The 57,671-nt window shown below is 61.6% G+C and carries 49 protein-coding genes and 2 riboswitches (2 of these 51 only partly in view); of the genes, 22 read left to right on the top strand and 27 right to left on the bottom strand.

Annotated elements, in window-relative coordinates:
* The 5 genes from IE079_RS03155 to IE079_RS03135 form a co-directional block, all read right to left on the bottom strand.
* A protein-coding gene (locus IE079_RS03155; RefSeq protein WP_227712276.1) for a TRAP transporter permease crosses the window boundary here: on the bottom strand, positions 1–1,654 show its 5' portion. 509 nt of this gene lie to the left of the window's left edge; the window shows 1,654 of its 2,163 coding nt (coding positions 1–1,654); it begins with the start codon at positions 1,652–1,654; its stop codon lies off the left edge, out of view.
* A 47-nt stretch (positions 1,655–1,701) separates the two neighbouring features.
* Positions 1,702–2,709: a TAXI family TRAP transporter solute-binding subunit gene (locus IE079_RS03150; RefSeq protein WP_189572625.1), complete on the bottom strand. Its 1,008-nt coding sequence runs from the start codon at positions 2,707–2,709 to the stop codon at positions 1,702–1,704.
* Positions 2,710–2,888: 179 nt separating this feature from the next.
* On the bottom strand, positions 2,889–3,389 hold the full coding sequence (locus tag IE079_RS03145) for a PRC-barrel domain-containing protein (protein WP_189572622.1): 501 nt from the start codon (positions 3,387–3,389) through the stop codon (positions 2,889–2,891).
* 217 nt (positions 3,390–3,606) lie between these two features.
* The gene (locus IE079_RS03140) at positions 3,607–4,749 is read right to left on the bottom strand and encodes a hypothetical protein (protein WP_227712275.1); all 1,143 of its coding nucleotides are present in this window, start codon (positions 4,747–4,749) and stop codon (positions 3,607–3,609) included.
* A gap of 169 nt (positions 4,750–4,918) precedes the next feature.
* Complete coding sequence (locus IE079_RS03135; RefSeq protein ID WP_189572619.1) at positions 4,919–5,497, bottom strand: phosphoribosyltransferase; 579 nt, start codon at positions 5,495–5,497, stop codon at positions 4,919–4,921.
* An 86-nt stretch (positions 5,498–5,583) separates the two neighbouring features.
* Between IE079_RS03135 and IE079_RS03130 the strand changes: the two genes are divergently transcribed.
* The 3 genes from IE079_RS03130 (at position 5,584) to IE079_RS03120 (ending at position 8,470) form a co-directional block, all read left to right on the top strand.
* Positions 5,584–6,198, top strand: coding sequence for a phosphoribosyltransferase (locus tag IE079_RS03130; protein ID WP_227712274.1), 615 nt, complete (start codon positions 5,584–5,586; stop codon positions 6,196–6,198).
* A gap of 299 nt (positions 6,199–6,497) precedes the next feature.
* Positions 6,498–8,198: an acetolactate synthase 2 catalytic subunit gene (gene ilvG, locus IE079_RS03125; RefSeq protein WP_189572616.1), complete on the top strand. Its 1,701-nt coding sequence runs from the start codon at positions 6,498–6,500 to the stop codon at positions 8,196–8,198.
* Complete coding sequence (locus IE079_RS03120) at positions 8,195–8,470, top strand: ACT domain-containing protein (RefSeq protein WP_189572613.1); 276 nt, start codon at positions 8,195–8,197, stop codon at positions 8,468–8,470. The genes ilvG and IE079_RS03120 overlap by 4 nt, the downstream gene beginning before the upstream one ends.
* Before the next feature lie 84 nt (positions 8,471–8,554).
* Here the strand turns inward: IE079_RS03120 and IE079_RS03115 are convergent, their stop codons facing one another.
* Both IE079_RS03115 and IE079_RS03110 read right to left on the bottom strand, forming a co-directional pair.
* Entirely contained in the window at positions 8,555–9,154 is a 600-nt protein-coding gene (locus tag IE079_RS03115) for a hypothetical protein (RefSeq protein WP_227712273.1), read from the bottom strand.
* A gap of 171 nt (positions 9,155–9,325) precedes the next feature.
* The gene (locus IE079_RS03110; protein WP_189572611.1) at positions 9,326–11,278 is read right to left on the bottom strand and encodes a winged helix-turn-helix domain-containing protein; all 1,953 of its coding nucleotides are present in this window, start codon (positions 11,276–11,278) and stop codon (positions 9,326–9,328) included.
* 184 nt (positions 11,279–11,462) lie between these two features.
* Here IE079_RS03110 and IE079_RS03105 point away from each other — a divergent pair, with 184 nt between their 5' ends.
* Together IE079_RS03105 and IE079_RS03100 are read left to right on the top strand one after the other, a co-directional pair.
* On the top strand, positions 11,463–12,068 hold the full coding sequence (locus IE079_RS03105; protein ID WP_189572609.1) for a DUF1326 domain-containing protein: 606 nt from the start codon (positions 11,463–11,465) through the stop codon (positions 12,066–12,068).
* Positions 12,069–12,081: 13 nt separating this feature from the next.
* Positions 12,082–12,828: a DUF2182 domain-containing protein gene (locus IE079_RS03100; RefSeq protein ID WP_189572608.1), complete on the top strand. Its 747-nt coding sequence runs from the start codon at positions 12,082–12,084 to the stop codon at positions 12,826–12,828.
* A 15-nt stretch (positions 12,829–12,843) separates the two neighbouring features.
* Here IE079_RS03100 and IE079_RS03095 read toward each other — a convergent pair whose 3' ends face one another.
* Together IE079_RS03095 and IE079_RS03090 are read right to left on the bottom strand one after the other, a co-directional pair.
* Positions 12,844–13,656 carry a thioesterase family protein gene (locus IE079_RS03095; RefSeq protein WP_189572606.1) on the bottom strand — a complete coding sequence of 271 codons (813 nt, stop codon included), beginning with the start codon at positions 13,654–13,656 and terminating at the stop codon, positions 12,844–12,846.
* A gap of 64 nt (positions 13,657–13,720) precedes the next feature.
* Positions 13,721–14,524, bottom strand: a complete 804-nt coding sequence (locus tag IE079_RS03090; RefSeq protein ID WP_189572604.1) for an enoyl-CoA hydratase-related protein — start codon at positions 14,522–14,524, stop codon at positions 13,721–13,723.
* A 393-nt stretch (positions 14,525–14,917) separates the two neighbouring features.
* Here IE079_RS03090 and IE079_RS03085 point away from each other — a divergent pair, with 393 nt between their 5' ends.
* Entirely contained in the window at positions 14,918–15,637 is a 720-nt protein-coding gene (locus tag IE079_RS03085) for an SGNH/GDSL hydrolase family protein (RefSeq protein WP_189572602.1), read from the top strand.
* Positions 15,638–15,656: 19 nt separating this feature from the next.
* Entirely contained in the window at positions 15,657–16,148 is a 492-nt protein-coding gene (locus tag IE079_RS03080) for a gamma-glutamylcyclotransferase family protein (RefSeq protein ID WP_189572599.1), read from the top strand.
* A 25-nt stretch (positions 16,149–16,173) separates the two neighbouring features.
* Here the strand turns inward: IE079_RS03080 and IE079_RS03075 are convergent, their stop codons facing one another.
* Positions 16,174–16,887 (bottom strand): extensin-like domain-containing protein, encoded by a 714-nt coding sequence (locus IE079_RS03075; RefSeq protein ID WP_227712272.1) that lies wholly within the window; start codon positions 16,885–16,887, stop codon positions 16,174–16,176.
* A 269-nt stretch (positions 16,888–17,156) separates the two neighbouring features.
* Positions 17,157–18,026, bottom strand: a complete 870-nt coding sequence (gene yghU, locus IE079_RS03070; RefSeq protein WP_189572593.1) for a glutathione-dependent disulfide-bond oxidoreductase — start codon at positions 18,024–18,026, stop codon at positions 17,157–17,159.
* Between the two features lie 294 nt (positions 18,027–18,320).
* Between yghU and IE079_RS03065 the strand changes: the two genes are divergently transcribed.
* Positions 18,321–19,595: an MFS transporter gene (locus tag IE079_RS03065; RefSeq protein ID WP_189572590.1), complete on the top strand. Its 1,275-nt coding sequence runs from the start codon at positions 18,321–18,323 to the stop codon at positions 19,593–19,595.
* A 55-nt stretch (positions 19,596–19,650) separates the two neighbouring features.
* Here IE079_RS03065 and IE079_RS03060 read toward each other — a convergent pair whose 3' ends face one another.
* A complete protein-coding gene (locus IE079_RS03060; RefSeq protein WP_189572588.1) occupies positions 19,651–19,884 on the bottom strand; it encodes a hypothetical protein in 234 nt (77 codons plus the stop codon).
* Between the two features lie 209 nt (positions 19,885–20,093).
* Between IE079_RS03060 and IE079_RS03055 the strand changes: the two genes are divergently transcribed.
* From IE079_RS03055 to IE079_RS03045, 3 genes are all read left to right on the top strand, one after another.
* Positions 20,094–20,690, top strand: a complete 597-nt coding sequence (locus IE079_RS03055) for a Crp/Fnr family transcriptional regulator (RefSeq protein WP_189572585.1) — start codon at positions 20,094–20,096, stop codon at positions 20,688–20,690.
* 107 nt (positions 20,691–20,797) lie between these two features.
* Positions 20,798–20,992 carry a YgaP family membrane protein gene (locus tag IE079_RS03050; RefSeq protein ID WP_189572582.1) on the top strand — a complete coding sequence of 65 codons (195 nt, stop codon included), beginning with the start codon at positions 20,798–20,800 and terminating at the stop codon, positions 20,990–20,992.
* Between the two features lie 142 nt (positions 20,993–21,134).
* Complete coding sequence (locus IE079_RS03045) at positions 21,135–21,869, top strand: DUF3047 domain-containing protein (protein ID WP_189572579.1); 735 nt, start codon at positions 21,135–21,137, stop codon at positions 21,867–21,869.
* Here the strand turns inward: IE079_RS03045 and nhaB are convergent.
* Complete coding sequence (gene nhaB / locus IE079_RS03040; protein WP_189572575.1) at positions 21,853–23,358, bottom strand: sodium/proton antiporter NhaB; 1,506 nt, start codon at positions 23,356–23,358, stop codon at positions 21,853–21,855. The two genes, IE079_RS03045 and nhaB, sit on opposite strands and share 17 nt — an antisense overlap.
* A 312-nt stretch (positions 23,359–23,670) precedes the next feature.
* Positions 23,671–23,778: riboswitch (guanidine-I (ykkC/yxkD leader) on the top strand.
* A gap of 56 nt (positions 23,779–23,834) precedes the next feature.
* Here nhaB and IE079_RS03035 point away from each other — a divergent pair.
* From IE079_RS03035 to atzF, 7 genes are read left to right on the top strand one after another with little or no spacing between them, the layout of a single operon-like run.
* The gene (locus tag IE079_RS03035) at positions 23,835–24,560 is read left to right on the top strand and encodes an urea amidolyase associated protein UAAP1 (RefSeq protein ID WP_189572571.1); all 726 of its coding nucleotides are present in this window, start codon (positions 23,835–23,837) and stop codon (positions 24,558–24,560) included.
* 13 nt (positions 24,561–24,573) lie between these two features.
* Positions 24,574–25,212, top strand: a complete 639-nt coding sequence (locus IE079_RS03030; protein WP_189572568.1) for an urea amidolyase associated protein UAAP2 — start codon at positions 24,574–24,576, stop codon at positions 25,210–25,212.
* Positions 25,203–28,829 carry an urea carboxylase gene (gene uca / locus IE079_RS03025; RefSeq protein WP_189572565.1) on the top strand — a complete coding sequence of 1,209 codons (3,627 nt, stop codon included), beginning with the start codon at positions 25,203–25,205 and terminating at the stop codon, positions 28,827–28,829. Before IE079_RS03030 ends, uca begins: the two co-directional genes overlap by 10 nt.
* A gap of 45 nt (positions 28,830–28,874) precedes the next feature.
* The gene (locus IE079_RS03020; RefSeq protein ID WP_189572562.1) at positions 28,875–29,954 is read left to right on the top strand and encodes a putative urea ABC transporter substrate-binding protein; all 1,080 of its coding nucleotides are present in this window, start codon (positions 28,875–28,877) and stop codon (positions 29,952–29,954) included.
* 39 nt (positions 29,955–29,993) lie between these two features.
* Positions 29,994–30,809, top strand: coding sequence for an ABC transporter permease (locus IE079_RS03015; protein ID WP_189572558.1), 816 nt, complete (start codon positions 29,994–29,996; stop codon positions 30,807–30,809).
* The gene (locus tag IE079_RS03010) at positions 30,809–31,594 is read left to right on the top strand and encodes an ABC transporter ATP-binding protein (protein ID WP_189572555.1); all 786 of its coding nucleotides are present in this window, start codon (positions 30,809–30,811) and stop codon (positions 31,592–31,594) included. The genes IE079_RS03015 and IE079_RS03010 overlap by 1 nt, the downstream gene beginning before the upstream one ends.
* A 7-nt stretch (positions 31,595–31,601) precedes the next feature.
* Entirely contained in the window at positions 31,602–33,395 is a 1,794-nt protein-coding gene (atzF, locus tag IE079_RS03005; RefSeq protein ID WP_227712271.1) for an allophanate hydrolase, read from the top strand.
* Here the strand turns inward: atzF and IE079_RS03000 are convergent, their stop codons facing one another.
* On the bottom strand, positions 33,396–33,827 hold the full coding sequence (locus IE079_RS03000) for a YqaA family protein (RefSeq protein ID WP_189572550.1): 432 nt from the start codon (positions 33,825–33,827) through the stop codon (positions 33,396–33,398).
* Between the two features lie 134 nt (positions 33,828–33,961).
* Positions 33,962–37,591, bottom strand: coding sequence for a bifunctional proline dehydrogenase/L-glutamate gamma-semialdehyde dehydrogenase PutA (gene putA / locus IE079_RS02995; protein WP_189572547.1), 3,630 nt, complete (start codon positions 37,589–37,591; stop codon positions 33,962–33,964).
* Positions 37,592–37,888: 297 nt separating this feature from the next.
* Between putA and IE079_RS02990 the strand changes: the two genes are divergently transcribed.
* Entirely contained in the window at positions 37,889–38,341 is a 453-nt protein-coding gene (locus IE079_RS02990; protein ID WP_189572544.1) for an Lrp/AsnC ligand binding domain-containing protein, read from the top strand.
* 122 nt (positions 38,342–38,463) lie between these two features.
* Here the strand turns inward: IE079_RS02990 and IE079_RS02985 are convergent, their stop codons facing one another.
* The 3 genes from IE079_RS02985 to IE079_RS02975 all read right to left on the bottom strand — a co-directional run bounded on the left by IE079_RS02985 (position 38,464) and on the right by IE079_RS02975 (position 39,785).
* Entirely contained in the window at positions 38,464–38,727 is a 264-nt protein-coding gene (locus IE079_RS02985) for a TFIIB-type zinc ribbon-containing protein (protein WP_189572541.1), read from the bottom strand.
* A gap of 179 nt (positions 38,728–38,906) precedes the next feature.
* Positions 38,907–39,329 carry an MAPEG family protein gene (locus IE079_RS02980; RefSeq protein WP_189572538.1) on the bottom strand — a complete coding sequence of 141 codons (423 nt, stop codon included), beginning with the start codon at positions 39,327–39,329 and terminating at the stop codon, positions 38,907–38,909.
* Positions 39,330–39,407: 78 nt separating this feature from the next.
* Entirely contained in the window at positions 39,408–39,785 is a 378-nt protein-coding gene (locus tag IE079_RS02975) for a nuclear transport factor 2 family protein (RefSeq protein ID WP_189572535.1), read from the bottom strand.
* A gap of 299 nt (positions 39,786–40,084) precedes the next feature.
* Between IE079_RS02975 and IE079_RS02970 the strand changes: the two genes are divergently transcribed.
* Entirely contained in the window at positions 40,085–40,738 is a 654-nt protein-coding gene (locus IE079_RS02970; RefSeq protein WP_189572978.1) for an ABC transporter ATP-binding protein, read from the top strand.
* Entirely contained in the window at positions 40,728–43,286 is a 2,559-nt protein-coding gene (locus tag IE079_RS02965; RefSeq protein WP_189572532.1) for an ABC transporter permease, read from the top strand. The genes IE079_RS02970 and IE079_RS02965 overlap by 11 nt, the downstream gene beginning before the upstream one ends.
* Before the next feature lie 73 nt (positions 43,287–43,359).
* On the opposite strand, the gene IE079_RS02960 is transcribed toward IE079_RS02965, so the two are convergent.
* The 4 genes from IE079_RS02960 to IE079_RS02945 all read right to left on the bottom strand — a co-directional run bounded on the left by IE079_RS02960 (position 43,360) and on the right by IE079_RS02945 (position 49,713).
* Entirely contained in the window at positions 43,360–44,133 is a 774-nt protein-coding gene (locus tag IE079_RS02960) for a CLCA_X family protein (RefSeq protein ID WP_189572529.1), read from the bottom strand.
* Positions 44,134–44,241: 108 nt separating this feature from the next.
* Positions 44,242–45,387 carry a ribonucleotide-diphosphate reductase subunit beta gene (locus tag IE079_RS02955; RefSeq protein WP_265013623.1) on the bottom strand — a complete coding sequence of 382 codons (1,146 nt, stop codon included), beginning with the start codon at positions 45,385–45,387 and terminating at the stop codon, positions 44,242–44,244.
* A 117-nt stretch (positions 45,388–45,504) separates the two neighbouring features.
* Positions 45,505–48,258 (bottom strand): ribonucleoside-diphosphate reductase subunit alpha, encoded by a 2,754-nt coding sequence (locus IE079_RS02950; protein WP_189572522.1) that lies wholly within the window; start codon positions 48,256–48,258, stop codon positions 45,505–45,507.
* Positions 48,259–48,555: 297 nt separating this feature from the next.
* Positions 48,556–48,772: riboswitch (cobalamin riboswitch) on the bottom strand.
* A 50-nt stretch (positions 48,773–48,822) separates the two neighbouring features.
* Entirely contained in the window at positions 48,823–49,713 is an 891-nt protein-coding gene (locus IE079_RS02945) for a LysR family transcriptional regulator (protein ID WP_189572519.1), read from the bottom strand.
* A gap of 107 nt (positions 49,714–49,820) precedes the next feature.
* Here IE079_RS02945 and metE point away from each other — a divergent pair, with 107 nt between their 5' ends.
* Positions 49,821–52,100 carry a 5-methyltetrahydropteroyltriglutamate--homocysteine S-methyltransferase gene (gene metE, locus IE079_RS02940; RefSeq protein WP_189572517.1) on the top strand — a complete coding sequence of 760 codons (2,280 nt, stop codon included), beginning with the start codon at positions 49,821–49,823 and terminating at the stop codon, positions 52,098–52,100.
* A gap of 41 nt (positions 52,101–52,141) precedes the next feature.
* On the opposite strand, the gene IE079_RS02935 is transcribed toward metE, so the two are convergent.
* The 5 genes in view from IE079_RS02935 to IE079_RS02915 are tightly spaced (at most 15 nt apart) and all read right to left on the bottom strand, a layout consistent with a single transcriptional unit that may run on beyond the window.
* Entirely contained in the window at positions 52,142–53,494 is a 1,353-nt protein-coding gene (locus tag IE079_RS02935) for an NADH-quinone oxidoreductase subunit N (protein WP_189572514.1), read from the bottom strand.
* Positions 53,494–54,963, bottom strand: coding sequence for a complex I subunit 4 family protein (locus IE079_RS02930; protein WP_189572511.1), 1,470 nt, complete (start codon positions 54,961–54,963; stop codon positions 53,494–53,496). Before IE079_RS02930 ends, IE079_RS02935 begins: the two co-directional genes overlap by 1 nt.
* Before the next feature lie 15 nt (positions 54,964–54,978).
* Positions 54,979–56,877 (bottom strand): NADH-quinone oxidoreductase subunit 5 family protein, encoded by a 1,899-nt coding sequence (locus IE079_RS02925; protein ID WP_189572508.1) that lies wholly within the window; start codon positions 56,875–56,877, stop codon positions 54,979–54,981.
* Positions 56,874–57,185, bottom strand: coding sequence for an NADH-quinone oxidoreductase subunit NuoK (gene nuoK, locus IE079_RS02920; RefSeq protein WP_189572505.1), 312 nt, complete (start codon positions 57,183–57,185; stop codon positions 56,874–56,876). Before nuoK ends, IE079_RS02925 begins: the two co-directional genes overlap by 4 nt.
* Positions 57,182–57,671, bottom strand: partial view of an NADH-quinone oxidoreductase subunit J family protein gene (locus IE079_RS02915; protein WP_189572501.1) — the 3' portion only. 47 nt of this gene lie beyond the right edge of the window; the window shows 490 of its 537 coding nt (coding positions 48–537); the start codon falls outside the window, past its right edge — the gene reads right to left on this strand; it ends in the stop codon at positions 57,182–57,184. The genes nuoK and IE079_RS02915 overlap by 4 nt, the downstream gene beginning before the upstream one ends.

Raw genomic sequence — 57,671 nt, 5'->3', positions numbered from 1 at the left:
GCACCTCCGCCAGCATGGCAACGGCCTGCGCCCTTTCCATGGGCGCGCTGAGCAGTTCCGCCGCCTCGGGGGAGGCCAGCATGAACACCGCCCGGGCCTGCTCCGGCAGGTTGCCGCTGGCCATCAGGTCAATCAGCTGGCTCTGGGCAATCAACTGGTAGATGGCCGGGGCCGACAGGGTCGCCAGCACGATATACGCCGCCGTCACCGGCAGCCCCATGCCCAGGATCAGCGAGGCCAGCGCCACCAGCACGATGGTTATCAGCAGACTGCCACCGGCCCATTCGGTGATCATCAGCGAGAAAGTGTTACCGATACCGGTGGTGGAAATCACCATCACGATCAGCCCCACCGTGATCAGCAGGATCGCCGTGGTCATGATGTTGCGGGTACCCTGGGCCAGGGCCTCGAGGATATCGGTGAGGGTCATCGGCTTGCGGGCAATCCAGGACGCCACCACCACGGAGACAATCGCAATACCCGCCGCATAGGTGGGCGTGAAGCCGTAAATCAGTGACGCCACCAGCACCACCAGGGGCAGCAGGTAATGCCAGCCACCCTTGAGCACCTGGCCAAACGTCTCTGCGTCCTCGTCCTCCAACTTCACCGCATGACTGCGCTTGGCCTCGATGCGAACGAACATGGCCACGGACAGGAAGTACAGCAACGCCGGCAGCGCCGCGACGCCGATGATGGTGAGGTAGGACACCTGGGTGTAGGAGGCCATGATAAACGCCCCGGCCCCCATCACCGGCGGCATCAGCTGGCCACCGGTGGACGCGGCAGCCTCGACACCCGCGGCAAAACGGGCCGGAAACCCGGCCTTGCGCATCAGCGGGATGGTAATGACGCCGGTGGACACGGTATTGGCAACGCTGGAGCCGGATACTGAGCCCATCAGCCCGGAGGAGAACACCGCCACGAACCCGGGCCCGCCGATGAAACGACCGGCGGCACAACGAGCCAGATCGATGATGAAATCCCCCGCCCCCGACTTAACCAGGAAGGCGCCGAACAGGATGAACATGAATACGTAGGTCCAGGAAATGCGGGCAATGGAACCCAGCATGCCCTGCCCCCCGATAAAGGATCGGAAGAGCACCGTCTCCCAGGTCAGTCCCGGAAAGTTGAACATCCCCTCGACATATTGTCCCCACCAGGCCACATAGGTGAGCGCGACAATGCACAGGCAGGGAATGAACCAGCCGGTGGTGCGGCGGGCGAACTCCAGTACCAGAACCACGGCGGTGACCGACACCACCCAGTCCGCGGTGGAGAAGGTGACGCCCCGATCATAGAGCGCATCCTCGAACCCCATGAGGTATAGCGCGCATCCCAAAGCAGCCAGCCCCAGCACCAGGTCCAGCCAGAACACCGCTCTTTGCACCCCGGGCCGCTCGCTGCGGATCAGGGGCATGGCCAGGGCACAGAGCAGGCCGAACAGGCCAAAGTGCAGAGCCGAGGTCCATAGCGTTGACAGGGTCGAGAAGGTGTTGAACCAGAGGTGGACCAGGGCAATGCCAATCGCCAGCACGAAGATCACCCGGCCAATGACCGGGTGATCCAGGCGCTCGGCTGCCTCCCTGGGGCTTTCCTCGCGGATCTTGTCCAGCCGGGCCTCCGACCCGGCGTTATCACTGCGCGGTTCCGTCACTTACGGCTTCCTTTCATGCCGGCAGGTTTGCTGTCACATTCACCGATTTACTGAGCTTTCAGGCGATCCGGTATGTCGATGCCCTGCTCCTCATAAAAACGCTGGGCGCCCGGGTGCAGGGGCATGGGCAGACCCACGATGGCCTTTTCCAGGGCCATGGCTTTGGTCGCCGCGTGGATATTGTTCAGGAACGGCAGGTTCTCGTAGATAGTCTTTGTAATCTGATAGACATCTTCCTCGGAGACGTCTTCCCGCACCGCCAGAATGTTCGGCTGGGCGATAGTGTTGATTACTTCGTCCTGGTTCGGGTAGGTGTCGGCAGGGATCTCGTAAGCGGACCACAGGTCGAAGTTACTGTTCACTTCGGCCAGCTGTTCCTCAGTGAAATTGAGGGTGACAATCTCGTCGCCCATATTGGCGTAGGCCCGGGTAACCGCTGACGCCGGCACGCCGGCGGGAATGTTCATGCCGTTGATGGTCCCATTCTGCAAGGCCTCAGCACTGGGACCATAGCCCATGTAGGCCATGTCCAACTTATCCAGGTTGATGCCGACATTACCGAGGATGAACCGGCCCGAGCCCTCGGTGCCGGAATTACGGGCGCCAATGGAGAAGCTCTCCCCGTAGAGGTTTTCCATATCGGAAATGGTGCCGGAATCGGCCATCTCACTGCGGATCACGAAGTGCTCCACGTTCTGCCACAGCATGGAGACTGACCGCATGTTCTTGTAGGCCTTGGGCACCGGGCCGCTGCCATCCCACGCCCAGGCGCCATAGAGCCCCTGGAGGATGCCGAACTGGGCCTGGTCCTCGTCCATCAGCTTGAGGTTCTCGCCGGACCCGGCGGAGCTGATGGCGGACAGGGAGATGTTTTCGGTTGGTTCCAGTTTGACCTTGATCAGCGTGGAGATGGCCACGCCCACCGGGTAATAGGTACCACCAGTGGTGGCGGTGCCCATGATGTACTGGCCTTCGGCCTGTGCAGAGAGCGAAATGCCAAGAGATGAGGAAACAAGCAGGCTGGTGGCGAACTTCAGGAGAGAGCGCTTTCGCATGGGAACATCCTTATTGCTGGTCTGAGCGATTTTACGGGTGTTGTTATCCAGATAAATCTAGACCAGACAGGTTCGGACTTCCATTTCGGGATCTTAGACTTTAGGCGGGTATCAATGAATTATTTAATAAGGAAAGAGAAGAAAGAGGCTGAAAGCGCCCCGAGGGGCGCTTCGGCAGATCAGTTGGTGATGTTGTACCAGGCTGAAGACGTAGCCTGCTTGGTGTTTTCCCAGGCGCTCTCACTGACTTCCTTGGTATTCTCCCAGGCCTGGGCCAGGGCTTCACTGGTCTCGTTCCACCAGCTTTCGTCGTATTCCGGTAGCTCTTTGATCTCTTCCTGGGTTGCTTCCAGGTGGACTTCGTACTCCCGGTCATCGAAATCGTCGTCATCGTTCTCCCGGAGTACCCTAAAAGTGCCTCGCTCCGCGACGATTTCAGTACCACCCAGGCCCAGCACCTCACCGGTCTCGATCACCAGTGAGTGTACCGACATACCGTCATCCATGAGGATGTCCTCTACCTCACCGATTTCCTCACCGGTGCTGTCGTGGACATCCGAATCCAGCAGATCGTCTGCCGAATAAAGACCCTGTGTAGCAGCGTGAGCCGACATGGCGAATGCCATGGAACCGGTCACCAGGGAAATACCCATTGCTCGAACCAAACGTGTGCGCATCATAGTGAACTCCTGCATTTCTGAATTCCTTTCGAGTGCCCCGTCGCCTGTGGCACCGGGACGCTTGTCCGTGATGTGACAGCGATCACGTTATTAATAAAACTAACAGGGCTCAGGCAGGTCACCAAGTGACGGTATGGCAATGGGCAGGCGGGAAAATTGTCGGGGCGACAGCCCCGGGCGCGGGGCATAGCTTCGTACCAAAGAAGATCTTCGCCCGTCAGGCTCGCAATCTGAGACGACCACCTTGTCGTCGCGCGCGCCCGCCGAGCCAAAGCAGCACCGGCACCAGGGCACGCAACAGGGCTGCCAGCGGGATCAGCAGCCAGCGGGCGAGCACCAGCAACGGTAGCAGGATCAACGTCCAGCCTGCCCATTGCATGAGCCAGCCCGGCACCCCCACCAGATCAGCCATTTCCGCCAGTACATCACTGATCACCGCCGGGTGACGAACCACCAGATAACCGACCCCGATGACCGCCGGCCATCTCGCGTAACGGGCACTGCGGAGCACCAGGCGGCCGGCACCGGTGACACGAGCCGCCAGGGCCGCGGATCGGGTCGATATACCCGCCCCCCGGGTAGTCGTCGCCACCGCTCGCCCCGCCCGCAGCACTTTCACCGCACTGGCAAACACCAGCACATCCACCGAGGCCCAGCCGATATCCGACAGGCGGATTTCCTCACCCGTGCGCTGCCGGGTTTCCAGGCGCCGGATACCACTGGTGAAAAAGTCGGTCACCCCCTCCGTGATGCGTTCGGTCTGGATCCAGTGCACGGTACCATCCTCGCCCACCTCGAACTGGCCCAGAAAGCCATGCCCCTCGGTGTCAATGAAGTTCACGGCGTACCAGCCCCGCTGTTCGGGGGTAAGCGGGCCGGAGTCGACGCCGGCCTCGTCCGAGGCGGTGGACTGGCTGGCTTCATCGTCGCTGTCACCCTGTAAACCCTGCATATAGTCCCGCACCTGGTCATAGTGACGGGCCAGAGTATTCATGGACTCGATGGTGCCCACCGGATTCTGCAGGAAGTAGTCGATCGCCGGCAGCACCGACTCGCCGTAACGACGCAGAATATCCTGAAACTCCGGCTCCGGAGCAAAGAGGGGAAACACACGGGCAGCCATGTCCGGATACCGGAGTACTGCTGCCCGGGCCTTGAGAGATACCAGCGGATCCTCCGACAGGTCCAGCAGCGCCGCCTGGAGTTCCAGGTTCAGCTCCCCGACATCCTCCACGTCCGGGAATGCTTCTTCTGCCTGTACGCGAATCAGCCGGTGCTCCAGGGGTTGCGGGTCATGGATGCCGGCCGTGATCGCCGCCAGCAACATGGCCAGTACGAGCAGGATGGCTGCGGTTTTCAACAGGGAACCTCGCTCATAAAGTCAGAGTGGAGAACAGTGTTCTTCAGCTTATAGCACTCGCCCGCGGTTCTCCTACGGATACTGCCCGAAAACCGTCAGGCGTCACCCGGGGTGCGTCAGTCATGTGGAAGCCGTTCACGCAGTCCACACGGGAATGGTCCGTGTCATTTCAGGACTTCGTGGCATCCGGCAAATGGGGCGCCAGGATCTCGTAGAGCGCCGGGCGGTTGTCGCGGATTTCCTCCGGAGTCAGCCCTTCCATGGAATGGGGGTACTTCAGCCAGGCGTCGGTTTCATGAAGGTAGAAATCCGGTGCCCAGCCCACTTCGTTGCGGCCCGGCTTGTAGTAGGGCACCGCCACGCGGATGTCGTGGGGGGTGTTGAGCCGGGCACGCTGTTTCAGCTCGTCGATGATGGCCTGCACCGAACGTCCGGTGTCGAACACATCATCCACAATCAGCAACGCGTCTTCCCGGGTCACGTGCTTGACCAGGTAATTGAGCCCGTGAACGCGAACCTCCTTGCTCTGCCGGTCAATACCCTCGTAGGAAGAGGTGCGGATGGCAATGTGGTCCGTGTGCAGGCCGTGGTAATCCAGGAATTCCTGCACGGCGATGCCAACGGGGGCGCCGCCGCGCCAAACGGCGATCATGAAGGTAGGCCGGAACCCGGAATTCATGATGCGGACACCCAACTCGAAGGCATCTTCCAGCAGGCCCTGGGCAGTGAGGTATTGTTTCGCGGCCATGACTCTCTTACTGTTTGTGGATTGGTACCATATTCCCACCATCGCCGGCCAGCTTCAAACCGCAGGCGCCGAATGACAGGCAGACCATGATGACGACCACCTCCGTCCCCACCGACAACCGTCGCCAGCGCCGCTTTCTGGAGGAAGAATCCCTGATCGAAGACGCCTTCCGCCTTGGCGTGCAGGTCTACGAGAGCGGTTTCCGGCCCAACTTCATTGTCGGGCTCTGGCGGGGCGGCAGCACCATTGGCATCTACGTGCAGGAATGCCTGCAGACCCTGGGGGTGGCCACCGACCACATCGCCCTGCGGACCTCCTACCGGGGTATGCAGGCCTATGACGAGATGGTCGCCTCGCCGGAACGGAATATCCGGGTTCATGGCACCCACTACCTGCTGGATAACCTCAACCATGATGACCGGCTACTGATAGTGGACGATGTCTTCAGCACCGGCTATAGCGTTGCGGCGGTTCTTGACCGGCTCAACCGCCAGCTCAAACGCAACATGCCCGCGGATACCCGCATCGCCACGCTCTATCAGCGCCCCGACGCCGGCAAGACCGGTGTATCGCCGGACTACTGCCTGCACCAGACCGGTGAGTGGCTGGTGTTTCCCTATGAGATCAATGGTCTGACGCGGGCGGAGATCGACGAGCACAAACCCTATCTGGGTCCGCTTCTCGATCAGGTAAAGTCGTAGTGCGAGAAAGCCCCAGGAATGCCTGCAATCGCAAAGCCGGAAAGAAAAGGTTGCGCCACTGTCGCTACTCAGGTTAGATTTTAGCCATATCGTCAATTCAGTCAGCGAATGTATACGCAATGAACCTGAACGCCGTTGTTGTCATCGTAAAGCTGGTCCTGGTGGTCGTGGTGCCGCCCGGGGGCTTTTGCGTGGACAGACGGTTGACTGACTGACAGACCGAAAGACACCAGAAGCCCCCGGCACCGAAAGGTCCCGGGGGCTTTTTTTTGCAGCCAGAAAAACGAAAGGGAAATATCATGAACGGCGCACAGCACATACTGGAGGCGTTTCGCCGCCATCATATCGACACCGTATTCGGCTACCCCGGCGGCTGTATCATGCCGCTGTACGATGCCCTGGTAGATGATGTGGGCGTGGAGCATGTGCTGTGCCGCCACGAGCAGGCCTGCGCCCTGGCCGCCGATGGCTACGCCCGGGCCAGTGGCAAGGTGGGCGTATGCATCGCCACCTCCGGCCCCGGCGCCACCAACCTGATCACCGGCGTGGCCAACGCCCACCGGGACTCCGTCCCCATGCTGGTCATCACCGGACAGGTACCCTCCGCCCTGATCGGCACCGACGCCTTCCAGGAAACCGACGTGCTGGGCATGACCCTGGGCATCGTCAAGCACAGCTACCTGGTGGAGGACGCCGCCGACCTGCCCGGCATCATGGAGGAGGCTTTCCGGCTGGCCGCCAGCGGTCGTCCCGGGCCGGTATGGATCGATATTCCCAAGGATATCCAGCTCGCCGAGATTGATACCCGGGGCATTTCGGGCCCGTCAGCCGAGCCGGAAGCCCCGGTGGATATCAGCGAAGCCCTGGCCATGCTGCGAAGCGCCCGTCAGCCTCTGCTCTACAGCGGGGGTGGCGTCTCCCTCGCTAATGCCGAGGAGGCCTTCCGGGCCTTTGCGGAAAGTTCCGGCCTGCCCGCCGTCGCCACCCTCAAGGGGCTGGGCAACACCGGGCCCAGCCATCCCGGCGACCTGGGCATGCTGGGGATGCACGGCTCCCGCGCCGCCAATCGGGCGGTGGAGGAATGCGACCTGTTGCTGGTGATCGGCGCCCGCCTGGACGACCGTGCCACCGGCAGGCTGGACGGTTTTGCCCCCAATGCCCGGATGATCCATATCGACGCCGATGCCGCCGAACTCAACAAGCTGCGCCAGGCGGATATTGCCCTGCGCGGGGAGCTGAACAGCACTCTTGCGGCGTTTACCCAGGCCATGGAGGCGCAGCCGCTGGACATCGAACAATGGCAGCACCAGTGCCGCACCTGGCACACCACCGGCGGCTTCCACGCGGCGGACAACGAAGATCCCTACGCCCCCATCATCGGCCCAGCCTTTATCAGCCAGCTTTCGCGAATCACCCCGGACGACACGGTCATCGCCTGCGATGTAGGCCAGCACCAGATGTGGGTGGCCCAGCACTACCGCTTCGCCAGCCCCCGCCATCACCTGACCAGTGGCGGCCTGGGCACCATGGGCTTCGGCCTGCCGGCGGCCATCGGCGCACAGTTCGCCGACCGCAGCAGCACAGTTATCAACGTGACCGGGGATGGCTCCTTTATGATGAACGCCCAGGAACTGGCCACCATCCGCCGCTACAACCTGCCAGTGAAGCTGATCATTCTCGACAACCAGTGCCTGGGCATGGTCCGCCAGCAACAGGAGCTGTTCTACAGCAACCGGGAAAGCCAGATCGACCTGGACGACAACCCGGACTTCCTCACCATGGCCAAGGCGTTCGGCATCCACGCCCTGCACATCAACCGCAACGACCAGATCCGCCGGGGCATTGAAACCCTGCTCGCCTACCAGGGCCCGATGCTGCTGCACGTGGCCATCGCCCGTGAGGAAAACGTCTGGCCCATCGTAAAGCCCGGCGCCAGCAACACCGACATCATCGACGAATCACAGCGCAAACGAACCGCAAACAAGGAGCACATGGCATGAACGCCAACACCCAGGACACACCCAGCTACCAGATATACTGCCGCATGACCCATGAGGCTGCCGCCCTGGAACGTCTGTGCCAGGTGGTACGCATTCGCGGCTTCCGGATTGCGAAAATGACCATGGAAAGCAGCGGCGAAGCGCTGAATATCGCCCTGACCCTGGAGGGCTCACGGCCTATCGGGATGTTGCAGAGTCAGCTGGAGAAATTGCAGACGGTTGTTGCGGTGGTGCTGGACAATGAACTGGCTGAAAAGAGGGATATCGCGTGATGCGGCCTTATTGGTCGATCAGAACGGGATAGCCGAAAATGCGGGACCACCTCCCACTGTGGTCCCGCGCCCCGAAGACCGGGTTTATTTGCTGCTGACCTTACGCTGCTTCGGCCGCTCCGCCACCGGCCACATGATGTGGGCGTAGGGGGAGTCCGGCCACATGACGTAGGGGCCCTCCGTATCCGGCGTTGTCGGCAGATTCTCTAGCAACGCCGCATCCGGAACGATCACCATGACGTGTGGACCTTCCACCACCCAGTGGTTGTCGGCGGTGGGTGTCCGCGCCGCCGGGTCGGTGTTGCTTGCGCCACCGTCCGGCGAGTCACCGGCAAGCATGTAGGAGGTGCCCACTGCGGTTGTCGGTGGCTCTTCCTCGCCGTTCATCATGGCCTGCATCCATTTCATGAACTGTTCATCATTGCACATGGGGCCGGCAAATCCCGGAGGGCCTGGCAGGCAGGTATATTCACCCTCCCCTTCCCGTATGACGTTGCCCTCCAGGTCGATCACGGTAGCCGTCTCGGCCACCTGGGGCGGGGCCGCGCTCAGTGCTTCACGAATCATTGCCTGATCCGCCATGGCATGGAACGACAGTCCCAGCCCGCAAACCAGGGCGACCATCCCGCCGACCAGGTTGCGGCCGTGTACCGGGTTCCTGAATGTATTCGACATGAGTTTCATGACGACTCTCCTTTTCCAGCTTTTCCACGGGGTAGCCCTCGATTGGCATACCCTTCCGCCGGTTCATCCCCGGCTCAGGTTCTGTTTTAACCGGGTGGCAGCTGACAGGAGTGATGATTCGATGAAAACATCGTGAGGATTGCAGGCAGGGCAGATAGCTCTCTGACGGAACTAGGATTTCAACCGGTACCCGACCCCGGTCACCGTCTCGATACGGCGGGCCTGGGGTCCCAGCTTGCGACGGAGGGTACGAACCACGGCATCGACCACGTTGCTGCCGCCTTCGTAGGTGGTGCCCCACACGTCCCGCAGCAGGTCGCTGCGGGAGACCGCCTTGCCCTGGCGCAATTCAAGGTGATGCATGACACCGAACTCCAGTGGCGTCAGCGCCACGCGGCCCTCGTCCAGGACCAACTCCCGGGCTTCGGTGTCCAGCAACTGACGTGGGCGCTCAACGCCCAGTTCGGCGGCGGCAAGATCCGCCAGCCACCCATCCACCGACGATGGCCCGAAATCCAGAACAGCGCTGTGGTACACCAGGCCATCCATGGTCGCCTGGTGATCCTCCAGTACCTCGAATCCCAATCGCAGGGCGACCGACTGATAGGCGGGCAGGTCCCGGACCGTCAGGTAGACACGGCGAAGCCGGGGGCGCAGCTCCATATAGGTTCGCTTGAGATCGATCCACGCCGCCGCCTGCGGTGCACTGGGTAACTCGCCCTCCTCCCGGCTCAGCCAGCGCCGGCAAAACAGGGCAATCTCCCCCCGGGGCATGGGCCGGTGCCTGAGGTGCTCGAACCATTGTTCGGTGATCGGGTCTTCCAACAGCCAGGCCGGTTCGACCTGATCCGAACGCAGCTTGCAACAGAATCCGGCAACCTCACCGTGCTGATCCCGAACCACTGAAAAACACTGCGGCAGGCGCTGAAGCCAACGCTTTATGGCGCCAGCGGTGGTGTCGCCCTCATGGGCGCGGGTAATGTCCATGAGTGCCGAATGATCCTCCGGCCTGGCCAGCTCCACGGTGTACTCTGCGGTATCAGAGGGAAAGAATGCCTCCCGCACGACCGGGTTTTCGATCAGATACAGCATGTCCGCCGTGTAGCGCCAAAGGTCGGTGCTGCCGGCGGTCTCGGCTTCGGAGGTCAGCTGCCGCCAGGCGGTGCGCCGGTATTCCAGATGCCGGCTGGGATCGCTGGCATGGAGTGAACGCGCGATGGGATCGCGTACGGCATCGTGGACGATCAAACCGTCCTCGGCCACATCCACAAACGGCAGCGAACGAAGGCGTTGATAGGCGTCCTGAGGTGCCAGATCCGGAAACAGCACTCGTAACAGGGAGACGGTGGCCCTGCGGGTCAGGGCAACGCCTTCCAGAACCCGACGGGTCACCGGGTCACCGACATCGGCCAGGAAGGTCCGGGTCAGTTCGTCCAGCACATGGAGCAGGGAACTGTCCCGCAACAGGGGCCCCTCGGGCTGCTCCCGAACCGCCTCGGCCGCCAGCCTCAGTGCCAGTGGATGGCCATGGGTCAGGCGCGCGATACGTTGCGCCACTTCCGGTTCACTGCCAAGGCGGACCAGCAGCTCCGCGGCCTCGTCAGTGCTGAGGGGCGACATGGGCACCGACAGCAGCAGACTTCCCCAGCCGGGCATGGCCAGCCACGGTGCGCCTGGCGGTTCACGCCCCAGGAAAACCACCCGCACGTTGTCAGGCAATGACGGCACAAAGACCTGCCGTAGAAAGCTGTCCAGCAGACGGAACACCTCGAAGGTATCGAACGTGATAACAACGGTCTCCCCCAGCCCCCCGAGGCGGTCCGCCAGGGCCATGGCATCCGTTGGCACCCGCCCAATGGCGTCACCCAACGCCTTGAGCAACCCGGACTCGGTAGGCTCGATACCACGACAGTCCAGCTGAATGACCGTCGCTCCTGAGCCGCGGGCCTCGGTGGCAAACCGCTCCAGGAGCGCGGTCTTGCCGATACCGGCAATCCCGTGCACGTGGGCTACCCGGGGACCTTGTGCCGACAGCATGGTCCGCAGTAACTCCATTTCCGCGCAACGGCCTATAAAGGCCTGCTGCGCCTGACTGGCCATCAGGTCGGATATCCTTTGTGCCATGAAGAGTCCCTCCCTGTCTGACAGGATAATCCCCCATTGCCGGCTCTGCAGCCCTTGTCAATGCCGAGTCCATGGCGGTTGCTGCAATTCTCACGACATTCTCATCCGACCATCACGCCCGCTGACGGCATGGCTTTTATAAAGACAGTGAAGACACAAAGTCATTACAGCTGGGAGCCACACCATGACAACCCAATGGAAAATCGACGGTGAGTATCTGGAAAGTTGCACATGCCGGGGGGCCTGCCCCTGCATATATACCGGTGACCCGACGGAGGGTGATTGCACAGACCTGGTCGGGTGGCATATATCCACCGGTCGCTATGATGACATTCAGCTGGACGGTCTGAATGTGGCCCTGGCAATTTACTCCCCCGGCGCTATGCACGAGGGCAACTGGAGCGTGGTGCTCTATCTTGACCAACGCGCGGATGAACGACAGCAGGAGGCCCTGGGTGCCATATTCGGCGGCCAGGCCGGCGGTCATCCGGAACTGCTGGCATCGTTTATCGGCGAAGTGAAAGGTATCGAACGGCTACCTCTGGACTTCGTCAGCGAGCCAGGCCGACGGCACCTGAAGGTAGGGGAGCAGTCCGGGGCGGATGTCGCCGCTGTGGAAGGCCAGGAGGATAACGAAGTCACGATCCGCAACCACCCGTTTGCCGTGGCGCCGGGCGAGACGCTGGTCGTGGCGGAATCCCGTTCCCTGCGGCACCAATCCCACGATATCAATATCGAACACAGTGGGCGTACCGCTTTTTACTCCCCGTTCGCTTATGCCGGACCCTGAGGGAGACACGACCATGGAGATGACCCTGTCGCGAATGCGCCAGCTGGAAAGGGCAAGCCTGCTGGCTGCCCTCTCACTGCTGACCCTGCTGGCATGGTGGTACCTGGTCCATCCACCGCATCTTGCCCTCGGGGGAGCCAGCGGCGCCATCGCCGTTAACGCTGCGATGTGGAGCGTGATGATGGTGGCCATGATGCTGCCCAGCGCCAGCCCGATGATACTGACCTATTCCCGGATCCGTCAGTCCCGATCGGGCAGGGGTAAAGCCACCGCACCGGCCTGGCTTTTCACCTCAGGCTATCTGCTGGTATGGACCGGCTTCGCGGTGGCAGCGGCCATAGCTCAATGGGCACTGTATCAGAGCCAGTTACTGAGCTCCGGTATGGGGCACGTCGGCTTATTGCCCGGTGGGGCCTTGCTGGTGCTGGCCGGAGCCTTCCAGTTCAGCCCGCTGAAACAGGCCTGCCTGGACCAGTGCCGTTCGCCCATCGGGTTCATCATGACCGAATGGCGCGAGGGTGCCACCGGCACCCTGGTGATGGGCATGCGTCTGGGCGCCTTTTGCACCGGGTGCTGCTGGGCGCTGATGCTGCTGATGTTTGTAGGTGGTGTGATGAGCCTGGCATGGATGGCGGCCCTGGCCGTCTTCTTCCTGGCCGAGAAGCTGCTGCCCCTGGCCCTGTCCCGGCGATTGCGGTATATCAGTGGCATTCCTCTGGTCGCCGGGGGTACTTTGATGATGGCATCCGCTGTGTTGTGATCAGGAAGGCAGAGCTTACCCCTCCGCCCCTGGCGCCCTCATGGTAATGACAGACTGCAGGATTTTACCCACGGGTCCCTGGCTGTCGAACAGTGTGGTCTCCACCAGACCAACCCCGGTATCCTGCATATGGCTGTGGGCATCCAGCCCCAGCCACTCGCCAACCGGACTCCGGTGGAGGTAGAGGCTGACATCCGTGTTGATACAGCCCAGGTCGTCGGACAGGTTGAGTTGACCCACACCATTACCAAAATCACAGAGCGTGGCCGCCGTAACCGCAGGGCTCGTCTTCACCCCCTGAACCAGCGGCAGTGGCAGTTTCAGCCAGGCAATCCCCTTCCCGCCGCCATCGACGCCCTCAATAACCACGGCTTTGGCCGTGGTGTGCAGACCCACCGGGGTGTACCGGCTCTGCCAGCCGCCAGCCTCGGCAATACTTGCTTCCACCGGCCAGGAGGGCGGCTCGAGCCCGATTGCCGGGAAGCGGCCATGCTCCGGTACCGTTACCGGTCTGTTCTCAAGGAAAAGGGCACTTGCCCGGGCAACTTCGGTTTCCTCAGCGAACAACGAAGCCTCAAGAACCTGGAGCCGCTTACCGCCACGTACCAGTCGGGTGGTCACGCTCAACGGTGAGCTGGGGACTGGTCGCAGCAGATCCACGGTGAGCCTCGCCAGGTGCAGGCCAGCGTTGTCCGACGCCTGCTCCACGGCGTGGGCCATTAGCCCCACTACTGGCCCGCCGTGCAGTTGCCGGGGGCTCCAGGGGCCACCGCACGCGGGCGTGGGCACATACAAAGCGCCATCTCGCTGGAAGAGTGCATCATTCATGAGCTGTCCTTGTTTTTATCGGAAGTCGGGAAGCCACAGATTACCAGTTGTCACCCAATCACCTTCACTTCCTGGCCATGGACTCCAGCATCCGGTTGACCGCCTCCAGGTGCTCCGGCTCGTTATGGCACATGCCCTGGAATACCGCGCACACATCGAGGAAGTCCTTCAGCTCCATACGCTGGGCCATCTTCATCAGGCGCTTGGTGAGGCGGGTGGCCTTCGGCGGCTGGCTGGCGATGCGGGTGGCCAGCTTCATGGTGTTAGGCAGCAGTTCGTCCGCCGGCACCACCTCCATCACGATACCCAGTTCTTTAGCCTCGCCGGCTTCCACCACGCGACCACTCAGGGTCATCTCGAAAGCCCTCTGGTAGCCGATCAGGCGCTGCATGAACCAGGCGCCGCCGTCGCCGGGGATGATGCCCAGGTTGAGGAAGGTCTCGCCGAACTTCGCCTTCTCGGACGCAATGCGAATGTCCGCCATATTGGCCAGATCAAAGCCGGCACCGATGGCCGGGCCGTTGACCGCCGCAATAATGGGCACTTCCACGTCCTGCAGCGCCAGGGGGATACGCTGGATACCTTTGCGGTAGCGGTCCGCGCACTCGGCCACGTCACCGGCAAAATCGCCGCCCCGCTCCGCCATGTCACGTATGTTACCGCCGGCACTGAATGCGGAACCGGCGCCGGTGATCACCAGCACGGAGACGTCATCACAGTGATTGACCCAGTCAGCAGTGGTGACAATATCGTCGATCAGGCTGGAGCCGGTCAGGGCGTTGCGAAGGTCGTGTCGGTTCAGGGTCAGTACCGCTACCCGGTTTTCCAGGGTAAGCAGGGCATCGGTAAGCTGGGGGACATTGGTCATAAGGGGGCTCCTGAATTATCGCGCTTCACCCGGCGGACCGGGCATGTTTTGCGACAAGGATAAACCACTCATTACGAATTATCTTTCCATAAAGAACTTATCGATTACGGCTGGATGTCGGATACAGCTACCGCATTCTTAGCTGAAGCCCCCGGTTTCCTCTTAACTCCGCTCAGGCGACAACGGACACAAGCCCCCGGCACCCGACAATGGATCGATTATTCAATGCTTATGGTCCCGTTTGTCCAGAATCCCTCTGATCTGATCCCGGACCTACTGCTGCCCCAACTCTCATTCTTTGCCCTGCGGGCGCCTCGACACCACTTGAACTATAGCCGCAGCAATAGCATTCTCCGATAGACATCCCATCAACCAGGTCTACGGGATTACCCCATGCACTTACCCTTCTGGCTGGCCACCGCTGGTCTGTCACCATTGCTGATCCACCAGGGGCGGCGAGCCCGCCGGACCACCATCCGCCTTCCTGAGGCCGGTGGCGATCCTTTCGGGGAGTATGGTGAGGGCATTCCGGATCGGCGGATACTGGTCATCGGTGAGTCCACCGCCGCCGGTGTTGGTGTGCAACGCCATGACCAGGGCCTGGCCAGCCAGCTCGCCCGGCTGTTGCACAAGCAAAGTGGTCAGACCGTTGCCTGGCATACCTTCGGCATCAACGGTGCCACCCTCGCTGAACTGCTCGCTGAACTGAACGACAAGCTGCCGCTGGACTCCCTTCCAGACGCTGACCTGGTCCTGCTCAGCATGGGCGTCAACGACACCACCAATTTCACGCCACGCCACCGCTTTCGCCAGCAGCTTCTGATATTGAGAGAAATCCTGAAAGACCGTTATCCAACCCCAATCCACCTGCTCAGCGTACCACCCATGCACCTGTTTACCGCTCTGCCCGAACCGCTGCGGCAAATGATGGGCTGGCGGGCCCGACAGCTGGATGACGTCTACAGGAAACTGGCCCGAAGTAAACCGGACGACTTTATCCACCTACGCTACAGGACGGTCACGGACGCCTCCTTGCTGGCAGAAGATGGATACCATCCAGGCGAAACCGGCTATAAATTGATGGCCGAATCCATCAGACATCAGATCGACTGAATTCCGCTCAGGAGCCCCCATGCTCTGCTTCACCTACGGCTCCAACATGTCTCGGGCAAGGCTTCAGGCCCGGGTACCGTCGGCCCGGTTCGTGGCCGTCGCCACTCTTGCCAGGCACCGGCTGCGCTTCCACAAGAAGGCGGGTGACGGCTCCGCCAAGTGCGATGCCGAGGAAACCGACAGCCCCCGGGATCAGGTGATTGGCGTGATCTACGAGATCGACGATGGCGAAAAGCCTGATCTGGACCGGCACGAGGCCCTGGGCTTTGGCTATGAGCAAAAGATGGTGGAACTGGAAACGCCCTGGGGGCACGCGCAGGCCTGGATGTACTATGCCACCCGCCTGACAAGCACCCTGAAACCCTACCACTGGTACAAGCACCACGTGGTCGCCGGTGCCCGGGAAAACGACCTGCCCTCCGACTACATTGCCTGGATCGAGGCGACCGAATCCGTAGCCGATCCCAACGTCAAACGAAGCCGGCGGGAGTTGGCCATCTACCGTGACTAGTGTGCCGTCAGGTTCTCAATCCTGATCAACGACAGAGACCGAACCCACTGGTATCCAGGTGGAAGTGGTTTTCGTGGGGCTGGTTGTAATCGGGGCCCAGCACGGTACCAAAATAGTCACAGGCGGCGCTGTGTACCGCTCTCAGAAACTGTCGGCGGGCCGGCTCGTCCTGGTTGTCCCAATCCTCCAGTACGGTTATGCGACGGCCATCGGCAAGGTGAAAGCCTGCCAGGTCGAATGCGGCGGCACTGGCGTGTTCGCTGCGCCGGGCATCCTCGCGGTTGTAGATATTACGGCAGGCAAAGGTGCCGTAGTGGTCAAGCTGCACCACCTCGCTGCCCAGGTGTTCCCTGGCCAGGGGCTGCAGCTGCTGCTGTTCAAACATCACCCAGGCGGCGACCAGCGGGCAGGTGGCGGTAAAGGTGGTACTGAGCTCTGCGCTGGTGCGGCTGACGCGCACCACGTTGCTAAGCGGGCAGCTCTCCACCGGTGTGTAATCCTCCAGCGGCAGGTGATCCAGCCAGGCATCCGGTGCGGTGGCCAGCACGTCGATGCACTGTTGCTGGTTGTCCTGTAGACCATTGAGCTTCCAGCGGGTCACCGGGGTCATCCGGTGATCCAGTGCCACCGGGGCCCACGGGCTCCATTCATCTGGCACATACTGCCAGGCGCGGATGTAGTCCAGTGCCGCGACAACCACGATGATCAGTATCCAGATCAACCACGCCTTTCTCGACAAGGGCATTGCTCCGACATTACCAGTTCATTGGGCTGCCAGATGACACCTGGAAGCCAGAGGACCCGAAACCTTTCCGGGTGTCGCCCGGGACCACACCTTCACAGATAATCGGCTTTTGGCAGGATCAGCCCGTGAAGCACACTAAGCGAGCTGGCGGGAAAACACTATTATCGGGTGTATTAATAATCGGTCAGCATGGACGGTAGGATAAGATTCAGTCAGAGCGGGACGTTGCCCTTGCTGGCAACGTCCCGGCAGGAAAACACTGGTTACTGGGCGTCCAACTTGTCCTGGGTCTTCAGTTCAAAGTCACTGGCGTCGTGACGCTCGGGAAGCTGGCCAGCCGGGTCGCCCCATACGCGGTTGACCATCCGTCCGCGCTGCAGGCCCGGGCGGGCTTCCAGTTCCTTACTCCAACGGGCGACGTTGGTATAGGTATGCGCCTGGATAAACTCCTGGGCATCGTAGATGGTGCCGGTCACCAGCTGGCCGTACCAGGGCCAGATCGCCATATCGGCGATGGTGTACTCATCCCCTGCCACAAACTTGTTGTCGGCAAGCTGGCGATCCAGAACGTCGAGCTGGCGCTTGACCTCCATGGTAAAGCGGTCGATGGGATACTGGAACTTTTCCGGGGCGTAGGCGTAGAAGTGACCAAATCCGCCACCCAGGAAGGGCGCGCTGCCCATCTGCCAGAACAGCCAGTTGAGGGTTTCCGTGCGGCCGGCAATGTCCTTTGGCAGGAACTCGCCGAATTTCTCGGCCAGGTACAGCAGCATGGAACCGGATTCGAACAGCCGCAGGGCAGGTTCAACGCTGTGGTCCACCATGGCCGGAATCTTGGAGTTGGGGTTCACTTTCACAAAGCCACTGCTGAACTGGTCGCCATCCATGATCTTGACCAGCCAGGCGTCGTATTCCGCTTCCTTGATGCCCTTCTCCAGCAACTCCTCCAGCATGATGCTGACCTTCGCGCCGTTGGGCGTAGCCAGGGAGTACAGCTGTATCGGGTGCTTGCCAACCGGCAGCTCCTTGTCATGGGTGGGGCCTGCGATGGGGCGGTTGATGCTGGTGAACTTGCCACCGCCTTGCTGTTCCCATTTCCAGACTTTCGGGGGGGTATAGGTATCGTCAGACATTCACGGATCCTTTCTCGGTGTAACCGGATGAAGGTGGTGGGCCGTCCTGGCGGGAGATAGATTATCTTTGAGCTAAAAGACAGCTTCTCACAGAGAAACTGATGCACCACCGGAAATCATTTACGCTTCCACATCCTAAAGGACAGGGATGACAAAGAGAACATACCCCGCGGCCAACAGGTATGGATCACCTTCGTGAGTATCGACCCGATACCCTGCTTGCACAATCCGCCAGCCCGGACGAAGATAAGTCTATAAAAACAACAGTAACCTACTCATCAAAGTGATCCTGCCATGACATCTCATGACAATACCGGCCACAATTCCGGAACCGGGACCACCGGAGAAGCAGGTCGCCCACCTCTGTTCTACGGCTGGTACGTGGTGGCCGCCGCCTTTGCCGTGACCTTCGTAGGCTTTGGTGCGGCCTACAGCTTCAGCGCCTTCGTGGAAGCCCTGCAGCAGGAGTTCAGTGCCTCCCGCGGGGCTGTGTCGCTGGTGTTCTCGCTGGCGGGCTTTCTCTATTTCGGGCTGGGCGTTGTCACCGGACCGCTGGCAGACCGGTTTGGCTCAAAACCCATGGCAGTGATCGGTATGGTACTGGTCGCAACCGGGCTGGTGCTGGCCGGTTTCGCGCAAAGCCTGACCCAGGTCTACCTGGCCTACGGGCTGGGCGTGGGCCTGGGGGTGGGTTGCTCCTATGTGCCTTCAGTGGGCACGGTGCAGCGCTGGTTTGCGCGCCGGCGCGGCTTTGCCTCAGGCCTGGCAGTGAGCGGGATCGGCTTTGGTACCCTGATCATGCCACTACTGGCGGCCCTGCTGATCGGTACCCTGGGCTGGCGTAATGCCTATATCTCCCTGGGCGCCCTCTCCGCCGTGCTGGGCATCAGCATGGCCCTGCTGATCGTCAACGATCCCCGCAGCCGTGGCCTGGGGCCGGACGGCGGGCCGCCCTTGCCACCCACCAGCTCCGGCGCCTCCGAGGGCATCGAACTGAAAAAGGCGATACGCAGTCGGCCCTTCCTGACCCTGTATTTCGCCGGACTGATTGCCTCCTTTGGCCTGTTCGTGCCCTTTGTTCACCTGGTGCCGTTTGCCACGGACCAGGGCATGACGGCGGGTGAAGGCGCCTTCCTGCTGGGCATGGTGGGGGTGGGCAGTACCATCGGGCGTTTTCTGCTGGGCAATGTGGCCGATATTATCGGGCGGCGTACCGCGCTGGTGCTGGCATTCGCCGGCATGGCCGCCACCCTGGTGATCTGGGCGGTGTCCACCAGCCTGCTGCCGCTGGCCATCTTCGGCCTCACCTTCGGCACCTTCTATGGCGGCTTCGTGGCCCTGATGCCGGCGCTGGTGATGGACTATTTCGGCGGCCGCCACGTCAGCAGCATTATCGGTGTGCTTTATACCAGTGTTGCCCTGGGCACCCTCATCGGCCCGACGGCGGCCGGTTACGCCTACGACCTGACCCAGGACTACACCCTGGCCATCCTGGGTAGTATTGTGGTCAACCTGGTGGCGGCCATTGCCGTGGCCACGCTGCGTAAGCCGGAAAGTGCAGCGGCGTAGATTCCTGAGGCACCGAAGCGAAGGGAATCCCCGCTGTGGCCGGCAGACATCATGGTCACCGCCCGTTGCCTCTCACACCGAGGCGATCCAGGTAGGCGTGCAGCTCTTCCTCACTGATATTGACGTACTCGAGCACCCGTCCGTAAAGCATGATCGTGGGTACGTTGCGTCCGTCCCGCTCCTTTCGGGTTTCGTTCAGCACATGCAGGATCAGACGCTCAGTGCGGGTCAGTCCGTCGCGGACGTCGGGGATGACTTCGAGTATGGCCTGATGTTCGGTTTCATTCATCGCTGGGACCCCTGGGTAGTATCTGCCGGCGGGCACAGTCACAGATGAGCCTCGTTCTAGCCCCATGGTAGCGGCCATCTGTTGCTATCCACCAGGCAATTTGCCGGTAGCAGAGAATCGTGTCCGATTATTCCACAGGGTGCCCACAACAGCCCGGTAACCGGGTATGCTCAGGTTAGTTGATCCACAGGCTCAGGAGGGGCGACAGCTTGTCCATCGCACGCTATTTCGACGGTTACCAGGATATACGGATTCCCGCCGGCCACCCGATGCTGCATCAGGGTGACGAATGCCTTCACTATTTCGTGCTGACGTCGGGCTCAGTGCGTCTGTTCACCCGCTCCGCCAGCGGCCGTGAGGTGACTCTCTACCATGTACGGCCCGACGACATCTGCGTACTGACCACCAGCTGCCTGCTCGGAGGCCGCCGCTTTCCCGCCGAGGCGGTGGCGGACTCGGAGCTTACCGTAAGGATGATGCCAAAGGTTCGCTTTGATGACCTGATGGAAAACGCCCCCGGCTTCCGCAATGCCGTCTTCCAGAGCCTGTCGCAGCGTATGGACAGCCTGATCCAGACCATCGAGAAGCTGGCCCTGCAGCCTATCGATGTGCGTATTGCCAACTACCTGCTGTCGTTTGATAGCGACCTGGTACGCACCACTCACCAACTGATTGCCTCCGAAGTCGGCACCGCCCGTGAGGTGGTCAGCCGTCATCTGAAGCAGCTGGCCAGCCGGGGCATGATCCAGCCGGAACGGTCTGCCATCCGCATTCTGGATCCGGACGCGCTGGCAAAACTGACCTGAATCAATCGAGCCGACAACTTCACACAACTTGGTGACTTAGTTACAGACCTGTGAGCACCAACCATTCCAGAATAGGACTCGTGGCAACTGACCGGGAGGATATTCCCATGATGACAAATGAAGGCAAGATTGATCGCACACTGCGCGTAGTGGTGGGACTGGTACTGCTGAGCCTGGTGTTTATCGGACCCGAGAGTTTGTGGGGTCTGGTTGGCCTGGTGCCGCTGATCACCGGCCTGGTGGGCTTTTGTCCGCTGTACCGGGTGCTGGGCCTCAACACCTGTCCGGCAAACAACCGGTAGTTACCCCCTGGCGGGGCAACTCTGCCCCGCCATTACCTACCCGGGCACATTTTCAGGATGCCCCGCTCCGGTAAAGCGTGCGCCCGGCACTTTTCGGGATTCCCGCTGTCTTCCGTGTACGCCCAACCAGCGAGCCAACACCATGACACACCACGCACGTCACACCCTTGCTTTCGTTCTGGCCCTTGGCCTGGCTGGCTCTCCCCTGATGGCCCGGGAAAACCTGGTCACGCCGTTCTCCGGCCTCACGAATTTACCGGGATCGGCCTGGGAAAGCCTCGAGTTTCCCGATATTGACCAGCACAGTCAGTACCAGCTGGTTCAGCAGGATGGACAGCAGGTAGTGCTGGCGACATCCAGTGACAGTGCCTCCGGCTTGATTCATCGGGTGGCCGTGGAACCCGGCGATTCGCTGATCCTGCGATGGCGCTGGAAGGTGGCCAATGTGCTGGAGGAAGGGGACGCCCGTCGCAAGTCCGGTGATGACTACCCGGCCCGAATCTACGTAGCCTTCGAGTTCGAACCGGACAAGGCCAGCTGGTTCGAGCGGGCAAAGCGCAAGACCGTCAGCGCGCTCTTTGGCGAGGAATTGCCCGGCAAGGCCCTGAACTACATCTGGGCCAACCGCCTGCCCCAAGGCGATATGATTGCCAATCCGTTCACCGGGGACACCATGATGATTGCGGTCAATTCCGGTCAGGACCAGCTGGGCCAGTGGGTGACGGTGGAACGGGACATTGTGGCGGACTACCGCCGTGCTTTCGGTGACGATCCCCCCGAACTGACCGGCGTGGCCATCATGACCGATACCGACAATACCGGTGGCACTGCCAGAGCCTGGTACGGTGACATTACCCTGCTTACACCAGATAAATGACGCAGAGCAGTCCGACCGTTCCCATCACGATCGTGTAGGGAAACGCCATCACCACCATGCGCCCGTAGGATAGCCGTACCAGCGGCGCAATGGCGGATGTCAGCAGAAACAGGAAGGCCGCCTGGCCGTTGGGCGTCGCCACACTGGGCAGGTTGGTGCCGGTGTTGATGGAGATAGCCAGGGTCTGGAAGTGCTCGTTACTGATGGCACCGGCATCCAGGGCCTGCTTGATCTCGCTGATATAGACGGTGGCCACAAAGACATTGTCACTGATCATCGACAGCAGCCCATTGGCGACAAAGAACATACCTGGCTGCTGATCTTTCGGCAGGCTGAGTACGAACTCGATGACCGGCTTGAACAGGTGCTGTTCGTGAATCACGGCCACCACCGCAAAGAACACCACCAGCAGTGAGGTAAAGGGCAGCGATTCCTGGAACGCCTTGCCAATCTGGTGCTCGTCGGTGATCCCGGTAAACGAGGTGATGATAATAATCACCAACAGCCCGATCAGTCCCACCTCCGCCAGATGGAAAGCAAGCCCGATGACCAGAATGCCCGCTGCGAAGGCCTGAACCCAGAGGGCTGCCTGATCCGCCTTGGTCCGCTTGGCCTTCTCGTTATCGGCAAACTCCTCCAGCACCCGCCGTACCGGCTTGGGCAGGCGAGTACCGTAACCAAACCAGCGCGTCTTCTCCAGAGCCCAGCAGGTAAACAGGCCTGCAGCCAACACCGGCAGACTGACCGGTGCCATATGCTCGAAGAAGCTCTTGAAATCCCAGCCCACGGTCTTGGCAATCAACAGGTTCTGAGGCTCGCCCACCATGGTGGCAACGCCACCCAGGGCGGTCCCTATAGCGCCATGCATCAACAGGCTGCGCAGAAAGCCCTGGAAATTGACCAGGTCTTCCCGGTGCAGCTCGATGACATCGTCATCGCTCGCGGCATTGTGATCCTTGTGCTGGTATCCCTTACCGGAAGCAACCTTGTGATAAACCGAGTAAAAGCCCACCGCCACACTGATGATCACCGCCGTTACCGTCAGGGCATCCAGAAACGCTGACAGCAGTGCCGCCGCCACGCAAAACAGAACGGAAAGCGCCGATTTGGACCTGACCCCCACCAGAATCTGGGTGAAGGTGACCAGCAGCAGCTCCTTCATGAAGTAGATGCCTGCCACCATGAACATCAGCAGCAGAATGACCGGGAAGTTGGTGAGCAGCTCGTGGTATACCGCCTCCGGGCTGGTCATACCGATCAGCAGCGCCTCCACTGCCAGCAAGCCTCCCGGCAACAGGGGGTAGCACTTGAGCGCCATCGCCAGGGTAAAGATGAACTCCCCCACCAGCAGCCAGCCGGCTACCGCCGGACCAAACATAACGACCACAATGGGATTGATCACCAGGAAAAGCAGGATCAGCTGCTTGTACCAGACAGGGGCCTTGCCCAGAAAATTGGCGGCGAATCCGCCGAATACGGTTGATGGCATGTATCTATCACTTCTATAGAGCGAGTCTTTTACGAGGCGGTCGCATATTACCAGAAGCGATAAAAAATGTGCTTGATATCGGTGAATTTCACGCTACCGACCTCTCATTCCCGGGAAAGTACGCACCAAAAAAATCGACGCGCACCATATCGATGCAAATCCCGGCCCCGAACTGACGCGACCATCGTTCGCCATAAGCCTTTTTTCAGTGAAATCAAAATAGAGGGAAGCATGGCATGGAACTTGTTGGGTAGTTTCTACGCAGCGAGACGTTGGTTGCCAGAACCACCCATCAACGCGAAACAATCTGACAAAGAGGTCAACTAGGGTTCCGGCCTGTGGCAAAAGCACGCAGGTGACTGGTCCGAGAGTTGACGACCTTTTCCAAAGGTTACACGGCGGGACAAAAGCCCGGGAGGATCGTTCAGTGACTGACGCCTCTCGTATTTTGAACCCCGAACCAGGAGGAAAAGGTGATGCTCGCAACCGCAGCTCCCCTCTACGACGATCTGTTTCCCGGCGGATCCCACTGGTCTTTTGTCATGCGCCGTGGCCATGTATTGCGCCTGATTGACGAAACCGGCGGCGCCAACGTCGGCATGCTGATGTACAACCCCGAGAACCCCCTCGAGCGGTACAACATGCCGGATACCCTCAAGAATCAGCACACCTTCAAGCTCACCAAAGGCCACGTGCTGCTCTCCGACATGGGCCGGGTGTTCGCCTCCATCATCCGCGACGACCTGGGCTGGCACGACACCGTCAGCGGCACCTGCAACGCCGATCTGGTGGAGGCGCGCTGGGGCCGTAAGACCTATCAGGACGCCCACAACCACTACCATCGCAACGGCGTTACCAGCTTCCTCAATGAGCTGGCCAAGTACGGCCTGGGCAAGAAAGACCTGACGGCCAACCTCAACTGGTTCAGCCGGGTGAAAACCGATGACAACGGCAACATGAGCTATGTGAGCGACCACTCACAGGCCGGTGCCACCGTGGACCTGCGCTTCGAGATGGACACCATCGTGGTGCTGCACACCTGCCCGCACCCGCTCAATCCGGCCAGTGAATACCCCAGCCACCCCCTGCGGTACCAGCTCTTCAGGGCGGCGCCGGTAACCGATGCCGACCCCTGCAGAATCTCGTCGCCGGAGGCCACCCGCGCCTTCGCCAATACCGCCCTGTATCACATGATGCAGTAAACGGAGGCCGGACATGATCAAGCAAAGCACCCTGAATCCCGACAACGCCGCCTTCCGCGAAACCGTCCCGGCAGGCGAGTACTTCCTGAAGGTGGTAAAGGCCGGTGAGACCGTGCGCATCCTCGACCTGGAAGGCAACCAGGCCGCCGATACCCTGTTCTACAACGCCCATAACCCCACCGAACGCTACAGCGCCACAGACACCATCCGCGCCCAGGGCAACGTCTACCTCACCGCCGGTTCGAAACTGATGTCGTCGGAAAACAACGAGATGCTGGAGATCACCGCCGACACCTGTGGCCGCCACGACACCCTCGGTGGCGCCTGTGCGGCGGAGAGCAACACCACCCGTTATGCCCTGGAGAAAAAGTGCATGCACGCCTGCCGCGACAGCTGGCTGGTAGCCGTCACCGAGCACGAGGAACTGGGCATGGGCAAGCGGGACATCACCCACAACATCAACTTCTTCATGAACGTACCGGTGACCGCCGACGGCGGCCTGACCTTTGCCGACGGCATCTCCGACGCCGGCAAGTACGTGGAGCTGGAAGCAAAGATGGACGTGCTGGTGATGATTTCCAACTGCCCGCAGCTGAACAACCCCTGCAACGGCTGGAACCCCACACCCATCGAGGTGCTGGTATGGAACTGAAGAACGGCCTCGACAAGGTCCTGATTGCCAACCGGGGTGCCATTGCCTGTCGGGTCATCCGCACCCTGCAGGCCATGGGCATCACCTCGGTCGCCGTGTATGCGGAGGCAGACGCCGATTCACTGCATGTACGCCAGGCGGACGAGGCCTGGCCACTGGGCGAGGGCTCAGCGGCGGCTACCTACCTGGATCAGGACCGCCTGTTTGAGATTGTGAAAGCCAGCGGCGTCCGGGCCATCCACCCCGGTTACGGCTTCCTCAGCGAGAACGCGGACTTTGCCCGTCGCTGCGACGACGAAGGCGTGGTGTTCCTGGGCCCCACCCCGGAGCAGATGGAGCAGTTTGGCCTCAAGCACACTGCCCGGGACCTGGCAACCAAGGCCGGTGTACCCCTGCTGCCCGGTACCGACCTGCTGGAAAGCCTGGACGATGCACTGGCGGAGGCCAAGCGCATCGGCTACCCGGTAATGCTAAAGAGTACCGCCGGCGGTGGCGGCATCGGCATGTCCCTCAATCATGGTCCGGAAGACCTGAAGCACAGCTTCGCCTCGGTCCAGCGCCTGAGCCGGAACAACTTCAGCAACAGCGGCGTGTTCCTGGAAAAGTTTGTCGAGCGCGCCCGCCATATCGAGGTACAGCTGTTCGGCGACGGCCAGGGCACGGTGGTGGCCCTGGGGGAACGGGATTGTTCCGCCCAGCGCCGCAACCAGAAGGTGATTGAGGAAGCACCGGCACCGGGCCTGTCCGATGACGTCCGCCAGCGCATGCACGCCACTGCCCGGGCACTGGGCGAGAGCATCGCCTACCGCAGTGCCGGCACCGTGGAGTTCATCTACGACCCGGACACCGCGGAGTTTTACTTCCTGGAAGTGAACACCCGCTTACAGGTGGAGCACGGCGTGACCGAGGAAGTCTACGGCGTGGACATTGTGCGCTGGATGGTGGAACTGGGCGCCGGCACGCTCGCCAACCTCAGCGAACAGTCCGCCAGCCTGAAACCGAACGGCCACGCCATCCAGGCGCGGATCTACGCGGAAGACCCCAACAAGGACTTCCAGCCCGCTGCCGGCCTGCTCACCAACGTGGCCTGGCCACAGGAGGATGGCCTGCGTATTGACAGCTGGATCCAGCCCGGGACGGAAGTCTCGCCCCTGTTCGATCCCATGCTGGCCAAGGTGATCGTGCACGAGGCGGACCGGGAATCCGCCCGGCTCCGTCTGATGCAGGCACTGGACGACAGCCAGCTCTATGGCATCCAGACCAACCGGGACTATGTGAGCCAGGTACTGGCCGATGACCAGTTTGTTGAAGGCCGCCTGACCACCCGCTCCCTGAACGAGTTCGACTACCGCCCTGCCACCGTGGATGTCATCACCGGAGGTACCCTCACCACCGTGCAGGATTATCCGGGCCGAATCGGCTACTGGGAAGTGGGCGTGCCCCCCTCCGGCCCCTTCGACAGCTACTCCTTCCGCCTGGGCAACCGCCTGCTGGGGAACGACGAAGGTGCGGCAGGGCTGGAGATCACCCTCAAGGGGCCGACCCTGCGCTTCAATCACACCACGCAGGTAGTGCTCACCGGCACCGACCTTCAGGCCACCCTGGATGACGCCCCCATGGCCCTCTGGGAAGTGGTGGATGTGCCAGCCGGTGCCACCCTGACACTGGGCGCCACCACCGGCGAAGGGGCCCGGGCCTACCTGCTGTTTCGGGGCGGGCTGGACTGCCCGGCCTACCTGGAGTCCCGTAGCACTTTTACCCTGGGCCAGTTCGGCGGCCACGGCGGTCGTGCCCTGCGGGCCGGTGACGTGCTGCAATTGACCGATGCCGAACCGGTCAGCGGTACCCGCCTGGAGGGCAGCCTGAAACCGGCCATCGGCAAGACCTGGAACCTCCATGTCACCTATGGCCCCCATGGCGCCCCGGACTATTTCACCCGGGCCGATATCGACACCTTTTTCGCCAGCGAGTGGGAGATCCACTACAACTCCAGCCGCACCGGCGTGCGCCTGATCGGCCCCAAGCCGGAGTGGGCCCGCAGCGACGGCGGCGAGGCCGGCATGCACCCCTCCAATATCCACGACAACGCCTACGCCGTCGGCACCGTGGACTTTACCGGAGACATGCCGGTGATCCTGGGGCCCGACGGTCCCAGCCTGGGGGGCTTCGTGTGCCCGGTAACCGTGATCAGCGCGGACCTGTGGAAGCTCGGTCAGCTCAAGGCCGGGGACAAGGTGCAGTTCGTGCCGGTCAGCCAGGACCAGGCGGTCGCCCTGCGTGAAGCCCTGGACGAGACCGTAGCCACGCTCACTTCAGCCACCGCCCATATCGCACCGATCAAGCCGGAAAGCCCGATCCTCCATGCCCTGGGCACGAATGAACACGAAACCGGCGTGGTCTACCGGGCCGCGGGCGATAACTACGTGCTGGTGGAATACGGCCCCATGGAGCTGGACATCCGCCTGCGCTTTCGCGCCCACGCCCTGATGCAGTGGCTGCGGGACAAGGCCCATCCGGCGATTCTGGAACTGACCCCCGGTATCCGCTCACTGCAGGTGCATTACGACAGCCAGCGCCTCAGTCAACAGGACCTTCTGGCCCTGCTGACCGGTGCCGAGCAGGCACTGGAGAAACAGCCGGAGTGGGACGTGCCCGCGCGCATCGTGCACCTGCCCCTGTCCTGGAACGACGAGGCCTGTCATCAGGCCATTGCCAAGTACATGCAGTCGGTGCGCAAGGACGCCCCCTGGTGTCCCAGCAACCTGGAATTCATCCGCCGCATCAATGGCCTGGACAGCATCGACGAGGTCAAGAAAACGGTGTTCGAGGCCAGCTATCTGGTCATGGGGCTGGGGGATGTGTACCTGGGCGCACCGGTGGCGACGCCACTGGACCCGCGCCATCGGCTGGTAACCACCAAGTACAACCCGGCCCGCACCTGGACCGCGGAAAACTCCGTGGGCATCGGCGGCGCCTACCTGTGCGTCTACGGCATGGAAGGCCCCGGCGGCTACCAGTTCGTCGGCCGCACCCTGCAGATGTGGAACCGCTACCGCACCACGGACTACTTCGAGCCGGGCAAGCCCTGGCTGCTGCGGTTCTTCGATCAGGTGCGTTTCTACGAAGTCAGCGCCGACGAACTCAAGCAGATCCGCCGGGACTTCCCCAATGGCGATTACCCCATCCGCATCGAGGAAACCCGCTTCAACCTGAAGGACTACGAGGCCTTCCTGGCGGACCACGATAAAGACATCCGCGATTTTACCGCCCACCGCCAGCAGGCCTTCGACGAGGAGCTGCAGCGCTGGATCGAGTCCGGCCAGATCAATTTCAGCTCGGAAGCACCCCTGGAGGAGACCGGCGAGGATGACATCACCAACCTGCCCGCCGGTCAGCATGCGGTGGAAAGCCATGTTGCCGGCAATCTGTGGGAATGCCTGGTAAAGCCGGGCGACACCATCGAGGCCCAGCGCCCGGTGGCGGTGGTGGAATCCATGAAGATGGAGATCGAACTGCTCAGCCCGGTCAGCGGGCGAGTGGTGGAGGTCCGCCGCGAGGCGGGCCAGGCAGTCTCGCCGGGCACACCGGTGGTGATTGTGGAAGAGATCAGCAACTGAAACCTGACAGACGTTCAATAACGGGCAAAGCCCGGGGAGCACACCATGAAAACACGTGAACTGAGCAAACGCATGGGCGCCGTATTCGGTGCCGGCCTGCTGGCCGCCAGCCTGTCCTTCGGCGCCACCGCCCAGGAGCGGGATTCCTTCTCCCTGGCCTGGACCATCTACGTGGGCTGGATGCCGTGGCAGTACGCCGAAGACAGCGGCATCATGAAGAAATGGGCCGACAAGTACGATATCGAGGTGGATATCGTGCAGGTCAACGACTACATCGAGTCCATCAACCAGTACACCGCCGGCCAGTTTGATGGGGTGGTGGCCACCAGCATGGACGCCCTTTCCATTCCCGCCGCCTCCGGCATTGATACCACGGCCCTGATCGTCGGCGACTATTCCGACGGCAACGACGGCGTGGTGGCCAAGGACGCCGAGTCCATCGAAGACCTGGAAGGCACCACCGTGCACCTGGTGGAGCTGTCGGTGTCCCACTACCTTCTGGTGCGGGCGCTGGACAGCGTCGGTCTGGAAGAACGGGACCTCAACGTGGTCAACATCTCGGACGCCGATCTGGTATCCGCCTTCCAAACTGACGATGTGCGCACGGTGGTCACCTGGAACCCGCTGCTGGGCGAAGTGAAGGACTACCCCGGCGCCACGGAACTGTTCAACTCCAGCCAGGTGCCCGGCCATATCAAGGACCTGGCTCTGGTCAGGACCGAGGTACTGGAAGCCAACCCGGAGTTGGGCAAGGCACTGGTCGGCGCCTGGTATGAGGTGATGGGCATCCTGCAGTCCGACACCGAGGAAGGTCGCGAAGCCCGGGCCGCCCTGGGACAGGCCTCAGGCACCGATCGTGAAGGCTACGAGGCCCAACTGGCCGCCACCCGCATGTTCTGGGAACCTGCAAGCGCGGTCGAGTTCATCAACAGCGACCAGGCCCGCGAAGCCATGGACAGCGTACGCCAGTTCTCCTTCGACAAGGGTCTGCTGGGCCAGGGTGCCATGAGCCCGGACTTCGTCGGTATCGAATTCCCGGATGGCTCGATCATGGGCAACGAGGGCAATGTCACGTTCCGCTTCAACGATACCTACATGCAGATGGCGGCAGACGGCGAGCTGTAACGCCGGCGACCGCCCGCTGGTACTGGATGGGAGAGCTTCATGCGTCTGATCAATCGTCATCCCGGTGGTGCCGTTGCCTTGCTGCTGGGACTGGCACCGTTCCTGGTGCTTATTCTGATTTATGGCGCGGCTTCCCAGCAGCGCCTGGCAGAAAACCCCAACGACAAGCTGTTGCCGGGGCTGGAACAGATGACCAGCGCCGTCAACCGCATGGCGTTCCAGGAAGACCGGCGCAGCGGTGACTACCTGATGTGGCAGGACACCAAGGCCAGTCTGCAGCGACTGGGGATTGGTATGGGCATTGCCGCCTCACTGGCGCTGGTGGTGGGCTTGCTCAATGGCATCCTGCCGCTGGCGCGGGCCGGGCTGGCGCCGCTGGTATCAACCCTGTCGATGATACCGCCACTGGCGATACTGCCCATCCTGTTCATCGTGTTTGGCCTGGGCGAGCTATCGAAGGTGATGCTGATCGTCATCGGCACCGCCCCCATCATGATGCGGGACGTGGCCCAGCGGGTGCGGGAGTTGCCTCAGGAGCAGCTGATCAAGATCCAGACCCTGGGTGCCAATACCTGGCAGGTGATCACCCGCATGGCCCTGCCCCAGGTGCTGCCACGGCTGATCGATGCGGTACGCCTGAGCCTGGGGCCCGCCTGGCTCTTCCTGATTGCCGCTGAAGCCATTGCCTCGGAAGAGGGCCTGGGCTACCGCATCTTCCTGGTGCGGCGCTACCTGGCCATGGACGTCATCATTCCCTACGTCATCTGGATTACCCTGCTCGCCATTGTCATCGACCAGCTGCTGCGACTGACTAACCGCCGCCTGTTCCCCTGGTACAACGCCGGAGGCCACTGATGAGCTTTATCACCGTCAACCGACTGTGGAAGGAGTACGGCTCCACCATCGTGCTGGAAAACCTCAACCTGGAAGTGGAACAGGGGGAGTTCTGCACCCTGGTGGGCGCCTCCGGCTGCGGCAAGTCCACCTTCCTGAAGATGCTGCTGGGGCAGGAGGGCCCAACCCGGGGGGAACTGGCCCTGGAAGGCGAGGAATTCCCCGGCGAGCCGGACCGTAACCGGGGCATCGTGTTCCAGCGGTATTCTGTATTCCCCCACCTGACCGTGCGCCAGAACGTGCTGATGGGCCTGGAACTGGAACAGAAGCCGTTTCTCGGCAAGCTGTTCGGTCAAGCCCGTCGGCAAGCCCTGGAAAAAGTCGACGCCATGATCGAGTCGGTAGGCCTCGCCCACGCCACCGACAAGTGGCCCCACGAACTCTCCGGCGGCATGCAGCAGCGCCTCGCCATTGCCCAGTCGTTCATCATGCGGCCCCGGGTACTGCTGCTGGACGAGCCCTTCGGCGCCCTGGATCCGGGCATCCGCGGCGACATGCACGAGCTGATCCTCAAGCTCTGGCGCGAAACCGGCACCACCATTTTCATGGTCACCCATGACCTGCAGGAAGGTTTCTACCTGGGTACCCGCCTGCTGGTGTTCGACAAGGTCCGCAACGACCCACAGCAGCCGGAAGCCTACGGCGCCACCATTACCTATGACCTGCCCATCGGCGAGACCAACGGGCAGCTCTACGACTCCATTGAATCGTCCGTGTCGAAAACGGCACGCAATCTGTCAGCGTGAGGCAACCGTGAAAACCACCACCATCAATCTCGATATCCCGTCGCTGCACCAGGCTTACCAAAGTGGTGAACTCACCCCGGCCATGGTCACCTCACATCTGCTGGAGCGTGCCCGGGACTTCCGGGACCACAATATCTGGATCCACCTGGCGACCGAAGAGGAACTGACTCCTTTCCTGGAGCGATTACAGAACAAAAGTCCTGACGAAATGCCCCTGTATGGCGTGCCCTTCGCGGTCAAGGACAATATCGACATCGCCGGTATGCCCACCACCGCTGCCTGCGAAGCCTTCCGCTATCAGCCGGAACAGCATGCTACCGTGGTGGAGGCCCTGGTGGAGGCGGGTGCCATCCCCATCGGCAAGACCAACCTGGACCAGTTTGCCACCGGGCTGGTGGGTACCCGCTCGCCGGAGCCCTGGGGCGCCTGCCGCAACAGCTTTGATCCGGATTATATCTCCGGCGGTTCTTCCTCCGGTTCCGCCGTTGCTACGGCCCTGGGACTGGTGAGTTTTGCACTGGGCACCGATACCGCGGGCTCCGGGCGGGTGCCGGCGGCGTTCAATAACCTGATCGGGCTCAAACCAACCCTCGGGCGGCTGAGTGTTCGCGGAGTAGTACCTGCGTGCCAGAGCCTTGATTGTGTCTCCATTTTTGCCCGGTCTGCGGATCAGGCGCAGACCGTTCTTGAGGCGGCCTCGAAAGCCGATCCCGACGACCCTTGGCAGCGCCCGGCACCCATAGGACGCAAGCCTCTGCCAGAAAAGTTCCGGTGTGGCGTACCCATGGCCAACCAACTGGATTTTGACGGTGACGAGGGAGCCAAAGCCCTGTTTGCCGAGTCCGTACGGCAACTGGAATCCCTTGGGGGCGAAGCGGTGACACTGGACTTCCAGCCGTTCCTCGACGCTGCGAAGCTGCTGTACGAAGGGCCCTGGGTGGCGGAACGCTACCTGGCCACCAGCCCGCTGATCCAGGACCAGCCCGACGCCCTGCTGGAGGTTACCCGGGGCATTATCAGCCAGGGCGCCAAAGGCAGTGCCGTCGATGCCTTCAGCGCCCGCTACCGGCTGCAGGCCCTCAAGAAACAGGCGGACCAGATCTGGGATCAGGTGGACGTCATGCTTACACCGACGACACCCACCATCTACACCATCGAACAGCTGGAACAGGAGCCCGTGGCCCGCAACAGCCGCCTGGGCACCTACACCAACTTCATGAACCTGCTGGACTACAGCGCTGTGGCGGTGCCCTCGGGCTTCCTCGACAATGGCCTGCCCCTGGGCGGCACCCTGTTCGCGCCCGCGTTCCAGGACGAGGCCCTGCTGGCCCTGGCCAGTCGCCTGCATCCGTTGGCCACGAGCACTGTCGGCGCCCTGGAAGATCCGCTTCACAGCCCGGCGATGGAGGGGTCGGAAGGCACCATCGATGTGCTGGTCTGTGGGGCTCACCTGTCCGGGTTGCCCCTGAACCACCAGCTCACCAGCCGCAACGCCGTTCTGGCGGAAACTACGGAAACCGCCGCCTGCTACCGCATGTATCTGCTCGCCGGCGGCCCGCCCCTGCGGCCCGGCTTGATCCGCGACGAGGATGGCGTCAGCCTGCCGGTGGAAATCTGGCGAGTACCGGCGGACCAGTTCGGCAGTTTCGTAGCCGGCATTCCGGCGCCTCTGGGCATCGGCAAGGTGGAGCTGGCGGACGGCCGCTGGGTGCCCGGCTTTATCTGCGAACCCATTGGCCTGGAAGGCGCGGAAGAGATCACCCACCTGGGCGGCTGGCGGGGCTTTCTCGCGTCCAGGTGACTACATATTGATCCAGCCAAACGTAAGCAGCGCGGTGATGATGTAACGCCCGCCCTTGGCAATGGTGACGATCATCACAAAGGTCCAGAAGCGCTCCCGCATGATCCCGGCGATGAGGGTCAGCGGGTCGCCGATAAACGGTGCCCAGCTCATCAGCAGACTCCACTTACCCCACCGGTGATAATGGACCTGGGCCTTTTCCAGGCTCTCCGCCTTGAACGGAAACCAGCGCTTGTAGCGGAAGGTTTCGATATACAGCCCCAGGTACCAGTTCACCACCGAGCCCAGCACATTGCCCACCGTGGCAACCACCAGCAGACCGACAATGGAATAGGCGTCCATCGCCAGCAAGCCGACCAGCAGGGCTTCCGACTGGAACGGAAAGAAGGTGGCAGCAGCAAACGCCGCGAAGAACAGGCTGAGATAAGCCATGGGATTACCGACACTCCGCCCGCAGGTGGGACAAGGATTGGTTCACCACCATAATCAGGACGGCCGGGAAACACCAGCAGGCGGGTGATCCGCTACTGACATTCCCCGGACAGATCCCGGACGGGGAATCCGGCCTATTCGGATGAGGCAATAAGGCTCGCATTACCCCCTGCAGCCGTGGTGTCGATACACAGGTGCCGCTCGATCACGAAACGCTGATCCAGGGTGTGCTCGTTGATCAGCGGCAGCAGGGCGCCGTCCCGGGTGGCCAGGGCCTGACGATACTGCTTGAGCAGCTCCGTTTCGGCGCAGCTCACGACCGCCTGGAAGCCATCCACCGAGGCCAGTGCCTCCGGATCCAGCAAGCCATCGCGACCCACCACCGGCAGACCCGCATCAGCGGCCTTTTTCAGGGTTTCCTCTACCCCCGGCGCAATCACCACGACCCGGTTCCCCTGGGACAGCGCCGTGGCCGCCTGCTCCAGGGCGGTTTCCCGGTCCGGGCCCAGGCACAGTACCAGACCACGGGGGTGGTTGGTCAGCCGGTTCAGTTCCCCGGTGGGACCCGGCAGTTCCTCGGCTTCGTCATCCAGGGGATGCGGAGCCTCACCCAGGATCGGCACCAGGTGTGCCATTCGGTCGCCGGGGGCGGGTACCTTGACTTTATCCAGGGCCCCGATCAGCGTCTTGAGGGCCTTGGCATCCACTTTGGTTGCGTCCGCATCTGCCGGGCGCTGCTTGACGTCAGCCTGCAGGAACCGGCGCACATATTGCGGGCCACCGGCCTTGGGACCGGTGCCGGACAGGCCCTCGCCCCCAAAGGGCTGCGAGCCGACGATGGCGCCGATCTGATTGCGGTTGACGTAGGTGTTACCAACATGGATGCGGTCGGCAATCCGGTCCACCCGGTGGTCGACCCGGCTGTGGATACCGAACGTCAGGCCGTAACCCTTGGCGTTGACGTTATCCACTACCTTGTCGATGTCCTTGGCCTCGAAGGTGGCCACGTGGAGCACGGGGCCAAAGACCTCCTCTTCCATTTCCTCGATGCCACTGACCTTGAGCACCGTCGGCGCTACAAACAGGCCGCCATCAGGCAACGATACCTTCTTCAACAACCGGCCCTGCTGCTCGAATTTGTCGCAGTGGTCCTGGATATTCTTGCGGGCATCTTCGTCGATCACCGGCCCCACATCGGTGGACAGCTGCCAGGGGTCGCCGATGCCCAGCTCATCCATGGCACCGAAGAGCATTTCCAGCAGGTGATCGGCAATGTCCTTCTGTACATAGAGCATGCGCAGGGCGGAACAGCGCTGGCCGGCGCTCTGGAAGGACGACGCCAGCACATCCCGCACCACCTGTTCCGGCAGGGCGGTGGAGTCCACAATCATGGCATTGAGGCCGCCGGTTTCCGCCACCAGCGCCGCGTCCGGAGCCATGTTATCGGTCATCGCCTGATTGATACGCTGGGCCGTGGCCGTGGAGCCGGTAAAGCAGACACCGGAAACCCGTGAGTCAGACGTCAGCCCCGCGCCCACGGTAGCACCGGTGCCCGGCAGCAGCTGGATCGCCGCTTTGGGGATACCCGCCTCATGCATCAGTTCCACCGCACGACAGGCGAGCAACGATGTCTGTTCCGCCGGCTTGGCCACCACGGTATTGCCAGCCGCCAGGTTGGCCAGGATCTGCCCGGTGAAGATGGCCAGCGGGAAGTTCCAGGGCGAGATACAGCACATTACGCCCCGGGCATCGCCACTGCCCTCATAACGTTCCGCCTCATTGGCATAGAACTGGGAGAAGTCCACCGCCTCGCGGATCTCGGCAACAGCATCCGGCAACGACTTGCCCGCCTCCCGGGTGGTGAGGGCAAACAGCTCGTGGGCATGTTCCTCATACAGGTCGCCGACCCGGCGTACGCAGGCCGCCCGTTCCGCAACCGGCATTGCGGACCAGTGGCTGAATTCTGCCTCGGCGGCGCTGATGGCTGCATTAATGTCGTCCTCGGAAGCCTGGGTCACATAGCCCACCAGGTCCTCCGGGTTGGCGGGGTTGCGAACCACCTCCACCTCAGTGCCGATCACATCCGCCACAATCAGTGGACCGCCCTTCCAGCGGTGTTCCCGGTATTGCCCGCGGCCTTGCTCGATCTCGTCGATGGTCACCGGATCGGTGAGATCCCAGCCCTTGGAGTTGCGGCGCTGGTCGCCGAACAGGTTGGCCGGCTTGACGATGACCTGGCTGGACACTTTATGACCCAGGGATTCCACCGTCTCGATGGGATCCCGGGCAATTTCCTCCGGAGTGATACTGGTGTCGACAATCTGGTTAACGAAGGAACTGTTGGCGCCATTCTCCAGCAGCCGACGCACCAGGTAGGCCAGCAGGTCGCTGTGCTTACCCACCGGGGCATAGATACGGCAGGGCACGCCGCTGTCTTCCATCACCTGGTTATGCAGTGACTCCCCCATGCCGTGCAGGCGCTGGAACTCGTAGTTCTCCAGCCCGGCCGTACGGGTCATTTCCAGCACCGCGGACACGGAATGGGCGTTGTGGGTGGCGAACTGCGGGTAGATACGGTCCGCCATGTTGACCAGCTTGCGAGCACAGGAGAGAAAGGCCACATCACTGCAGGCCTTGCGGGTGAACACCGGGAAGTCGCTCAGGCCCATCACCTGGGCCCGCTTGATCTCGGCATCCCAGTAGGCGCCTTTCACCAGCCGCACCATGATGCGGCGGTCGAGCTTTCCCGCCAGGGCATAGAGCCAGTCCAGGGTTTTTGCGGAGCGTTTGCCGAAGGCCTGCACCACCACGCCGAAACCTTCCCACTCCGCCAGCTGCGGGTCGGAGAGGATGGCTTCGATCACGTCCATGGACAGGTCCAGCCGGTCCTGCTCCTCGGCATCGATATTGAAGCCCATATTGGCGGCAGCCGCCTTTTTCGCCAGCTTCAGGGCCCGGGGCATCAGCTCCTTCATCACCCGGTCACGCTGGCCGTATTCGTAACGGGCCAGCAGGGCGGACAGCTTGACGGAAATACCCGGGTTCTTGCGCACGTCGCCATCGCAGGACTTGGCCAGGTGGTCGATGGCGTGTTCGTAGGCCTCGTAATAGCGCAGGGCATCGGCATCGGTTCTGGCCGCCTCGCCCAACATGTCATAGGAATAGGTGTAGCCACGGGCCACGTAGTCCTTGCCTTCCTGCTGGGCTTCCTCGATATCGCGCCCCAGTACGAACTGGCGCCCCATCTCCTTCATGGCCTGGCCGGCAACGGTACGAACCACCGGCTCGCCCATGCGCTTCACCATTTTGCGCAGGGTGTCGCCCACACTCTGACGCTCGGAATCCTTCAGCAGGTTGCTGGTCATCAGCAACGCCACGGTGGTGGAATTGATAAAGGATGACGACGCCTTGCCCACATGGGCGCTCCAGTTGCCGGAGGTGATCTTGTCCTCGATCAGAGCGTGGATGGTCATATTATCCGGCACCCGCAACAGGGCTTCCGCCAGGCACATCAGCGCCACGCCCTCCTTGGTGGTCAGACCGTACTCCGCCAGGAATTTTTCCATAATGGTAGAGCGGGCATTGGAGCGGACGTCCCGCACCAGGTCGGCGGCCCGGGCGGAAATCGCGCTGCGCTCCTCCGAGGACAGGCCGGCATCCGCGATCAGCTCCAGGATCGTCTCGTACTCGTCCGCAAGATAGTAATCGCGGACGGCCTGGCGGATTTCGGTCAATGTCTGTGTTTCTGACTGCTGCGGTTTCATAACGGTAACCTCGTCGTCAACTGTCTCTGACAGGCATTCTACCGGGACACATACAGACGGTTTTCCTGTATAGCCTGACATTTGTAGATGAACGTCCCTTTCTAACGATGAAAACATCCTTTATGTCCTGCAAAATATGATAAAAACAGGACATATAATCTGATCAGGGTAACCAGGCATGACCAACATGCCCCTAACACGTACACATGGGCAGCCTGTTTCCCTTTCAGTCTAGAACCCTATTTCGGGTTACGCAGAAATTGCGTAACCGGTTTCAAATCCCGGCGGGAGAACCTGATGGCCGAACCAGATCGAATTGACCATTCCATCATGCGCGAGTTGCAGAAGAATGCCCGCATCACCGTGACCGAGCTGGCCTCCCGGGTGGGCCTGTCAAAGACCCCGTGCCAGGTTCGCATGCGTCGGTTGGAGGAACAGGGTTACATCACCGGCTACACCGCCCTGCTGAACCAGACCCGGCTGGGCCTGAACCACATTGCCTTCGCCCAGCTCACCCTGGACGACACCAGCAGCAAGGCCCTGGCCGCCTTCAACGAATCGGTCCAGCAAATTGCCGCTGTCGAGCAGTGCCATATGATTGCGGGCAACTTCGACTACCTGCTGAAGGTGCGCACCCGCAACATGGCCGAATACCGGCAGGTGCTGGGCGAACAGATCTCGGCACTGCCCCATGTGCTGCAGACCAGTACCTTTGTGGTGATGGAGAATGTGCGGGATGTGGGTAGATAGGCTCGGGGCCGGCCCGGTGGAACAAAGCTCAAGTAGACAAGCGTGGGGCGCCCGGTGTGCGACCATCAGGCCAGAACGGACTTGGCCGCCTGTGTTATTTCGTCGGCGTTGACCATGACCTGCTAGAAATCAAAGAGCTCTCCCAGCAGACCACCCTTCTTCTTTTTGTGGTAGCCATGACTACCGGATTGCCTGGGCGGCTCACGGTAGTCCCCTCTGGCCTGGGGCTGGGATTGCGGTTGTTGCGGGACCGAACTCCGCTCAATGATCTTGTCCAGTTCTCCACGGTCCAGCCAAACACCCCGGCATTTCGGGCAATAGTCGATTTCTATGCCCTGGCGATCAGCCATTACCAGATTTTCGTCAGTACATATTGGACACTTCATTGCTTCTCCTCGCATCTGAAAGCTCAGCCGCACCGGTCTTTGGCAACGGCTTGAGTGACTTTACCGGGCTGGCCTTCTGGCCAGCCACGGCTTCGGGCACCTGCAGTGGACAGCAATAACGCGATGGATATGAGGCGTCAACAGTCGGCCAGGTGATGTTTACTATACCTCTGGGTTAGTCAGAGAATTGCCGCCACAATCTGAATGCTCATTACGGCCATACACACCACACCGACCGCAAACGCCACCGTTCGCCATGGCTGAAGGGCGCAGAGGTAGAATACTGTGTGCAGGTAGCGGGCTGCCGTAAACACCAGGAAGAGCCAGGGAGCCAGACCCTGAGACGCGCCAACCAGAACGTAAGCAACCCCCAGCCCCAGAAAAATGGGAATATTCTCGAGATCATTCAACCAGGCTTTCGCCGCCCTCTGAACTTGAGGCAGTTCCTCTCTGGCGGGCTCACGACCCACGAAAGCGGCATCTTCCGGGGACTTAAAGGTCAGCTTCGTGATTCGATGAAAGCCCTGATAGGCCGAGGTGGCAAACATCTTCAAAAACAGCAGTACTGAAGCTACTGCGTACCAATAAACGGCCTCATCCATAACTCCTCCTTGATTCCTCACCAGGCTGTGGCAACAGGTCTGTTTCGACCAGGGGCTATTACCCGATATTTTTCTTTTTCAGTTCGCTGAAGGCAGGTTGCCTCCCAGCATGTTTTCTACCACTGCCGCATTATAGAAGGCTTCAACCGTCTGAATCCTGCCGTTCCGGACCCGAAACCAGACGGCAAGTCGCACATCCCCGATCGGTTCGAAGTTGGTCCGGTAATCCAGGATCGCGAACACGTGCTCGCCGTCGGCACTGAGCTGACGGAGGATAAGATCTTTCTGAATGGCCGCCATTCCGAACTGGTAGGAGAGCATGTCATCCCGATCAAGGAAACGCATATTCGGCCCCACAAACTCGAACCCCTCCTCAACCAGCAAGGCCTTTGCCTCATCAAAACGATGGGCATGGGTATCGGCGATGAACTGCGCCACCGTGTCTTTTGGCTGCATGAATAGACTCCATTTTTGAGATGGGGGCGATTTAAAAACCTGGGACCGCATAAATACCATAAAAAAAGGTGCGTACCCATTTCACAGTACAACTCTCTGCTTTTCCTTTCACCAGGCGACAGACTTTCAGGATGCGGGCTCTGTTGCAGACGGCGTTGCAAGTCGCATACAGTCAGTGCACCAGTCTGGAAGATCGCTCGTACTCTGACTCGCCCACCGGTTGTCTGCTGAATGGATAACCCCCGTGCAAGCAAAATTCCGTCATCTAAAAAGGTGCCCTTGTGTCCACCAGCGTCCAGATGAGCGATATTCACCTCGCCTACCCGACAGAGTCAGGTACCGTTGCGGTGCTCAACAACGCCTCACTCAAGGTTCCACCTGGTGAGACCCTGGCCATTACCGGCCCGTCTGGCAGCGGGAAAACCTCCCTGCTGCTATTACTCTCTGGCCTCCAGCGCCCGGACAAGGGCGAGATCCTGGTTGGCAGCCAGCGCCTTGGCGACATGGATGCCAATACCCTGGCCGACTGGCGCAGTGAACACCTTGGCATCATTTTCCAGTCATTCCATTTGCTGCCCGGTCTGACCGCGCTGGGTAACGTCAGCCTGCCACTTGAAATTGCCGGGCAGGCGAGCGCCCGCGAGCAGGCCTTTGCAATGCTGGACGCCGTGGGCCTGAGCCATCGGCTGCAGCATTACCCGGGACAGCTCTCCGGCGGCGAGCAGCAGCGTGTCGCCATTGCCAGGGCTCTTGTCCACCAGCCTAGCCTGCTGCTGGGCGATGAGCCGACCGGCAACCTGGACCAGGAAACCGGCGAAAAAGTACTGACACTGCTATTCGATCTCCACCAGGAAAGCAAGTCCACGCTGGTCCTGGTGACCCATGACGAGCGTGTTGCGGGGCGCTGCCAGCACCGGGTCAGGATGGAGGGCGGGCGCCTTTATGAAGTCTGACACCGCTGCCAGGTCGCTTTGGATGCTGCAATTCGCGGTCACCGACCTGCGATCGCGCATCTCCGCGCTCAAGGTCTTTCTCGCCTGCCTCATCCTTGGCGTCACCCTGGTGGCGGCTACGGCCAGCCTCTACCGGGTCATCGGGCAGAGCCTGCTGGCAGATACCCGCATGCTGCTTGGTGGCGACGTCGAGCTTGACGCCAGTGAGCCCCTGCCTGATGAGGTGCTTGAGTGGGTTGGTCGTACCGGTAGCATCTCGCTGGTGCGGGAGCTCGACACCATGGTCAGTGGCAGCAACGGCGAAGGCTTTTTCAGTGCCGAGATACTGATTCCGGACGCGGCCTACCCACTTTACGGCGAGCTGAAGCTGACGCCGGACCAATCACGTGCCGAGCTCAATGCCCGCAAGAACGGTCTCTGGGGCGCCATCATCGACCCCATGCTTGCGGAGCGTCTGGGCCAGTCCGTTGGCGACCAGATTCAGATCGGCGCAGCAACCTTTCGCATCAGCGGCCTTATTGAGGCCCAGCCGGATCGCCGCCTGAATGCCAACTGGCGCGGCCTGCCGATCATGATTTCCGAGCAGGCGCTGGATGCAACGGAACTGATCCGGCCGGGCAGCCGCGTCGACTTCGAGTACCGGGTGAAGACTGACCGTGATCTGGACGTCTGGCTGGAAGAATTCGAACAGGCTTTTCCCGATACCAACTGGGACACCACCACTTTCGCGGAGCGCAGCGAACGGATTGCCGAGCGGCTTGATCAGATTGCCACGGCGCTCATCCTGATCGCCTTCACCACGCTGTTCATTGGCGGCCTGGGTGTGGCCAACAGCATCCATGCCTATCTGGACGAAAAACTGGGCACCATTGCCACGCTGCAGACCCTGGGCCTGCGTCGTAAGCCCCTGGTGGGCATCTACCTTTTGCAGATCGGCATGTTGGGCAGCCTGGCTGGCCTCATCGGCGGTGGAGTCGGGCTGGGGCTCTCCGCCGTGGCGATAAGCGTGGCCGGCGATGCCTTTGCGATGTCCGGGGCTGGAAACTGGGTGGGGCTGTGGTTTATACCCTTGCTCCTGAGCTGGCTGTTTGCCGTGCTGACGGCCTATGTCTTCGCGCTACCGGCGCTGGCCCGGGCACTGGCTGCGTCACCGGCCGGGCTGTTCAGGGGCCAGGTGCAGGCCGCCAGCCATGAGCCTCGCAGCTGGCGGATAGCCAGCTACCTGCTATTGGCAGTTTATATCGGTGCCACCCTGTTCTGGTTGCCCTCACCGCAACTGGGATTCCTGTTCCTGCTGGCGGTTGTTGTGCTCTGGGGTTTGCTGGAAGGTCTGATCAAGGGGCTTCGCCGTGGTGCCAGAGCGGCGGAGAATGGCGGCTTTGCCGATCGTCACTTTGCCCGCAGGCTGGCGCTGGCCAATATCCACAGGCCGGACTCGCCGTTGCGGGCAACCCTGCTTTCCCTGGGCACAGCGCTGACCCTGGTGGTGGCTTGCACCCTGATCGTGGCCACCCTGCTGCGAGCGCTGGAAACGACCATACCGGCCGAATCACCTGCGCTGATTCTGTACGAGGTTTTCCCCGATCAGATGGAATCGCTCGAGTCCGGCCTTGAATCCCTTGATCCCGCCAGCAGGACAGAACTCTTGCCCCTGGTTCGTGCCCGCCTGGCAACCATCAACCAGGAACCGATCGCAGACGTTCTCGCCGACAATGCGCAAGCCAGGCGCGAGGCCATGGGTGATGAATACAAGCTCACGTATCTGTCCGGCAATCCGGAAGGTCTGGAACTGGTCGAAGGCAACTGGTGGACGTCACCAGCGCCAGCGGGCGAGCCAGCCTTCATGGCTATGGAGGATCGGGAGGCCTATCAGCTCGGCCTGGGTGTCGGCGACCAGATAGCGTTTACTGCTCAGAACCAGACCATTGCCGTCGAAATAAAGGCCATCTACCGGCAGAAAGGCCTTCAGACCCGGTTCTGGTTCGAAGGTGTTCTCCAGGTCGGCGCGCTGGACGGACTGATAGGGCGTTACGTAGGCGCGGTCTATCAAAGCGATGCCGCCGCAAAAGAATCGCAACAATGGCTGGCAAGAAACATCCCCAACGTGATCACGCTGCGCACCGCCGACTGGCTCGAGACAGCCGGTAATCTGCTCAACAAGGCGGCGGCCGGTCTTTCCGCAGTTGCTACCGTCAGCCTTTTGGCCAGCCTGCTGGTGCTGTCCAGCGTGGTGAGTGTCAGCCGCCGGCGACAACTGTATGAGGCCAATCTGCTGCACTGCCTCGGTGCCAGGCATCAGGCCATCCGGCTATCCATGCTGCTTGAAACGGGGTTGCTGACCTTACTCGCAACAATTTTCGCGACGGCACTCGGGTCGCTGATCGCTCTGCCATTGGCGGCCCTCGCACTGAAGCTGCCAGCAGGCGATCTGTGGTGGCTGGGCGCGCTGGTTGCGGGCACCGTCAGTTTACTCGCCCTGCTGGGTGGCCTGGTGCCAACACTGAGAGCAATGCGGCTTGATCCCGCCCTTCTACTGCGGGATGGTTGAGATGACAGAGACTTACCCGCTTTGCCCGGCGGATGTTCGGACGTTTGCGAACGCGTTCGCCTGATTCCGGTTCTCAGTCGTCCGTGCGCTGTAATGCCCGACCAAGATTGCAGAAGTAATCCAGGAACGCACTCTTGACCGCCTCCCGCTGTTCGCCCTGTGGATACAGTCCCATCCTGGCTTCTTCAGATTCCCGGGTGCCCTTCACCAGGAATTCGTTCTTGCAGTTTGCATCCTGCACAAACGCTTCGAAAGCCCGGGCGCAGAGTTCCTCGGGTCTGCTGAAATACTGCACACCCGCTGCCTTGTCAGCTTTGGCGGACTGGCGGAACAGTTCACTGGGAGCGGTATCAGCTTCATTCAGCAGGATGGTCTTGTAGCAGGCTTGCAGACGATCGTTCAGTGGGTGGCTGATGGCATTGTCGCGAGTCAGCCATAGGGTGGAGCCAAACTCGCCCTTGCGGGTGTCTTCAAACAGCTTGTCGGCGATGTAGTGGTCGAAAGCGTGGAACCATTCGTGGGCAATACTGCCCGGTCCGGCATTCTTGGCCAGGGCGAAGCTGCGGGTGGCCGGTGTGTAGTGGGCAGACACACCCGGCTGACCGCCGATGCCATATTGCAGGGCGAGGTTGCCGCGCAGGGAAATCAGGGTTTCCGTGCCCCCCAGGATGGTCATCAGGTCGCACAGGGCGTCGTAGAACAGGGTCGCGCTGCGCTGTTTTTCCGGTTCGGTCACCCAGCGGCCGATCTCGACGGTACGGAACTGGAACCGACGGCGCACATCCAGGAAGGTCACGGTGGCACCGCCGCGATGGTCCGGCCCGCTGCGGTAGAAGGATCTGGGCATGGGGTCTCACGCAGTGAATTCAGGGAGGTAGTGTTACCACAGATTCCCGTTCGCCAGAACCCTTAAACCACCGGGCCCTTGTTAACCACTTGGCCCCGTTGCGTCCGTTCACCACTCCAACTGCGTGCCGGTCTGGTACTCGATCACCCGCGTCTCAAAGAAGTTCTTTTCCTTGCGCATCGTCGCCTGCTCATCCAGCCAGGGGGAAACGTTTTTCGCTCCCGGAAAGGGCTCTTCCAGGCCTACGGTTCTGGCCCGGCGATTGGCCACGAAGCGGAACTGTTCGCTGTGGTATTCGGCCGAGTAGCCCAGGATGGGGTCCCGCAGGATGTAGTTGGCGTAGGCAGTTTCGGCGGCCTCGGATTCGTCCCACATTTCCCGCACGGCTTTGGGATCCAGGGTGATGTCTTCCTCTTCCAGAATCTGGTTGACCACTTTCAGGCCGAAGGAGAAATGCATGGCTTCGTCCCGCAAGATGTACTGAAGCTGTTCGCCGGTACCGCGCATCAGGCCCCGGCGCTGCAGGGCGAAGATGGGGCTGAAGCCGTTGTAGAACCAGGCACCTTCGAACACGGCAGCGAAGAACAGGTAGGACATGACGAATTCGTGCAGGTCGTCCCGGTTGCGCAGGTTCAGGTCGGAGCGCATGGCGGCGTCCAGGCGGCGGTTGGCCACCTGGATCTTGCCGTTGATTGCCGGCACCACGCGGTAGCGGTTGTAGATTTCGCTCTGGTCGAGGTTGAGGGTTTCGATGCAGTGCTGGTAGGCCCAGGTGTGCATGGCTTCCTCGTAGACCTGCCGGGCCTGGTAGATCTGCAGTTCCGGGGCGCTCATCTTTTCCATCACCGCCAGGCCGATGTTGCGCATGGCGAGGATGTCGGAGGTGGTGAGGTAGGCCAGCACGTTCTCGTAGACATGTTTTTCCGCCGGGTTGAGGCGGTGATGGTAGTCGTGGACGTCCTGGGCCATGTTGACGTCCAGTGGCGTCCAGTGGTTCTTGTTGGCGTTCATGAAGTACTCCCAGGCCCAGGGGTACTTGAATGGCGCCAACTGGTTGATGTCGGTTTCGCCATTGATGACGCGTTTATCGTCGACGTTAACCGGGGCGGGGCCTTCGGTCTGGGTGGTCGCTGATTTGGTGTTCGGTTCGTCGTCCCAATTGAGCATTTTTCTTTGCCTCTTTATATCGTGCCTGATAGTCCGTGCAGGAATCGGTCTGCGGTGCGCCTTTCCGAGAAACGCCCGTGAATACATCCATGTAGGGCTCGACTGCAGCCATCCCTGGCTGCAGACGTTCTCGGAAAGGCGCCCCCCAGCCCGTTTCTCCAAGCATTGGGTTATCGATGCCAGCTTTTCCGGATATGTCAGTGTTTACTGACACGCCTCGCAGTCAGGCTCGTCGATGGAACACACCTGCGGCTGTGGAGCAGCTACCGGGGCGGTTTTCTCGGCACCGGTAGCCCCCAGAGATCGCAGGTAGTAAGTGGTTTTCAGGCCCCGTTCCCAGGCCAGCTGGTACAGGTCGTCCAGCTTGCGGCCGTTGGGTTCGGCCATGTAGAGGTTGAGGCTCTGGGCCTGGTCGAGCCATTTCTGGCGTCGGGCGGCGGCTTCCACCAGCCATCTCGCATCGATTTCGAAGGCGGTGGCGTAGCGGGCCTTGAGTTCGGCCGGTATGCGGTCGATCTGCTGGACGCTGCCGTCGAAGTACTTGAGGTCGTTGACCATGACGTTGTCCCACAGACCTTCGGCCTTGAGGTCACGAACCAGGGACGGGTTGACCACGGTGAACTCGCCGGAGAGGTTCGATTTGACGAACAGGTTCTGGTACGCCGGTTCGATGGACTGGGACACGCCCACGATGTTGGAGATGGTGGCCGTCGGTGCGATGGCCATGACGTTGCTGTTGCGCATGCCGTTTTGTGCGATGAGTTCACGCACCGGGGTCCAGTCCAGTCGGGTGCGGGTGTCGACGCTGAAGTTGCCTTCGTTGCGGTGCTCCTTGAGCAGGTTCAGGGAGTCGATGGGCAGGATGCCCTGGTGCCACAGGGAGCCCTCGTAGCTCTCATATGCGCCCCGCTCGCCGGCCAGGGTGGCAGAGGCGCGGAGGGCGAAGTAGCTGAGTTGTTCCATGGCCACGTCGGCGAATTCCACGGCTTCCGGGCTGGCGTAGGGGGTGCCCAGTTTGTAGAGGGCATCCTGGAAACCCATCAGGCCGAGGCCTACCGGGCGGTGCCTTCCGTTGGAATTTCGGGCCTGGGGCACGGCGTAATAGTTGATGTCGATAACGTTGTCGAGCATGCGTACGGCGGTGGTGACGGTGCGTTCCAGCCTTTGTACATCCAGCTTGCCATCCTGCACATGGGCGGCCAGGTTGACGGAGCCCAGGTTGCACACGGCGATTTCGTCCTCTCGGGTGTTGAGGGTGATTTCGGTGCACAGGTTGGAGCTGTGGACCACGCCCCGATGCTTCTGGGGCGAGCGCAGGTTGCAGGGGTCCTTGAAGGTGATCCAGGGGTGGCCGGTTTCGAACAGTACAGTGAGCATCTTGCGCCACAGCTGCTTGGCGGAGACGGTCTTGTAGAGGGTGATTTCGCCCTGTGCCGCCAGCTCTTCGTAATGCTCGTAGCGTTCCCGGAAGGCGTTGCCGTACAGGTCGTGCAGGTCGATGACGTCGCTGGGGGAGAACAGGGTCCAGTCCCGGTCTTCCCGCATGCGTTCGATCAGCAGGTCCGGCACCCAGTTGGCAGTGTTCATGTCGTGGGTGCGGCGGCGTTCGTCGCCGGTGTTCTTGCGCAGTTCCAGGAACTCTTCGATATCCAGGTGCCAGCTTTCCAGATAAGCGCACACCGCGCCCTTGCGTTTGCCGCCCTGGTTAACCGCTACCGCAGTGTCGTTGACCACCTTCAGGAAGGGCACCACGCCCTGGCTCTGGCCGTTGGTGCCCTTGATGTGGGAACCCAGGGCCCGCACCGGGGTCCAGTCGTTGCCCAGGCCGCCGGCCCACTTGGATAGCATGGCGTTGTCGCGGATAGCACCGTAGATGCTCTCCAAGTCGTCCTGCACCGTGGTCAGGTAGCAGGAGGACAGCTGGGAGTGCCGGGTGCCGCTGTTGAACAGCGTCGGTGTGCTGGCCATGTAGTCGAAGCTGGAGAGCAGGTTGTAGAACTCGATAGCCCGTTCATTAGGGTCGTCCTCACGCAACGCCAGGCCCATGGCCACACGCATGAAGAACACCTGGGGCAGCTCCAGCCGGGCGTGATTCCAGTGCAGGAAATAACGGTCGTACAGGGTCTGCAGCCCGAGGAAACCGAACTGGAGGTCCTGCTCCGGTTTCAGGGCCTCGCCGAGGAGGTCCAGGTCAAAGGCGGCCAGGGCTTCGTCCAGCAATTCATAATGGATGCCTTCGTGGATAAACGCCTTGAGAGCCCGAGGGTAAACCTCGGCCAACGAAAGGTCAGTAGGCAGATTAAGAGCCCCAGCGGTTTCCAGCCGGATCTGTTCCAGCAAAAGGCGGGCGGTGACGGCGCTGTAGTCCGGCTCCTGCTCGATGCGGCCGCGGGCGGTCATGACCAGGGCAGAGAGTACACCGGTCTCCTCGATGCCGTCGTATAGGTTGCGCAGGGCGTCCTCCACCAGGGACTCGCCGTCGATGCCTTCAAGGCTATGGGCCGCCTGCTCCACCTGCAGTTTCATCAGGCCCAGGTCCAGGGGGGCCAGCTCGCCGTTGGCCTTTTTCACGGTCAGGTGGGGGTGGGCTTCCACCGGCTCGTCCTGTGCCCGCTGGCGGGCGTGTTCTTCCCGGTAGAGGACGTAGGCCCGGGCTACCTTCTGTTCACCGCCCCGCATCAGGGCCAGCTCCACCTGGTCCTGGATGTCCTCGATATGCACCTTGCCGCCGGCCTTCAGGCGACGGCTGATGGCCTGCAGGACCTGATCGGTGACCTGTTTCACGGCATGATTGATATGAGCAGAACCGGCGGCCTGATCGCCTTCCACAGCGAGGAAGGCCCTGGTGACGGCAACGCTTATCTTGGAAGGGTCAAAGCCGACCAGGGTGCCGTTTCGTTTGATGACCTGGAGGGATGCGGTGGTGGCCTGGGGTGCTTCGGCCAGGGCTGTGGACATGGGTGTTCTCCTTTACAACGCGTTGGGATTGCTGGCTTCGCGTTGCAGGAGATTCCAGGGCAGGATCGAACTACCGATCACCAAAGCTTGCGGATGCATTTCCCCCTCTCCCCTGGCGGGAGAGGGCCGGGGTGAGGGGGGGAGACTTCAACGCCGGAGTACGACGCTTTCCCCCTCACCCTAACCCTCTCCCGCCAGGGGAGAGGGGATAAACAACAGTGGCCCGCAAGCTGTCGCCATCGACATTGAGCAGTCGCAGCATCAAGAATCTGTCTGCTTACCTTTAAGACGCGAAGGCACAGCACTCTGTCCAGGGCAGGTCTTCGGACTCAGGGGCGTGAACCTTTCGGTTCGGCCTTGCGGGCGACTTCCCGGCGTGTGCCAGTGTCGTGATGCCCGCTCGTTCCCCAATACCGCTGCGCGTCAGTTCCGGATTCTCACCGGATTCCCGTTACCAGGCTGATCATGGATTAATCACTATATCTGGTAGTGCGCCAAGGACAACAACACTATATACAGAGAAACCTTCCCTAACAACCGGGATATTTCAGAAGGCGGAAGTGATCACGCCGGGGGGCTCTCTGCCGCTATCCCGATAAAGGCGCGGGTATGCTGGTCGTGGAGGTCGGCGGTTCTGACGCCCAGGTTGATGTGCTTGTGGATACCCTGCTCCCCGAGTCGCACCGGGACAATGGGCAGGGTCTCGGCGTATTCCTCCACCAGCCACAGGGGCAGCGTGGCGACTCCACGCCCGGCAGCGACCATCTGCAGCATCATTTCGGTGGCTTCCAGTACCTTGTGCTTCCGGGGCAGGCAGTTGGCGGGCAGCAGAAACTGCTGGAAGATGTCCAGGCGCTCGACAGCTACCGGGTAGGTATACAGAGTCTGGGCTGCTACCTGGTCCGGGGTGACCCGGTCCAGACCGGCCAGGGGACTGTCGCGGCTGACCACCAGCACCTGCTCGTAGGGAAACACCGGTTCGAAGTGGATGCCTTCCCGGCGGATGGGGTCCGGGGTCACCAGCAGGTCGATGTCGTGGTTGAACAGCGCCGCCATACCACCGAACTGGAACTTCTGGGTCACGTCCACATCCACCCCCGGCCAGCGGGACAGGAAGGGGTCCACCACCTTCAGCAGCCACTGATAGCAGGGGTGACATTCCATGCCGATGTTGAGGGCACCGCGCTCACCCCGGGCGAACTGCAGCAGGCGTTCATCCACCCGTTCCAACTGGGGCAACAGGCGGTTCGCCTCCTGCAGCAGGTATTCCCCGGCCTGGGTCAGCTTCAGGCCCCGGCCTTCCTTCAGCCATAACGGCGTGCCCAGCAACTGTTCCAGCCGGGTGATCTTGTGGCTGAGGGCGGACTGGGTCAGGTTCAGGGCACTGGCGGCGGCCGTCAGGGATCCCTGGCGTTCGATTTCCCGCAGGATCTTGAGGTGGCTTCGTTCGATCATGGCTTCTCATGAATTAATGTCATGGTTTGTTGACATTTAACCATTTTTCGTCATGAATTGCAGTCGCTATGCTCCCGGTCACTTATTGATCCACAGGGAGCAACACCATGGCACTGACACACAACCTCGGGTTTCCCCGCATCGGTACCCGCCGGGAACTGAAGTTCGCACTGGAAGACTACTGGAAGCAGAACACCAACACCGACGAACTGCTAGCCACCGCAAAATCCCTGCGGGAGCAGAACTGGCAGACCCAGGTAGACCTGGACCTGGCGCCGGTGGGGGACTTTTCCCTTTACGACCATGTACTGGACATGAGCTTCACCCTGGGCCATCTGCCGGAGCGGGTACAGGGGCTGAAAGGCAGCGAGCTGGACCACTACTTCCGCGTGGCCCGCGGCCGTTCCCCGGCGGATTGCGGCTGTTCCGGCGTGGCGGCCGGAGAGATGACCAAGTGGTTCGATACCAACTATCACTACATCGTCCCGGAAGTGTCCGAAGACACGGTCTTCTCCCTCAACAGTCAGCGCCTGGTGGACCAGATTGCCGAAGCCCGCAGCGCTGGCGTCACCCCCAAGCCGGTGATCATCGGCCCGGTCACCTACCTGTGGTTGTGCAAGGCCCGGGACGGGTACCAGCGGCTGGAACTGCTGGAGCACCTGCTGCCAGTGTATGGTCAGCTGCTGGATCAACTGGCGGACCTGGGCGTGGACTGGGTACAGGTGGACGAACCCATCCTGGTCACCGAGCTGGACGCCGACTGGAAACTGGCCTTCGAGACCGCCTACCACCAACTGAAATCCAGCCGCGCAAAACTGCTGCTGACCACCTACTTTGGCACCCTGGGGGAAAACCTTCAGCAGGCCTGCAAGCTGCCGGTGGCCGGGCTGCATGTGGATGCCGTTCGCGGCTGCCAGGAAGTAAACGCTGTGGTCGACTGGCTGCCGCCCCATAAGGTGCTGTCCCTGGGGGTGATCAATGGCCGCAACATCTGGAAGACGGATCTGGGTGCATTGCTGGAATGGCTGACGCCGATCCATGACAAGCTGGGGGATCGCCTGTGGTTAGCGCCCTCCTGCTCTCTGCTGCATGTTCCGGTGGACCTGGAGCCGGAGACAGAGCTGGATCCGGAAGTCCGCAGCTGGCTGGCCTTCGCCACCCAGAAGCTGGACGAACTCCGGGTGCTCAGGATTGCCCTCAACGAAGGGACCGACGCAGTGGCCGCTCCGTTGGCGGACAACGCCCGGGCCATTGCCAGACGCCGGAACTCCACCCGGGTCCATAACCCCACCGTGAAGCAGCAGGTTCAGGGCATCACCCCGGAACTGGGCGAGCGTCAGAGTCCCTACCCCGTTCGGGCGGAACAACAGGCAGTCGCCCTGAAGCTGCCCCGCTACCCGACCACCACCATCGGCTCTTTTCCCCAGACGACAGGCATCCGCAAGACCCGGTTGGCCTGGCGCAAACAGGAGATCAGCCGCGAGCTTTATGTCACTACCATGAAGGCGGAAATCGAGCGGGCCGTACGTGAACAGGAAAAACTCGGGCTGGACGTACTGGTCCATGGCGAGGCGGAGCGCAATGACATGGTGGAATACTTCGGCGAACAGCTGGAAGGCTATCTGTTCACCCGCTTTGGCTGGGTACAGTCCTACGGCTCCCGGTGCGTGAAGCCACCGATTCTGTACGGCGACATCCAGCGCCCCGGGCCCATGACCGTGGAATGGATCGCCTACGCCCGCTCCCTCACCGACAAGCCGCTGAAGGGCATGCTGACCGGGCCAGTGACCATTCTCAACTGGTCCTTCGTGCGGGACGACCAGCCCAGGCGCGATACAGCGTTCCAGCTGGCCCTGGCCATCCGCCAGGAGGTGCTGGACCTGGAGGCCGCCGGCGTCAACATCATCCAGATCGACGAAGCCGCCCTGCGGGAAGGTCTGCCCCTGCGACGTTCGCAATGGCAGGAGTATCTGGACTGGGCCGTGGACGCCTTCCGCATTACGGCCAATGGCGTCAGCGATACCACCCAGATCCATACCCATATGTGCTATTCGGAGTTCAACGACATCATCAAGGACATCGCCCGCATGGACGCCGACGTGATCACCATCGAAACCTCCCGCTCCGCCATGGAACTGCTGGATGTGTTCGAGGAATTCCACTACCCCAACGAAATCGGCCCCGGCGTCTACGACATCCACTCGCCGAACATTCCATCCCGGGAGCAGATCGTCACCCTGATGAGCAAGGCGGCGGAACGGGTGCCGGCGGAACGCCTGTGGATAAACCCGGACTGCGGCCTGAAGACCCGCCAGTGGGAAGAGGTGATTCCGGCGCTGGAGAATATGGTGGCAGCCGCGCGGGAGCTGCGGGAGGCCGCCGGCTGACCGGCAGCTTTCGAAACGTCACATCGTGAGGCAGCGTCGGCCTACACGAGGAAAAACTGGGCAGCCAGCCCAATAATAAGGGTGGCTGCAAACGCTGTTATCACCACAACTCCGAGCCATGGGTCCGGTGCAGCGGGTGCCATATTTCCGGCCCTGTACATCGGCACGATAATGCGCAGATACACCGCCAGCGAGAGTACGGTGTTCACGATCGCCACGACTGCCAGCCAGGTAAACTGCGCATCTATGGCGGCTGCAAAGAGCAGGAACTTGCCGACGAAGCCGGCCAGTGGTGGTATGCCGACCAGCGACAGCAGGAAGATCACCATGGCAATTCCCATGAGCGGCCGCGCGCGCCCCAGCCCACTGAAATCGTTCAGGGTACGACCGGTTGCGGCGGCAACGGCGAACGCACCCAGGTTCATGGCCGCATAGGCAGCAGCGAACAGGATGATTGATGTCAAGGCAAGCTCACTGGCGCCCACCGCCACGATGCCCAGAAGGAAATAGCCGGATTGGGCAATCGACGAATAGGCCAGCAGCCGGATAACGTTATCCTGCACCAGCGCAGCGAGATAGCCATAGGTCATGCTCAGCACGGCCAGGCCCGCGATAACGACCGTCCAGCCGGTTTCCGGGGGCAGGTCGCGAACCACCTGCGTCAGCGCGAACAGCGCCCCGACCTTGGGCACGACGGACAGGTAGGCCGCAATGGACAAGGGTGCGCCCTCGTAGGCGTCGGGTGCCCAGAAATGAAACGGAACCAGCGACGCCTTGTAGCCCAGACCCACGACGACAGCCACGAACCCGAGAATGACAGCCAACGGCATCTTGTCCATCGCTGGCAGATCGGCGATCAGCGTGGAACCGGCGGCGCCGAACCAGTAGCTCAGGCCGAAGATCATGATTGCCGTGGTGACCGAAGCGAACACAAAGAATTTCATGGCGGCTTCGGTCGCCGGGTCGGTGTCCGGATAGGCGACCAGGGCGAAGGTCGCCAGACCGGTCAGCAATGTACCCAGCACCAGGAACATGGTATCCCCGGCCCCCGCCAGCACCAGGGCGCCGACGGTGGCAAAGCACAGCAGGCTGTAGACCGTGCCCTCACGTGCGCTTCCCCCAACATCCACCCGCGCCAACAGCATCGTAAGCACGGTGGCAGGCAGCAGTATGAGCTTGGCCCAGATGCTCAGTGTGTCGATCCGGAAGCTGCCGCCGAACACCGTTGTGTCTGTGCCCACCAGGCGCAGGGTCAACCCCGTGGCCACGAACAGACCGATGACGGCAACGACCAGCGCAATTCGGGGCCGACGCAGCATCTCCGCAATCAGCGCACCGACAGCCGTCAACAGGACGGCAATTTCCGGAATGATTAATGCGAGATCACGACCCATTACAGCACCAGTGCCGATGTGGTCCGGTGAATGACGTCAAGAACCCAGGACGGGGCAACGCCTGTGGCGACGGTGAGCAGCAGCAATGGCACCACGACAAGCAGCTCCCGCATACCCAGATCCGGCATGGCGTGCCAGCGCTTCAGGGGCTCACCCATAAAGGTTTCACGGAGCGCCTTGAGAAAGGTTCCGGCGATAATGGCAATACCCAGAACCACAACAACAGCGATAGGCGTGGTACCCAGGGTGGCGAGAAATATCTGGAACTCAGCCGGGAAGTGCGCCAGGCCCGGGAGACCCAGAGAGGCGAAAGCAGCCAGCACGAAGAACCAGCCAAGCAGCGGAACTGTTTTGAGTAAGCCGCCAAACTCGCCCATTTCGCGGGTATCGGCGCGCTCCTGGATCATGCCCACCAGAAAGAACAGGGCGCCGGTGACCAGACCGTGACTGAACATCTGCAGCACCGCGCCATCCAGAGCGGTGGCGCGTATCGCCGGGTCCAGAGTCAACGCTGCCACGGCAACACCGACAATCACATAGCCCATGTGGTTGACTGACGTATAGGCAACCAGGCGTTTGAGATCCGTCTGTGCCAGGGCCGCGAAGGCGCCGTAAATCGCGCTGACCACACCGAAGACCAGAACCACAATGCCGGCTTCGCGGAACGCCTCGGGGGTCATTTGCAGGGCGAAGCGCACCAGACCGTAAGTGCCGAACTTCAGCATGATGCCGGCCAGAATGACACTGCCGACGGTCGGCGCCTGAACGTGGGCAGCGGGCAACCAGGTATGCAACGGCACCGCGGGAATCTTGACCGCAAAGGTAATCAGCATGGCGATCAGCGCCCACATGGCCGCCGCCCCCTCCAGTGGCGGATTGGCAATCCAGGCCCGCATATCGAAGGTAGGCTCAGGGCTGCCCAGGTAAAGCCCCAGAATAGCGAGCAACAATGGCAGGCTGCCCAGCAGGGTGTAGATAAAGAACATCAGCGCTGCACGTTGGCGGTCCTCGTGCCCCCACCCGGCGATCATGAAATACATCGACACCAGGGAGACTTCGAAGAAGACATAGAAAAGGATCCCATCGAGGGCGCTAAAGGTACCGATGGCCGTGGTCTCCAGAAGCAGGACCAGGGCCACGTAGGCTCGCGGACGATCGCGAAGCGACGAAGCGTAGATCAGGGCCACCAGGAAAAGCACGGCACTCAGCAGCACCAGCGGCAGGCTGATGCCATCAACCCCGACTCGATAGGCCGCGCCGATGGCCGGGATCCATTCCAGCTCTTCGACCTGGGAAAAGCCCTCACCACTCACACCCTGCAGCCACATGGCCAGAGCGCCGACCAGGGTCAGGGCGGCACTGGCTATCGCTATACCGTGCACCGTGCGCGCCGTCGGCTTCGGCAAACACAGAATCAGCACGGCGCCGGCGAGTGGCAGGAACAGGGTAAGAGAGACAAGTGGTAGCATGAGTACGGGTTTCCTCTAGAAACTCAATGAAGCCATAAACAGGATGACAAGTGTCACGGCGGCGGCTACGGCGCTGATGGCCAGGCTGTGGTGGATCAGGCCGCTTTGCAGGGTTCGCGCTCGCGCGCCCAGGGCGCGCACACCGGCCACCAGGGCGAATATCAGGCCGTCGATTCGGCGCTCATCCCCCACCCGCACCCAATCAGCCACGGCCAGACTGGCACGGCCAGAAACAAGCACGGCCATATACAGACCCTGTTCCAGGCGTTCGCCCCCACGGGCAACGATGAGAGCCGCCCGGCCAACGCGAAGCGCAGCGGTATAAAGATGACCATCCAAACGTTCACACCCCCGGGCAACGGCCATTGCGGGCCGACCTATCCAGACCGTCAGCCCTCCCGCAACCACCAGCCCCGATTCCGCCCATGGGTGGACAGGGCCAAGCAGGCGCTGGACCGGTACCAGCCAGCCCAGCGCCAGGCCACCCGCCGCGGCGATCAGTCCGAACAGCATGGCGCCAGTGCCTTCGGCTTCCGCGGCCGGCAGATCAAGCATTGCCTCGATGGGACCAAAGGCCAGACCCAGGACAGCGGCCGGGATCACCAGACCCCAAATGCCGATGCGCATCCAGGCACTACCGTCTACCGGCCGGGTCTCGCCCGAGCCTTGCCATAGCAGGCGCAAAGCCCGGGCCATATAGGCGCCGGTCAGCAATGTGCCCGCCAGTGCCAGCGGGCCAAGCCACGCAATGCCTGGCGAGGACAGGGCGGCGGCAATTACCGCATCCTTGGAGAAGAATCCGCTCAGCGGCGGGATGCCCGCCAGCGCCAGCGCCGCCAGTGCAAATCCGGCAAAGGCCCAGGGCCTGGCCCGGCCAACGCCCTCGAGCTGATCAAAAGCGGTACCGTCGCGGGCATGCTGGAAGTCGCCGGCAGCCAGAAACAGAGTGCTCTTGATGGCGGCATGGGCGATCAGGTGCAAAAACGCAGCCATCGGGAACCCGGCGCCGACCGCAATCAGCATCAGGCCATATTGGCTGGCCGTGGAAGCCGCGAGCAGGCGTTTGAGATCACACTCGGCAAGAGCAATGATCCCCGCAGCAACCGTGGTAATGCCACCGACAAGCCCGACGGCGAAAAGCACCTCGGGCGTCAGCAGCGGGGTCGACCGGATCAGCAGGATCGCGCCCGCCGCCACCAGCGTGGCCGAGTGCAGCAATGCCGAGACCGGTGTCGGGCCCGCCATGGCGCGCATGAGCCAGTCCTGCAGGGGAACCTGCGCTGACTTGCCCATGGCGGCCAGCAGCAACAGAAGCCCGGCGGCAGTTGATGCGCTACTGCCAGCGTCGAGGGAGGCGGCAATCTCACTGGTGCCTGACGACCCGATAAGCATGAATACCGCAACGTAAAGCCCGAGATCGGCGCTGCGGGTGTAGAGGAAGGCACGGCTGGCAGCGTTCACTGCTTCGGGCCGCTGAAACCAGAAGCCGATCAACAGGTAACTGCACAGGCCGATCAGCTCCCAGGCCGCCAGCAGCAGAACCCAGTCACCAGCCAGCACCAGCGCCTGCATGGCGGCCAGGAACAGAGACATCACGGCATAAAAGCGCGCCTGACCGGACTCTCGCTTCATATAGCCGACGGCATATATCAGCACGAAGGTTCCGACCGTCGCCACCGCCACGCTCAGCATTGCCGTCAGCGACCCGGCGACCAGTCGCAGCAGCATGTCCGGCAGACCGGGCAGAAGCAGGGTTTCGTTCTGGCCACCAGCGACCCGGGCCAGGAGCCAGAGGCTTCCCGCCAGGCTGAGCGTTGCGCCAACCAGGGCCAGCGCAGCTCCACCCCGGCGCATTATCAACACGACCAGAGCGGCGATCAGCGGCGGTAATATCGGCAGGACCACTCCACTCATCCTTTCAGGTCCTCCGCCTCTTCCATCTCTACCGAGCCCTTTGCCCGGAACCGTGCGATGGCAACGCCGAAGCCGACCGCCATTTCCAGCGCCATCACGGTCATCACCACCAGCACAAACATCTGGCCGGAATAGGCTTCAGGATGCAGAAAACGCCAGAAAGCGACCAGGTTCACCATTGCGCCCGCCAGCATCAGCTCCACGCCCATCATGATCATTACCAGGTTGGTCTGGGACAGCGCACCATAGATGCCGATACCGAACAGGATGGCACCGGTCAGAAGCGCCACGATCAGAACTGCGGTCATTCCGATGCCTCCTTGTCGTCTTTACTCGCCAGGTTCTGCACCGGGATTGCCACCGCCGTGGCCGCGATCATCGCGGTCAGGATAGTGATGCCGGCGGTTTCGAAGATCATCATCGAGCGCCCGAGCAGCTCCATGCCCAGCGCCCGTGTCTGTGCTTCCGCGTCCGCTACCTGCTCCGCCACGGGGCCCCAGTCGGACAGCAGTGCAACGGCAATGGCAACAGCGGCAGCACTCACTCCGGCACCAATGGAAAAGCGCTTCTGGTGGCTCATGTCCATGCCGCCGAGACCACCGGGATCCATCATGAACATCACCATGAAGATGGCCATAATGCTCATCTCCGTGGCCATCATCATGATCTGCAGCACACCCAGAAACTCGGTCTGCATCGCCAGAAACATGCAGCCAACGGCCGTCTGCGAAAACAACAGCGCCAGCGCGGAGCGAACCATGGACGATGTGCGGAACACCACCACGCCAAAGCCG

The organism is Marinobacter zhanjiangensis, assembly GCF_014651935.1.
GTDB lineage: Bacteria > Pseudomonadota > Gammaproteobacteria > Pseudomonadales > Oleiphilaceae > Marinobacter > Marinobacter zhanjiangensis.
The sequence above is the reverse complement of the archived record's forward strand: the minus strand, read 5'-3'. Positions and strand labels throughout refer to the sequence as shown.

What these genes read in the sequence shown, in the direction of transcription:
- IE079_RS02985 (WP_189572541.1), bottom strand. Translation starts at nt 38,727, where the DNA reads ATGAAGTGTCCAATATGTACTGACGAAAATCTGGTAATGGCTGATCGC.
- IE079_RS03010 (WP_189572555.1), top strand. Translation starts at nt 30,809, where the DNA reads ATGAGCTTTATCACCGTCAACCGACTGTGGAAGGAGTACGGCTCCACC.
- IE079_RS03145 (WP_189572622.1), bottom strand. Translation starts at nt 3,389, where the DNA reads ATGATGCGCACACGTTTGGTTCGAGCAATGGGTATTTCCCTGGTGACC.
- IE079_RS02955 (WP_265013623.1), bottom strand. Translation starts at nt 45,387, where the DNA reads ATGTATTCACGGGCGTTTCTCGGAAAGGCGCACCGCAGACCGATTCCT.
- putA (WP_189572547.1), bottom strand. Translation starts at nt 37,591, where the DNA reads ATGAAACCGCAGCAGTCAGAAACACAGACATTGACCGAAATCCGCCAG.
- IE079_RS03085 (WP_189572602.1), top strand. Translation starts at nt 14,918, where the DNA reads ATGCACTTACCCTTCTGGCTGGCCACCGCTGGTCTGTCACCATTGCTG.
- nhaB (WP_189572575.1), bottom strand. Translation starts at nt 23,358, where the DNA reads ATGCCATCAACCGTATTCGGCGGATTCGCCGCCAATTTTCTGGGCAAG.
- IE079_RS03035 (WP_189572571.1), top strand. Translation starts at nt 23,835, where the DNA reads ATGCTCGCAACCGCAGCTCCCCTCTACGACGATCTGTTTCCCGGCGGA.
- IE079_RS03050 (WP_189572582.1), top strand. Translation starts at nt 20,798, where the DNA reads ATGATGACAAATGAAGGCAAGATTGATCGCACACTGCGCGTAGTGGTG.
- uca (WP_189572565.1), top strand. Translation starts at nt 25,203, where the DNA reads ATGGAACTGAAGAACGGCCTCGACAAGGTCCTGATTGCCAACCGGGGT.
- ilvG (WP_189572616.1), top strand. Translation starts at nt 6,498, where the DNA reads ATGAACGGCGCACAGCACATACTGGAGGCGTTTCGCCGCCATCATATC.
- IE079_RS03100 (WP_189572608.1), top strand. Translation starts at nt 12,082, where the DNA reads ATGGAGATGACCCTGTCGCGAATGCGCCAGCTGGAAAGGGCAAGCCTG.
- IE079_RS02945 (WP_189572519.1), bottom strand. Translation starts at nt 49,713, where the DNA reads ATGATCGAACGAAGCCACCTCAAGATCCTGCGGGAAATCGAACGCCAG.
- IE079_RS03095 (WP_189572606.1), bottom strand. Translation starts at nt 13,656, where the DNA reads ATGAATGATGCACTCTTCCAGCGAGATGGCGCTTTGTATGTGCCCACG.
- IE079_RS02980 (WP_189572538.1), bottom strand. Translation starts at nt 39,329, where the DNA reads ATGGATGAGGCCGTTTATTGGTACGCAGTAGCTTCAGTACTGCTGTTT.
- IE079_RS03120 (WP_189572613.1), top strand. Translation starts at nt 8,195, where the DNA reads ATGAACGCCAACACCCAGGACACACCCAGCTACCAGATATACTGCCGC.
- yghU (WP_189572593.1), bottom strand. Translation starts at nt 18,026, where the DNA reads ATGTCTGACGATACCTATACCCCCCCGAAAGTCTGGAAATGGGAACAG.
- IE079_RS02925 (WP_189572508.1), bottom strand. Translation starts at nt 56,877, where the DNA reads ATGAGTGGAGTGGTCCTGCCGATATTACCGCCGCTGATCGCCGCTCTG.
- IE079_RS02970 (WP_189572978.1), top strand. Translation starts at nt 40,085, where the DNA reads ATGAGCGATATTCACCTCGCCTACCCGACAGAGTCAGGTACCGTTGCG.
- IE079_RS03065 (WP_189572590.1), top strand. Translation starts at nt 18,321, where the DNA reads ATGACATCTCATGACAATACCGGCCACAATTCCGGAACCGGGACCACC.
- nuoK (WP_189572505.1), bottom strand. Translation starts at nt 57,185, where the DNA reads ATGACCGCAGTTCTGATCGTGGCGCTTCTGACCGGTGCCATCCTGTTC.
- IE079_RS03090 (WP_189572604.1), bottom strand. Translation starts at nt 14,524, where the DNA reads ATGACCAATGTCCCCCAGCTTACCGATGCCCTGCTTACCCTGGAAAAC.
- IE079_RS02960 (WP_189572529.1), bottom strand. Translation starts at nt 44,133, where the DNA reads ATGCCCAGATCCTTCTACCGCAGCGGGCCGGACCATCGCGGCGGTGCC.
- IE079_RS03000 (WP_189572550.1), bottom strand. Translation starts at nt 33,827, where the DNA reads ATGGCTTATCTCAGCCTGTTCTTCGCGGCGTTTGCTGCTGCCACCTTC.
- IE079_RS03130 (WP_227712274.1), top strand. Translation starts at nt 5,584, where the DNA reads ATGATGACGACCACCTCCGTCCCCACCGACAACCGTCGCCAGCGCCGC.
- IE079_RS03115 (WP_227712273.1), bottom strand. Translation starts at nt 9,154, where the DNA reads ATGAAACTCATGTCGAATACATTCAGGAACCCGGTACACGGCCGCAAC.
- IE079_RS03110 (WP_189572611.1), bottom strand. Translation starts at nt 11,278, where the DNA reads ATGGCACAAAGGATATCCGACCTGATGGCCAGTCAGGCGCAGCAGGCC.
- IE079_RS03080 (WP_189572599.1), top strand. Translation starts at nt 15,657, where the DNA reads ATGCTCTGCTTCACCTACGGCTCCAACATGTCTCGGGCAAGGCTTCAG.
- IE079_RS03045 (WP_189572579.1), top strand. Translation starts at nt 21,135, where the DNA reads ATGACACACCACGCACGTCACACCCTTGCTTTCGTTCTGGCCCTTGGC.
- IE079_RS03060 (WP_189572588.1), bottom strand. Translation starts at nt 19,884, where the DNA reads ATGAATGAAACCGAACATCAGGCCATACTCGAAGTCATCCCCGACGTC.
- IE079_RS03135 (WP_189572619.1), bottom strand. Translation starts at nt 5,497, where the DNA reads ATGGCCGCGAAACAATACCTCACTGCCCAGGGCCTGCTGGAAGATGCC.
- IE079_RS03020 (WP_189572562.1), top strand. Translation starts at nt 28,875, where the DNA reads ATGAAAACACGTGAACTGAGCAAACGCATGGGCGCCGTATTCGGTGCC.
- IE079_RS03030 (WP_189572568.1), top strand. Translation starts at nt 24,574, where the DNA reads ATGATCAAGCAAAGCACCCTGAATCCCGACAACGCCGCCTTCCGCGAA.
- IE079_RS02935 (WP_189572514.1), bottom strand. Translation starts at nt 53,494, where the DNA reads ATGGGTCGTGATCTCGCATTAATCATTCCGGAAATTGCCGTCCTGTTG.
- metE (WP_189572517.1), top strand. Translation starts at nt 49,821, where the DNA reads ATGGCACTGACACACAACCTCGGGTTTCCCCGCATCGGTACCCGCCGG.
- IE079_RS02975 (WP_189572535.1), bottom strand. Translation starts at nt 39,785, where the DNA reads ATGCAGCCAAAAGACACGGTGGCGCAGTTCATCGCCGATACCCATGCC.
- IE079_RS02990 (WP_189572544.1), top strand. Translation starts at nt 37,889, where the DNA reads ATGGCCGAACCAGATCGAATTGACCATTCCATCATGCGCGAGTTGCAG.
- IE079_RS02930 (WP_189572511.1), bottom strand. Translation starts at nt 54,963, where the DNA reads ATGCTACCACTTGTCTCTCTTACCCTGTTCCTGCCACTCGCCGGCGCC.
- IE079_RS02965 (WP_189572532.1), top strand. Translation starts at nt 40,728, where the DNA reads ATGAAGTCTGACACCGCTGCCAGGTCGCTTTGGATGCTGCAATTCGCG.
- IE079_RS03150 (WP_189572625.1), bottom strand. Translation starts at nt 2,709, where the DNA reads ATGCGAAAGCGCTCTCTCCTGAAGTTCGCCACCAGCCTGCTTGTTTCC.
- IE079_RS03015 (WP_189572558.1), top strand. Translation starts at nt 29,994, where the DNA reads ATGCGTCTGATCAATCGTCATCCCGGTGGTGCCGTTGCCTTGCTGCTG.
- IE079_RS02950 (WP_189572522.1), bottom strand. Translation starts at nt 48,258, where the DNA reads ATGTCCACAGCCCTGGCCGAAGCACCCCAGGCCACCACCGCATCCCTC.
- IE079_RS03105 (WP_189572609.1), top strand. Translation starts at nt 11,463, where the DNA reads ATGACAACCCAATGGAAAATCGACGGTGAGTATCTGGAAAGTTGCACA.